General features: G+C 70.5%; 55 protein-coding genes and 3 pseudogenes (1 of these 58 cut by a window edge). 24 read left to right on the forward strand and 34 right to left on the reverse strand.

Features of this window, described 5'->3' with window-relative positions; translation table 11 throughout:
- A pseudogene (locus ACF1B9_RS30385) lies at positions 1-81 on the reverse strand (electron transfer flavoprotein subunit beta); the annotation flags it as partial.
- Positions 82-190: 109 nt separating this feature from the next.
- On the opposite strand from ACF1B9_RS30385, the gene ACF1B9_RS30390 reads away from it, so the two are divergent.
- The 4 genes from ACF1B9_RS30390 to ACF1B9_RS30405 all read left to right on the forward strand — a co-directional run bounded on the left by ACF1B9_RS30390 (position 191) and on the right by ACF1B9_RS30405 (position 4,544).
- Positions 191-898, forward strand: a complete 708-nt coding sequence (locus ACF1B9_RS30390; RefSeq protein ID WP_391746095.1) for a TetR family transcriptional regulator — start codon at positions 191-193, stop codon at positions 896-898.
- Positions 899-1,043: 145 nt separating this feature from the next.
- Positions 1,044-1,403 carry a Zn-ribbon domain-containing OB-fold protein gene (locus tag ACF1B9_RS30395; protein ID WP_391795951.1) on the forward strand — a complete coding sequence of 120 codons (360 nt, stop codon included), beginning with the start codon at positions 1,044-1,046 and terminating at the stop codon, positions 1,401-1,403.
- 318 nt (positions 1,404-1,721) lie between these two features.
- Entirely contained in the window at positions 1,722-3,635 is a 1,914-nt protein-coding gene (locus ACF1B9_RS30400; protein WP_391746092.1) for a gamma-glutamyltransferase family protein, read from the forward strand.
- Between the two features lie 63 nt (positions 3,636-3,698).
- Positions 3,699-4,544, forward strand: coding sequence for an inositol monophosphatase family protein (locus ACF1B9_RS30405; RefSeq protein ID WP_391746091.1), 846 nt, complete (start codon positions 3,699-3,701; stop codon positions 4,542-4,544).
- An 18-nt stretch (positions 4,545-4,562) separates the two neighbouring features.
- Here the strand turns inward: ACF1B9_RS30405 and ACF1B9_RS30410 are convergent.
- Together ACF1B9_RS30410 and ACF1B9_RS30415 are read right to left on the reverse strand one after the other, a co-directional pair.
- Positions 4,563-5,300 (reverse strand): annotated as a pseudogene (locus tag ACF1B9_RS30410) (SDR family NAD(P)-dependent oxidoreductase); the annotation flags it as partial.
- A 231-nt stretch (positions 5,301-5,531) separates the two neighbouring features.
- Positions 5,532-5,927 (reverse strand): annotated as a pseudogene (locus ACF1B9_RS30415) (VOC family protein).
- Between the two features lie 161 nt (positions 5,928-6,088).
- Here ACF1B9_RS30415 and ACF1B9_RS30420 point away from each other — a divergent pair.
- Together ACF1B9_RS30420 and ACF1B9_RS30425 are read left to right on the forward strand one after the other, a co-directional pair.
- The gene (locus tag ACF1B9_RS30420) at positions 6,089-7,504 is read left to right on the forward strand and encodes a phytoene desaturase family protein (RefSeq protein WP_391746089.1); all 1,416 of its coding nucleotides are present in this window, start codon (positions 6,089-6,091) and stop codon (positions 7,502-7,504) included.
- A 294-nt stretch (positions 7,505-7,798) separates the two neighbouring features.
- Complete coding sequence (locus ACF1B9_RS30425; protein ID WP_391746087.1) at positions 7,799-7,960, forward strand: hypothetical protein; 162 nt, start codon at positions 7,799-7,801, stop codon at positions 7,958-7,960.
- 112 nt (positions 7,961-8,072) lie between these two features.
- On the opposite strand, the gene rpsR is transcribed toward ACF1B9_RS30425, so the two are convergent.
- From rpsR to rpmG, 4 genes are all read right to left on the reverse strand, one after another.
- Positions 8,073-8,309, reverse strand: a complete 237-nt coding sequence (gene rpsR, locus ACF1B9_RS30430) for a 30S ribosomal protein S18 (protein WP_391746086.1) — start codon at positions 8,307-8,309, stop codon at positions 8,073-8,075.
- 63 nt (positions 8,310-8,372) lie between these two features.
- On the reverse strand, positions 8,373-9,527 hold the full coding sequence (locus tag ACF1B9_RS30435; RefSeq protein ID WP_391746085.1) for a CobW family GTP-binding protein: 1,155 nt from the start codon (positions 9,525-9,527) through the stop codon (positions 8,373-8,375).
- Entirely contained in the window at positions 9,527-9,781 is a 255-nt protein-coding gene (locus tag ACF1B9_RS30440) for a type B 50S ribosomal protein L31 (RefSeq protein ID WP_391746084.1), read from the reverse strand. The genes ACF1B9_RS30435 and ACF1B9_RS30440 overlap by 1 nt, the downstream gene beginning before the upstream one ends.
- Before the next feature lie 32 nt (positions 9,782-9,813).
- On the reverse strand, positions 9,814-9,978 hold the full coding sequence (rpmG, locus tag ACF1B9_RS30445) for a 50S ribosomal protein L33 (RefSeq protein ID WP_327371185.1): 165 nt from the start codon (positions 9,976-9,978) through the stop codon (positions 9,814-9,816).
- Positions 9,979-10,044: 66 nt separating this feature from the next.
- Between rpmG and rpmB the strand changes: the two genes are divergently transcribed.
- Together rpmB and rpsN are read left to right on the forward strand one after the other, a co-directional pair.
- Complete coding sequence (gene rpmB, locus ACF1B9_RS30450) at positions 10,045-10,281, forward strand: 50S ribosomal protein L28 (protein WP_391746082.1); 237 nt, start codon at positions 10,045-10,047, stop codon at positions 10,279-10,281.
- Positions 10,281-10,586, forward strand: coding sequence for a 30S ribosomal protein S14 (rpsN, locus tag ACF1B9_RS30455; protein WP_383723096.1), 306 nt, complete (start codon positions 10,281-10,283; stop codon positions 10,584-10,586). Before rpmB ends, rpsN begins: the two co-directional genes overlap by 1 nt.
- Positions 10,587-11,004: 418 nt before the next feature.
- Here rpsN and rpmF read toward each other — a convergent pair whose 3' ends face one another.
- Both rpmF and ACF1B9_RS30465 read right to left on the reverse strand, forming a co-directional pair.
- On the reverse strand, positions 11,005-11,175 hold the full coding sequence (gene rpmF / locus ACF1B9_RS30460) for a 50S ribosomal protein L32 (RefSeq protein WP_391746079.1): 171 nt from the start codon (positions 11,173-11,175) through the stop codon (positions 11,005-11,007).
- A gap of 34 nt (positions 11,176-11,209) precedes the next feature.
- A complete protein-coding gene (locus ACF1B9_RS30465) occupies positions 11,210-11,389 on the reverse strand; it encodes a hypothetical protein (RefSeq protein ID WP_391746078.1) in 180 nt (59 codons plus the stop codon).
- A 456-nt stretch (positions 11,390-11,845) separates the two neighbouring features.
- Here ACF1B9_RS30465 and ACF1B9_RS30470 point away from each other — a divergent pair, with 456 nt between their 5' ends.
- Positions 11,846-13,318 (forward strand): AlkA N-terminal domain-containing protein, encoded by a 1,473-nt coding sequence (locus tag ACF1B9_RS30470; protein WP_391746076.1) that lies wholly within the window; start codon positions 11,846-11,848, stop codon positions 13,316-13,318.
- A gap of 20 nt (positions 13,319-13,338) precedes the next feature.
- The gene (locus ACF1B9_RS30475) at positions 13,339-13,863 is read left to right on the forward strand and encodes a methylated-DNA--[protein]-cysteine S-methyltransferase (protein ID WP_391746074.1); all 525 of its coding nucleotides are present in this window, start codon (positions 13,339-13,341) and stop codon (positions 13,861-13,863) included.
- Positions 13,864-14,007: 144 nt separating this feature from the next.
- On the opposite strand, the gene ACF1B9_RS30480 is transcribed toward ACF1B9_RS30475, so the two are convergent.
- Positions 14,008-14,592, reverse strand: coding sequence for a TMEM165/GDT1 family protein (locus ACF1B9_RS30480; protein ID WP_391746072.1), 585 nt, complete (start codon positions 14,590-14,592; stop codon positions 14,008-14,010).
- 336 nt (positions 14,593-14,928) lie between these two features.
- Between ACF1B9_RS30480 and ACF1B9_RS30485 the strand changes: the two genes are divergently transcribed.
- Complete coding sequence (locus tag ACF1B9_RS30485; protein ID WP_391746070.1) at positions 14,929-15,333, forward strand: (2Fe-2S) ferredoxin domain-containing protein; 405 nt, start codon at positions 14,929-14,931, stop codon at positions 15,331-15,333.
- Here the strand turns inward: ACF1B9_RS30485 and ACF1B9_RS30490 are convergent.
- The 3 genes from ACF1B9_RS30490 to ACF1B9_RS30500 form a co-directional block, all read right to left on the reverse strand.
- On the reverse strand, positions 15,327-16,064 hold the full coding sequence (locus ACF1B9_RS30490; protein ID WP_391746068.1) for an NAD-dependent deacetylase: 738 nt from the start codon (positions 16,062-16,064) through the stop codon (positions 15,327-15,329). The two genes, ACF1B9_RS30485 and ACF1B9_RS30490, sit on opposite strands and share 7 nt — an antisense overlap.
- A gap of 43 nt (positions 16,065-16,107) precedes the next feature.
- Positions 16,108-17,334 carry a hypothetical protein gene (locus ACF1B9_RS30495; RefSeq protein ID WP_391746066.1) on the reverse strand — a complete coding sequence of 409 codons (1,227 nt, stop codon included), beginning with the start codon at positions 17,332-17,334 and terminating at the stop codon, positions 16,108-16,110.
- A gap of 192 nt (positions 17,335-17,526) precedes the next feature.
- Positions 17,527-18,021, reverse strand: coding sequence for an NUDIX domain-containing protein (locus ACF1B9_RS30500; RefSeq protein WP_391746064.1), 495 nt, complete (start codon positions 18,019-18,021; stop codon positions 17,527-17,529).
- 130 nt (positions 18,022-18,151) lie between these two features.
- On the opposite strand from ACF1B9_RS30500, the gene ACF1B9_RS30505 reads away from it, so the two are divergent.
- Positions 18,152-19,267 (forward strand): glycerate kinase, encoded by a 1,116-nt coding sequence (locus tag ACF1B9_RS30505; RefSeq protein WP_391746062.1) that lies wholly within the window; start codon positions 18,152-18,154, stop codon positions 19,265-19,267.
- A 99-nt stretch (positions 19,268-19,366) separates the two neighbouring features.
- Here the strand turns inward: ACF1B9_RS30505 and ACF1B9_RS30510 are convergent, their stop codons facing one another.
- Together ACF1B9_RS30510 and ACF1B9_RS30515 are read right to left on the reverse strand one after the other, a co-directional pair.
- Positions 19,367-19,969 (reverse strand): SRPBCC family protein, encoded by a 603-nt coding sequence (locus tag ACF1B9_RS30510; protein ID WP_391795952.1) that lies wholly within the window; start codon positions 19,967-19,969, stop codon positions 19,367-19,369.
- Between the two features lie 54 nt (positions 19,970-20,023).
- Positions 20,024-20,251, reverse strand: a complete 228-nt coding sequence (locus tag ACF1B9_RS30515; protein ID WP_391746058.1) for a hypothetical protein — start codon at positions 20,249-20,251, stop codon at positions 20,024-20,026.
- A 345-nt stretch (positions 20,252-20,596) separates the two neighbouring features.
- Here ACF1B9_RS30515 and ACF1B9_RS30520 point away from each other — a divergent pair, with 345 nt between their 5' ends.
- Complete coding sequence (locus tag ACF1B9_RS30520) at positions 20,597-21,628, forward strand: zinc-binding alcohol dehydrogenase family protein (RefSeq protein ID WP_391746056.1); 1,032 nt, start codon at positions 20,597-20,599, stop codon at positions 21,626-21,628.
- Positions 21,629-21,869: 241 nt separating this feature from the next.
- On the opposite strand, the gene pssA is transcribed toward ACF1B9_RS30520, so the two are convergent.
- The 10 genes from pssA to ACF1B9_RS30570 all read right to left on the reverse strand — a co-directional run bounded on the left by pssA (position 21,870) and on the right by ACF1B9_RS30570 (position 33,546).
- On the reverse strand, positions 21,870-22,727 hold the full coding sequence (gene pssA, locus ACF1B9_RS30525; RefSeq protein WP_351080570.1) for a CDP-diacylglycerol--serine O-phosphatidyltransferase: 858 nt from the start codon (positions 22,725-22,727) through the stop codon (positions 21,870-21,872).
- Entirely contained in the window at positions 22,714-23,361 is a 648-nt protein-coding gene (locus ACF1B9_RS30530; protein WP_351080572.1) for a phosphatidylserine decarboxylase, read from the reverse strand. The genes pssA and ACF1B9_RS30530 overlap by 14 nt, the downstream gene beginning before the upstream one ends.
- Positions 23,362-23,542: 181 nt before the next feature.
- A complete protein-coding gene (locus ACF1B9_RS30535; RefSeq protein WP_391746055.1) occupies positions 23,543-24,748 on the reverse strand; it encodes an acyl-CoA dehydrogenase family protein in 1,206 nt (401 codons plus the stop codon).
- Complete coding sequence (locus tag ACF1B9_RS30540; RefSeq protein ID WP_391746052.1) at positions 24,745-25,278, reverse strand: MaoC family dehydratase; 534 nt, start codon at positions 25,276-25,278, stop codon at positions 24,745-24,747. Before ACF1B9_RS30540 ends, ACF1B9_RS30535 begins: the two co-directional genes overlap by 4 nt.
- Positions 25,279-25,280: 2 nt before the next feature.
- Entirely contained in the window at positions 25,281-26,243 is a 963-nt protein-coding gene (locus ACF1B9_RS30545) for an HpcH/HpaI aldolase/citrate lyase family protein (RefSeq protein WP_391746050.1), read from the reverse strand.
- Positions 26,240-28,252: a protein meaA gene (locus ACF1B9_RS30550; protein ID WP_391746048.1), complete on the reverse strand. Its 2,013-nt coding sequence runs from the start codon at positions 28,250-28,252 to the stop codon at positions 26,240-26,242. The genes ACF1B9_RS30545 and ACF1B9_RS30550 overlap by 4 nt, the downstream gene beginning before the upstream one ends.
- Before the next feature lies 1 nt (position 28,253).
- A complete protein-coding gene (gene ccrA / locus ACF1B9_RS30555) occupies positions 28,254-29,627 on the reverse strand; it encodes a crotonyl-CoA carboxylase/reductase (protein ID WP_391746046.1) in 1,374 nt (457 codons plus the stop codon).
- Positions 29,628-29,986: 359 nt separating this feature from the next.
- Complete coding sequence (locus ACF1B9_RS30560) at positions 29,987-30,784, reverse strand: GNAT family N-acetyltransferase (protein ID WP_391746044.1); 798 nt, start codon at positions 30,782-30,784, stop codon at positions 29,987-29,989.
- A 73-nt stretch (positions 30,785-30,857) separates the two neighbouring features.
- Entirely contained in the window at positions 30,858-31,673 is an 816-nt protein-coding gene (locus ACF1B9_RS30565) for a TetR family transcriptional regulator (protein WP_391746042.1), read from the reverse strand.
- Positions 31,674-31,764: 91 nt separating this feature from the next.
- On the reverse strand, positions 31,765-33,546 hold the full coding sequence (locus ACF1B9_RS30570; RefSeq protein WP_391746040.1) for a 3-hydroxyacyl-CoA dehydrogenase family protein: 1,782 nt from the start codon (positions 33,544-33,546) through the stop codon (positions 31,765-31,767).
- 358 nt (positions 33,547-33,904) lie between these two features.
- Here ACF1B9_RS30570 and ACF1B9_RS30575 point away from each other — a divergent pair, with 358 nt between their 5' ends.
- Positions 33,905-34,477, forward strand: coding sequence for an adenylosuccinate lyase (locus tag ACF1B9_RS30575; protein ID WP_391746038.1), 573 nt, complete (start codon positions 33,905-33,907; stop codon positions 34,475-34,477).
- Positions 34,478-34,542: 65 nt separating this feature from the next.
- Here the strand turns inward: ACF1B9_RS30575 and ACF1B9_RS30580 are convergent, their stop codons facing one another.
- The 3 genes from ACF1B9_RS30580 to ACF1B9_RS30590 all read right to left on the reverse strand — a co-directional run bounded on the left by ACF1B9_RS30580 (position 34,543) and on the right by ACF1B9_RS30590 (position 37,957).
- Complete coding sequence (locus tag ACF1B9_RS30580) at positions 34,543-35,094, reverse strand: GNAT family N-acetyltransferase (protein ID WP_391746036.1); 552 nt, start codon at positions 35,092-35,094, stop codon at positions 34,543-34,545.
- Between the two features lie 64 nt (positions 35,095-35,158).
- Positions 35,159-36,763: an alpha/beta hydrolase gene (locus ACF1B9_RS30585; RefSeq protein ID WP_391746034.1), complete on the reverse strand. Its 1,605-nt coding sequence runs from the start codon at positions 36,761-36,763 to the stop codon at positions 35,159-35,161.
- A gap of 153 nt (positions 36,764-36,916) precedes the next feature.
- Positions 36,917-37,957 (reverse strand): Rv2578c family radical SAM protein, encoded by a 1,041-nt coding sequence (locus tag ACF1B9_RS30590; protein ID WP_391746032.1) that lies wholly within the window; start codon positions 37,955-37,957, stop codon positions 36,917-36,919.
- Positions 37,958-38,107: 150 nt separating this feature from the next.
- On the opposite strand from ACF1B9_RS30590, the gene ACF1B9_RS30595 reads away from it, so the two are divergent.
- From ACF1B9_RS30595 to ACF1B9_RS30605, 3 genes are all read left to right on the forward strand, one after another.
- Positions 38,108-38,551 carry an SRPBCC family protein gene (locus ACF1B9_RS30595; RefSeq protein ID WP_376281419.1) on the forward strand — a complete coding sequence of 148 codons (444 nt, stop codon included), beginning with the start codon at positions 38,108-38,110 and terminating at the stop codon, positions 38,549-38,551.
- Positions 38,552-38,737: 186 nt separating this feature from the next.
- Positions 38,738-41,197 carry an MFS transporter gene (locus ACF1B9_RS30600; protein ID WP_391746029.1) on the forward strand — a complete coding sequence of 820 codons (2,460 nt, stop codon included), beginning with the start codon at positions 38,738-38,740 and terminating at the stop codon, positions 41,195-41,197.
- A gap of 336 nt (positions 41,198-41,533) precedes the next feature.
- The gene (locus ACF1B9_RS30605) at positions 41,534-42,265 is read left to right on the forward strand and encodes a methyltransferase domain-containing protein (RefSeq protein ID WP_391746027.1); all 732 of its coding nucleotides are present in this window, start codon (positions 41,534-41,536) and stop codon (positions 42,263-42,265) included.
- An 18-nt stretch (positions 42,266-42,283) separates the two neighbouring features.
- Here ACF1B9_RS30605 and ACF1B9_RS30610 read toward each other — a convergent pair whose 3' ends face one another.
- A complete protein-coding gene (locus tag ACF1B9_RS30610) occupies positions 42,284-43,174 on the reverse strand; it encodes a LysR family transcriptional regulator (RefSeq protein ID WP_391746025.1) in 891 nt (296 codons plus the stop codon).
- Between the two features lie 114 nt (positions 43,175-43,288).
- Between ACF1B9_RS30610 and ACF1B9_RS30615 the strand changes: the two genes are divergently transcribed.
- Positions 43,289-44,290: an aldo/keto reductase gene (locus tag ACF1B9_RS30615; protein WP_391746023.1), complete on the forward strand. Its 1,002-nt coding sequence runs from the start codon at positions 43,289-43,291 to the stop codon at positions 44,288-44,290.
- Positions 44,291-44,335: 45 nt separating this feature from the next.
- On the opposite strand, the gene ACF1B9_RS30620 is transcribed toward ACF1B9_RS30615, so the two are convergent.
- Complete coding sequence (locus ACF1B9_RS30620) at positions 44,336-44,863, reverse strand: hypothetical protein (RefSeq protein ID WP_391746021.1); 528 nt, start codon at positions 44,861-44,863, stop codon at positions 44,336-44,338.
- Between the two features lie 108 nt (positions 44,864-44,971).
- Entirely contained in the window at positions 44,972-46,402 is a 1,431-nt protein-coding gene (locus ACF1B9_RS30625) for an amidase (RefSeq protein WP_391746019.1), read from the reverse strand.
- A 46-nt stretch (positions 46,403-46,448) separates the two neighbouring features.
- On the opposite strand from ACF1B9_RS30625, the gene ACF1B9_RS30630 reads away from it, so the two are divergent.
- From ACF1B9_RS30630 to ACF1B9_RS30640, 3 genes are read left to right on the forward strand one after another with little or no spacing between them, the layout of a single operon-like run.
- Complete coding sequence (locus ACF1B9_RS30630; protein WP_391746017.1) at positions 46,449-47,099, forward strand: TetR/AcrR family transcriptional regulator; 651 nt, start codon at positions 46,449-46,451, stop codon at positions 47,097-47,099.
- Positions 47,096-47,989, forward strand: coding sequence for an alpha/beta fold hydrolase (locus ACF1B9_RS30635; RefSeq protein WP_391746015.1), 894 nt, complete (start codon positions 47,096-47,098; stop codon positions 47,987-47,989). Before ACF1B9_RS30630 ends, ACF1B9_RS30635 begins: the two co-directional genes overlap by 4 nt.
- 32 nt (positions 47,990-48,021) lie before the next feature.
- Positions 48,022-48,579: a DinB family protein gene (locus tag ACF1B9_RS30640; protein ID WP_391746013.1), complete on the forward strand. Its 558-nt coding sequence runs from the start codon at positions 48,022-48,024 to the stop codon at positions 48,577-48,579.
- 65 nt (positions 48,580-48,644) lie between these two features.
- On the opposite strand, the gene ACF1B9_RS30645 is transcribed toward ACF1B9_RS30640, so the two are convergent.
- From ACF1B9_RS30645 to ACF1B9_RS30655, 3 genes are read right to left on the reverse strand one after another with little or no spacing between them, the layout of a single operon-like run.
- A complete protein-coding gene (locus tag ACF1B9_RS30645) occupies positions 48,645-49,052 on the reverse strand; it encodes a GntR family transcriptional regulator (protein WP_391746011.1) in 408 nt (135 codons plus the stop codon).
- Between the two features lie 44 nt (positions 49,053-49,096).
- Positions 49,097-50,071 carry an ABC transporter permease subunit gene (locus tag ACF1B9_RS30650; RefSeq protein WP_391746010.1) on the reverse strand — a complete coding sequence of 325 codons (975 nt, stop codon included), beginning with the start codon at positions 50,069-50,071 and terminating at the stop codon, positions 49,097-49,099.
- Positions 50,068-51,012, reverse strand: a complete 945-nt coding sequence (locus ACF1B9_RS30655) for an ABC transporter ATP-binding protein (RefSeq protein ID WP_391746008.1) — start codon at positions 51,010-51,012, stop codon at positions 50,068-50,070. The genes ACF1B9_RS30650 and ACF1B9_RS30655 overlap by 4 nt, the downstream gene beginning before the upstream one ends.
- A 217-nt stretch (positions 51,013-51,229) precedes the next feature.
- On the opposite strand from ACF1B9_RS30655, the gene ACF1B9_RS30660 reads away from it, so the two are divergent.
- The 3 genes in view from ACF1B9_RS30660 to ACF1B9_RS30670 are tightly spaced (at most 22 nt apart) and all read left to right on the forward strand, a layout consistent with a single transcriptional unit that may run on beyond the window.
- Positions 51,230-52,063: a M55 family metallopeptidase gene (locus tag ACF1B9_RS30660; protein WP_391746006.1), complete on the forward strand. Its 834-nt coding sequence runs from the start codon at positions 51,230-51,232 to the stop codon at positions 52,061-52,063.
- Positions 52,056-53,399, forward strand: coding sequence for a M20/M25/M40 family metallo-hydrolase (locus ACF1B9_RS30665; RefSeq protein WP_391746004.1), 1,344 nt, complete (start codon positions 52,056-52,058; stop codon positions 53,397-53,399). The genes ACF1B9_RS30660 and ACF1B9_RS30665 overlap by 8 nt, the downstream gene beginning before the upstream one ends.
- 22 nt (positions 53,400-53,421) lie before the next feature.
- Positions 53,422-54,487, forward strand: the 5' portion of a protein-coding gene (locus tag ACF1B9_RS30670) for a prolyl oligopeptidase family serine peptidase (RefSeq protein ID WP_391746002.1). 914 nt of this gene lie beyond the right edge of the window; 1,066 of the gene's 1,980 nt are visible here — the first part of the coding sequence; its start codon is at positions 53,422-53,424; its stop codon lies beyond the right edge, outside the window.

The following is a 54,487-nucleotide window of genomic DNA, read 5'->3' on the forward strand; positions in this document are numbered from 1 at the left end:
CACCGTCAGATCATCGGCGAAATGCCGGTCACCCGTGGCGTCGGGCACGTACTTCACACAGACAACGATCCTCAAGCTCACGCCGGCTCTCCTACCTGGGTGTGGGTCGTAAGGACGACCATATGGCACTCAGTACCCTCTGTAAAGGAACCTGGTGCCAAAAAGGGCTCTCCGGTGCTACGTTCCCCGCATGACTGACGCACGCAGACCACCGAAGAAGGCCCCCATGCGGGAGGTGCTCGCCGAGGCGGCCTTCGCACTCTTCCTGGAGCGGGGATTCGAACAGACCACGGTGGACGACATCGTGGCGCGGGCCGGGGTCGGGCGCCGTTCGTTCTTCCGGTACTTCCCCTCCAAGGAGGACGCCGTCTTCCCGGATCACGAGCGCTGCCTCGCCGACATGACCGCGTTCCTCGCGACGGTCGGTGACGTGGATCCGGTCGACGCGGTGTGCGACGCGGCCCGGCTCGTGCTGCGGATGTACTCCGCCAACCCGGAGTTCTCCGTCCAGCGCTACCGGCTCACCCGGGAGGTGCCCGGACTGCGCACGTACGAGCTGTCCGTGGTGCGCCGGTACGAGCAGACGCTGGCCGGTCATCTCCGCGGCCGGTACGGCGAGTCGGGGGACGGTGCGCTGCGGGCCGAGGTGATAGCCGCCTCCGTGGTCGCCGCACACAACAACGGGCTGCGGACCTGGCTGCGTTCGGGCGGCGAGGGAGACGCCGAGGCCGCGGTCGACCATGCCCTCGGACTGGTGCGCCAGGTGTGGGGGAGTGCGGCCGCCGCGGGCGCGTCCATGCCGTCGTCCGAAGGTGACGTGGTGGTCATGGTTGCCGCGAAGGGCGCTCCGATGTGGCGCGTCGTGCAGCAGGTCGAGGCCGCCATCGGCCAGGGGTGATACCCGGGCGCACCGTGATCTGGCACTGAGTGCCTTTACGTATCGACACTCAGTGCCCTATGGTGCGGACGCGTCGACGCGCAGCCGCGGCGCATCCGAGCCGAGCGCAGGGGGTCGAAACGTGTCCCAGTCATCAAGTGGCACCGTGCAGACGGTGCATGAGAAGGCCGGCCTGAACTACCACCGCTGCCGCTGGTGCGGCACCGCCTCCTTCCGGAGGCTGCTGTGTCCGGTGTGCGCGTCAAGTGATCTGAAGCCCGAACACAGCGCCGGACTGGGTGTCGTGGTGAGGTCCGGTGTCGTGCACCGCTACACGGAGGCGGCGCGCAACGAGTCCCTCGTCCGGCTCCCCGAGGGCTTTGTGTTCCGCTGCAGAGTCGTCGGCGCCGCACCGCATCTGGTGTCGGTCGGCGCGCAAGTGCGCCCGGTCGCCGGCGACGGTCCGGAGGCGGGAGAGGTCGTCTTCGAGCTTTGCGAACCGCCCCGGCGCGACGACTGGTTCTGAGTCGCCGTTCGTCGGTCTGCGGGGCATCGCGGCCATGAACTGCGACGGTGCCGACGTCCGTCGTCGCCCGGGTGCCCCGAACAGCCGCTTTCCGATGGGCCGTTGTCCGCTCTGCGCCGACCGGTGCCGCACGGAGGTGCAGGACCTGAGTGAACTGCCCGGCAGCCGAAAGGTTTCCCGCCGTCTCGTCGAGGACGACGGCACCGCCCTCCCCGGTGCGGCCGGCCGATGCCCGTACATTCGTTCCGGGCCGGCCCCGGCCCGGGACCCCTTCGAAGAACTCCAGAACCTCGCACGCCGCAGCAAGGAGCCGCATCCGTGTTCACCACCCGGCCCACTCTGCAGGGCACGTTCGGCATGGTGTCCTCGACCCACTGGCTCGCCTCGCAGTCCGCGATGGCCGTCCTGGAGGACGGCGGCAACGCGTACGACGCAGCCGTCGCCGCCGGGTTCGTCCTGCATGTCGTCGAACCCCACCTCAACGGGCCGGCCGGTGAGGTGCCGATGATCCTGGCGCCGAAGGACGGCGAGGTGCAGGTGCTGTGCGGCCAGGGTCCGGCCCCCGCCGGCGCCACCGTCGCGCACTACCGCTCCCTCGGCCTCGACCTGGTCCCCGGCACCGGACCGCTCGCCGCGGCCGTGCCGGGTGCCTTCGACGCCTGGATGCTGCTGCTGCGCGACCACGGCACCAAGTCCGTCGCCGAGTTGCTGCGCTACGCGATCGGATACGCCGAGGACGGCCACGCCCCCGTCGAGCGGGTCGGTCAGACCGTCGAGACCGTCCGCGAACTCTTCGAGACCGAGTGGCAGTCCTCCGCCGACGTGTACCTGCCCGGTGGCAGGTCGCCGCAGCCGGGCGAGCTGTTCCGCAACCCCGCACTCGCCGCCACCTGGCGCCGGCTGATCGCCGAGGCGGAGAAGACCGGCGGCGAGGGCCGCATCGCCCGGATCGACGCCGCGCGCAAGATCTGGAGTGAGGGCTTCGTCGCCGAGGCCCTGGTCCGCCAGGCCGCCCGCCCCACCATGGACTCCAGCGGCTCCCGTCACACCGGCACCCTCACCGCCGGCGACCTGGCCGGCTGGTCCGCGTCCTACGAGGCGCCCGCCACGTACGACTGGAACGGCTGGACGCTCGCCAAGGCGGGCGGCTGGAGCCAGGGCCCCGCCTTCCTCCAGCAGCTCGCGCTGCTCCCCGCCGAGCTGCCGCGGTACGGCTCCGCCGAATACGTCCACCTGCTCATCGAGGGCTGCAAGCTCGCGATGGCCGACCGCGAGGCCTGGTACGGCGACGCGGGCGAGGTCCCCCTCGACACGCTGCTCTCCGAGCCCTACAACGCCGAACGCCGTGCCCTCATCGGCGACCAAGCCTCGCGCGAACTGCGGCCGGGCAGCCCGGACGGCCGCACCCCCGTCCTCAGCGGACACGCCCACGCCGTCGCCGTCGGCGCAGCCGGTTTCGACGCCCTGGGCATCCCGACGGCGGGCGTCGGTGAACCGACGGTGGCGAAGAACGGTTCCGGGGCCGGGGAGCCGGCCGTGATGAAGACCCGCGCCGGAATCGGGGAGCCGGCCGTGATGAAGACCCGCGCCGGAATCGGGGAGCCGGCCGTCGACGCCGACGGTACGACCCGTGGCGACACCTGCCATGTCGACGTGGTCGACCGCTGGGGCAACATGGTCTCCGCCACCCCCAGCGGCGGCTGGCTGCAGTCCAACCCGGTCGTGCCGGAGCTCGGCTTCCCGCTCGGCACCCGCCTGCAGATGGCCTGGCTCGACGAGGGCCTGCCGAACTCCCTCACCCCCGGACGGCGCCCCCGCACCACCCTCACCCCGTCCCTCGCCCTGCGCGACGGTGTCCCGGTCATGGCGTTCGGCACCCCCGGCGGCGACCAGCAGGACCAGTGGCAGGTCCACTTCTTCCTGGCGGTCGCCCTGCGCGCCGAGGTCCGCGGCGGCCTCGACCTCCAGGGCGCCGTCGACGCCCCGAACTGGCACAACGACAGCTTCCCCGGCTCCTTCTTCCCGCGCGTGATGCGGCCCGGCAGCGTCACCGTCGAGGAGCGCATGGACCCGGAGGTCGTCGCGGAGCTGCGCCGCCGCGGCCACGACGTCACCGTGGGCGACCCCTGGTCCGAGGGCCGGATGTGTGCCGTGGCCCGCGACCCCGGGACGGGACTGCTCTCCGCGGCCGCGAACCCGCGCGGTATGCAGGGATACGCCGTCGGACGCTGACCGGTCACCTTCCCGCAATGACCAGGTCATCGGCCTCTCGGAAGGCCGTGCTTAGCTGGGGTCGTGATCGATGACTTTCTCGCTGAGAACACCTGGGACGCCGGACGCCGGATTGAGGTCGAGGCCGCGGTCCGCGCAGCGGCCGCCGCCGAGATCATGCCGCGCTACCGGCAGCTCGCCGCGCACGAGATCGTCGAGAAGAGCGGCCCGCACGACCTCGTCACCACTGCCGACCGCCTCGCCGAGGAACACCTCACCATGTCCCTGACCCGGCTCCTGCCCGGCTCGGTGGTCGTCGGCGAGGAGGCGGTCCACGCAGATCCGAAGGTGTACGACGCCTTGGGCGGCGACGCACCGGTGTGGATCGTCGACCCCGTCGACGGCACCCGCCAGTTCGTCCGGGGCGAACCGGGCTTCTGCACGCTGGTCGCCCTCGCCCACCGTGGCGAACTCCTCGCCTCCTGGACGTACGCGGCGGCACTCGACGACATGGCGGTCGCGATCCGCGGCCGCGGCGCCACGCTCAACGGCAAGCCGATCCGTTCCGGCTCGCCCGCGCCCGGCGCCGTTCTGCGCGTGGCCATGTCGCACCCCGACTACACCACGGATGAGCAGAAGCGTGCCCTGCTCGGCCTGGGCGCCGACGGCGTCGACGCCCGCCCCTGCGGTTCGGCCGGTCTCGAATACCTCGCCGTCGCGCGCGGTGACCAGGACGCGGTCGCCTTCACCTGGGAGTACGCCTGGGACCACGCGGCGGGGCTGCTCCTGGTCACCGAGGCAGGTGGCGCCCAGGCCACGCTCTCCGGCGCCCCGTTCCGCATATCGGGCGGAAACGCCATGCCGTTCACGGCGGCCCGCGACGCGGCGACCGTGGAACGCATCCTTCAGGCGCTGCGCGGCGAAGCCTGACCGGAGCGCGCCCGACCCATGAGCGGGCTTCTCCGTGAACCGGTCGAAGTATCTGCCGGTGACCTCCGACAGGGCCGGGTCGGTGATCAGCCGCACGGTGGGCCGTACGCCCTCCTCGACGGGGACGACCGGCGTCAGCCCGTACTCGCGCACGGCCCTTGTGTCCATCAGGCGGGCCGGGTGCAGGGCATTGACCGTGACCCCGCTGCCCGCCGTCTCGGCTGCGAGATCGAAGGTCGACATGATCATCGCGAGCTTGCTGCGACGGTAGGCCTCAAGCCCCTCGTAGCCGCGCTCCATCATGACGTCGTCGAAGTCGACGGGTGCCTGGCCCATCGAGGCCACGTCGACCACACGTGCGGGCGCGGACGCGGTGAGCAGGGGCAACAGTTCACGCGTCAGCAGCTGGGGCGTCAGTGAATTGACGGCGAAACGGAGTTCATGGCCCTGACGGGTCACTTCGCGGCGGAGCGGAGTGGTGCCGCCGCCGACCGCGGCGTTGTTGACGAGGACATCGAGTCGGGGCTCGGTGTCGCGGATCCGGGCAGCCATGACCCGGACCTGGTCCAGGTCGGCCGGATCGGCGAGACAGGTGCGCACGACTGCCCCGGCCCCGGTCCGTGCCGCCCGCACCTCGGCGGCGGCCTCGTCCAGCCGCGCGCGGTCCCTGCCGTGCAGCAGCAGCGTCGCACCCCGGCCGGCCAGCCGCGCGCCTGCCTGGTCACTCCTCAGGCCATGGCGGCGGTGCTGAAGCACCTGGAGGAACGCGGTCTGGTGGTCCGCTCGGCACACCAGTGGCACCAGAAGATGCTGGAGACCCGCCTCACCGAAGCGGGCCGTGAAACACTCCGGCTCGCCGACGAGCAGGCGGCACGGATCGAACGCCGTCTGTCCGACGAGTTCACTCCGCAGGAACGGGAAGACCTGCGGGGTCTGCTCGCCCGCTGTCTCACGGCCATCCAGCGGGACTGAGAGGCCGGGGTACGGTCACACCGCGCCGTTGCCGTGCCTGACCAGGCAGAACGGATGCCCCGCCGGGTCCGCGTAGATCCGCCACGGCCGCCCCGACCCGGCGCCGTCGTCGAGGACCGTCGCTCCCGCCGCCACGACCTGGGTCTGCGCCGTGTCCAGATCCCGGACACCGAAGTCCAGATGGAACTGCTGGGGGTGTGCCGGGTCCGGCTATCGAGGCGGCCGGTGGTCCGCCACCCGCTGGAAGGCGAGCACCGGCCCGGCAGCCGTGTGGAGCGTCGCCCACCCGTCACCCACCGCCCACCGCGCGTCCGGCCGATCGACCTCTCCGCCGAGCAGGTGGTGATAGAACCCGGCGAGGCGTACAGGATCGGGGCAGTCGAGCACCACGCACTGCAGTTCGGCGATCATGGCCGGACCCCCGGGTCCTGTTCGCGCGACGCGCGGTGCGGGCAGGGCGGCGAGGAAGGGGTCGGTGTGTTCATCGAGCGGCGACCCTACCCGCGACGTCGCTGTCGGTGCCTCGGAATATCCTGGGTGTCCTGGCCGTCGGCTGACGAAGGAGTCCGAAGGTGCCGTCGATGCTTGATGCCGTCGTCGTGGGGGCGGGGCCCAACGGACTGACCGCCGCGGCGGAACTGGCCCGCCGTGGCTTTGCCGTGGAGGTCTTCGAAGCAGCCGGGACGGTCGGGGGCGGTGCCCGCACCGAAGAGCTCACCCTCCCCGGCTTCCGTCACGACCCCTGTTCCGCGGTCCACCCGCTGGGCATCGGCTCGCCCGCGTTCGCCGCGATGCCGCTCGCCCGCCACGGCCTGGAGTGGCTGCACCCCGAGCTGGCGCTCGCCCACCCCTTTCCGGACGGCTCGGCCGCCGTGCTCACCGGGTCGGTGGGGGAGAGCGCCATGTCGCTGGGCGCTCAGGACGCGGGCGCCTACCGCAGGCTCGTCGCCCCGTTCCTCGGCCACTGGGACACTCTCGCCGAGGACTTCCTGCGCACTCCGTGGGACGGGCTGCCCCGTGACCCGTACCGCTGGGTGCGCTTCGGGCTCGACGCGCTCCAGCCCGCGACGCTGCTCTCCCGCCGCTTCCGCGGCGCGAAGGCACGCGGCCTGATCGCCGGGCTCGCCGCCCATGCCATAGCCCCCGTCGGCGGCGTGGCCACCGGAGGGATCGCCCTGCTGTTCGCCCTCGCCGCGCACGAGAAGGGCTGGCCGGTGCCGCGCGGTGGGTCGCAGGCCATCTCCGACGCCCTTGCCTCGTACATACGCGAACAGGGCGGCGCGATCCGAACCGGTACGGAGGTCAAGCGCCTCGACGAGCTCCCGCCCGCCCGCGCCTACGTCTTCGACACCTCGCCGACGGCACTCGCCCGTATCGCGGGGCTGGGCAACGCCTATCGCGGCTATCGGTACGGCGCGTCCTGTTTCAAGATCGACTACGCGCTCTCGGGCCCCGTCCCCTGGACCGCGGAGGAGGCCCGCCGGGCCGGAACGGTCCACGTCGGCCCCACGGCCGGTGAGATCGACGCCGCGCTGAGCGCCGCGGTGGCCGGCCGCGACCCCAGTGTCCCGTTCCTGATCACCGCTCAGCCCAGCCTGGTCGATCCGTCCCGCGCGCCCGAGGGCCGTCATGTCTTCTGGGCCTACGGACATGTCCCGGCAGGCTGGGAGGGCGATGCCACCGACGTCATCGAGCGGCAGCTGGAGCGCTTCGCTCCCGGCTTCCGCGACCTGGTGCTCGCCCGAGCGGTCGCGGGGCCGCCCCAACTGGCCCTGCGCAACGCCAATTACGTCGGCGGCGACATCGCGTGCGGAGCGTTCGCCGGGCTCCAGTCGGTGATCCGGCCGAAGCTCGCACGCGTGCCGTACGCGACCGCGCACCCGGCGGTGTTCCTGTGCTCCTCGGCCACTCCGCCCGGCCCGGGGGTGCACGGCATGTCCGGCCATCACGCGGCGAAGGCGGTCTGGAGGCGCCTGCGGGCGGCCTGAGCGTCGCAGGGGGCCGGGTCTTCACAGCGCCGGGGCCGCCGTCCGGGGCGACCGGGTGGCGGCCCACCGGAGTCGCGAGCCGTCCAGGGACGGGGCAACTCCGCCGGGCCTCCCTTCCAGCCGCCTGCGACCCCGGGCGTGTCCATTCCGGAATCACAGCAGGCGCCATATGTGGTGACGGGCCCCGCAAGCACGGCGATGTGGTTCGCGGAACCGCTGGGCACTCCGAACCCTCCCGGCCCTGGATCACGCGCCCTGAAAGTCACTTTCGGCGCACCTGATCCCTCCCTGCGGATGTCGCAGCCGCACATGGCCGTTCCCGCGCTGCTCGGTGCCGCCGAAGCCGATCCGCTCCGCGCGGCTCTGGACGCGGTCTACGCAGCCGTGGCCACGTACGGCGAGGACTACCCGGCACTCCTTCAGGACATCTGGTCCGTGTGCGCCGGACCTACGTGATCGTCACCTACGTGATCGTCACCGGCGTGATCTTGGGCCGGGGCGAGTCGGTTGGACGCCGCGCGCGTCCGATGGACGGGGCAGGCCGGCCGGACGTACGCGGCGTGCGTGGTCACCGGTGGGCGTAGGGCAGCAGGGCCATCTCGCGGGCGTTCCTGATCGCCCGTGCGAGCTGCCGCTGCTGCTGGGCGGTCACCCGGGTCACGCGACGGCTGCGGATCTTGCCTCGGTCCGAGATGAACTTCCGCAGCAGGTCGGTGTTCTTGTAGTCGATGTAGGTGATCCCGGCCGTGTCCAGCGGATTGGGGCGGGACTTCAGCGGCTTGTGCGGGTCGGCGCGTCGTGCCATGTGCATTCCTTGGGGGATTGATTCGCGAGAAGAGCGGCCGAAGAGCCGCACGGTGAAAGGTGGTCAGGAGACCGGGTCGAGGAGCGAGTCGAAGGGCGCCGGAAGCCGCTTCCAGGCCTCGGGTCCCGCGGCGTATTCGGTGTCGGTGAGTAGACAGGATTCGAGGAGTCGGGCCAGCCCGTCGCGGTCGAGGCCGGGGGAGGTGAAGACGAGGTGCTGGCAGCGGTCGCCGTGCTCGGGGTCCCAGTCGAGTGACGCCGCCGCCCTGCGCATCGGGGGCACCAGGTCCCAGGCCGCGTCCGGCAGGGAGGCCAGCCACGGTCCGGCGTTCTCCACGCAGAGCGCACCACCGGCGGCGTCCCAGGCCAGCAAGGTGTCGGGACGGTCGGCGAGCCAGAACCGGCCACGGCTGCGTGCGGCCGCGCAGCACAGATCCTCCAGCGCCTGGTAGAGCCGTTCGGGGTGGAAGGGACGGCGGCGACGCCAGACGAGCGTGGCGACCCCGGCCTCGTCCGCCTCCTGCGGCAACAGGGCGCAGGCGGGGTGCTGGGCCGCAGCCGCCGTCTCCACGTCGAAGCCGGCGAAGGCCAGTTGGCCGAGTTCGCCCGAACCGGCGGGCACCTGGCGCGCGGTGGGGTGGAGCTGGGTGAGCAGCGCGCGCTCCTCGTCGTCGGCCGCTTCGCCGTCGACGAGAGCGAGCACGGGCGCGTACTCCAGCTGTCGCGCCCAGGTGTCACCCACGGTCCGCTGGTCGGTGGTGGCGGCGGCGAGCCCCGCCTCGGCCAGATCGTCGCCGTTCCCCAGGCAGGGCAGCACGAGCGCGGGGTCGACGGCGGTCATGACATTGGTGAGTTCCAGTACGTGACCGCCGTGCGCGACGACGACCTCGGCCATCGCCCTGGGCTCGACGGAGTCCCACAGCTCGACGATCGCCAACTTGGCCGTACCGCTGTCGGCCAGCCGCTCCAGCTCGGGGACCAGGTCCTCGCGCAGCGCGCAGCAGGCGCAGTCGTTGACGAGCGGGGCGTCACCGCGGGACAGCTCGCCCGACGCGTCCCGCACGAGGCGCCGCACGACGCCTTCGGTGGCGGTGGCCAGATCGTGGTGGAGGGCGACGCTGCCGGGGACGGTACGCAGCAGTCCCTCCACGACCTCCTTGCGGGCGTCGGAGTGGAGTCCGCCCACGATCACGACGGGCAACCGGGACCGGTCCCGCATCAGTTCGCCCCGCGGCGGCCGTAGCGGCGCTCGAACCGCTCGACGCGGCCGGCGGTGTCCAGCACGCGGGCGGTACCCGTGTAGAAGGGGTGGCTCGCGGAGGAGATCTCGACATCGACGACGGGGTAGGTGTTGCCGTCCTCCCACTCGACGGTCTTGTCGCTGGTCGCGGTGGAACGGGTGAGGAAGGCGGAGTCGGCGGCCTTGTCGCGGAAGACGACGGGACCGTACGCGGGATGGATGTCGGGCTTCATGAGGTGTCCTTCTGGTTCGGGCGGGGGATCGGTCAGCGCTCTTCGCGGAAGTCGACGTGCTTGCGGGCGACCGGGTCGTACTTGCGCAGAACCATGCGCTCGGGATCGTTCCGACGGTTCTTGCGGGTGACGTAGGTGTAGCCGGTCCCGGCGGTGGAGCGGAGCTTGACGACCGGGCGTAGTTCGTTGCGTGCCATGGCGCTACTATATGGCAATGATTTCCATTTCCAATACACGGTTCGCCGTGGAGAGCAGGTGACGTCATGCCCGCCCACTGCCAACTGACCGGCGCCCGGCCGGGGTTCGGCAACCACATCTCCCACTCGCATCGGCGCACCTCGCGTCGGTTCGACCCCAACATCCAGCGCAAGAGGTACTGGTTGCCGAGCGAGGGCCGGAACGTCCGGCTGACGCTCAGCGCCAAGGCGATCAGGACGATCGACGACATCGGGATCGAGGCGGCCGTCGCCCGGATCCGTGCCAGAGGAATGAGGGTCTGATGGCCAAGAAGAGCAAGATCGCGCAGAACGAGAAGCGCAAGGTGATCGTCGAGCGGTACGCCGCCCGTCGCGCCGAGTTGAAGGAGATCGCCCGTCGCCCGTCCTCGACGGATGCCGAGCGCCGCGCCGCCGTGGACGAGCTCCGGCGTCAGCCGCGCGACGCCAGCGCGACCCGGCTGCGAAACCGGGACGGTGTGGACGGGCGGCCGCGCGGACACCTGCGGAAGTTCGGTCTCTCCCGTGTGCGCATGCGTGAGCAGGCCCATGCCGGATTCCTCCCCGGAGTCACCAAGTCCTCCTGGTGAGGCGGCCGTCGGCGGGGCGGCCGGTCGCGATCTCCGGTGGGAGATGTGCGGCCGGCACCTCGTGCTGCCCGTTGGGTCGCTCTTCGCTGTCGTTCCGCGGTGCCGTTCCTGCTTCGGTGGTGAGCCGTGTGAAGGTGTGGACAAGGCAGGGTCCTGGCGATGTGACATGGCGCGACTCTGACGATGTGACATGGCACGGCGTCGAAGGTGTGACATGACGCAGCCCCGGTGGCCGAATCGGCTCACCGGGGCTGCGTGTCTGTGCGGCCGTGGAGCTGTGGTGCTGCGGCCCGTGTCGTACGTACCGGGTCGGGCAGCGCCGTGGCTGCGACCACTGCCCGACCCGGAGTTTTTTTCAGGCCTGCGGTACGCGTTCGGGGTGCTCGTGCTCGCGGGCGGCCGGTCGTGCGTGAAGGACTCAGCCCTCGGGGTGCAGTAGCCCGCGCTCGTAGGCCTTGGCCAGCCGCTGCGGTACGAGATGGGTGGTGCCGTCGATGGTGATCGGCGTCAGCTGCGGCGGCGCGGCCTTCCACTGGGCACGGCGGTGGCGGGTGTTGCTGCGGGACATCTTCCGTTTGGGGACGGCCATGTCGGTCTCCTGGTTCGATGGGCGGCTCCGCAACTTACATGAAAATGGATCCCATTATCAAACTGTGGGTGGCCGCCTTGCCGTCGCGGTTGTGGGTGGTGGACAGCGCCGCGTCGAGCTGGTCGAGGGAGAGCTTGTCCACCGGGTTCTTCTTGTTGACCATGAACCCGACAGAGTCGAGGAAGCCGAAGTGCCGGAAGCTGTCGCCGGACATGGGGATGCTGAGCGGGTCGTAGCCGAAGGCGTCGTGTGGAAACCCTGGATGTCGGTCGGTTCGAGTTCACGCGACACGAAGACGCAGTCGAGCTTGCCCAGCGCGACGGCGGCGGCCGGTGCGGTTGCCGTGCGAGCCGTACGTTTCACCGATGGTCTCCCGGATGTGGGTCCGAAGGGCATCCGGGGAGGAATGCTCCGTACCCGGCTGCCTGTCCTGCGACGGCGACGGGAACGCCAGGGTTGGGTGCCGGGAGGGAGCCGGAAGGGCGCCGTTCATGCTCATTGATCGCCCTTTTGATCATTCTGCTCAGGAGCGATCAGCGCTCCTTCGACTTCATCCGTTTCCATTCGTGTTCATTCGCGAGATGGCATGAATTCGAAGAGTTCCTGGCCGTGGGAGGTTGATGTCGAATTTTCGCCAGCTCGCAGGTGGCCGGTGACCGATCCTTGAACCATGCACACCGACACCGAGCGCTGCGTGCGGGCCGTCCAGTCCAAGGACGCCCGCTTCGACGGCTGGTTCTTCACGGCGGTCCTGACCACCCGTATCTACTGCCGTCCCAGCTGCCCCGTCGTACCGCCCAAGGTCGAGAACATGACCTTCTACCCCAGCGCCGCCGCCTGCCAGCAGGCCGGATTCCGGGCCTGCAAGCGCTGTCGGCCCGACACCACCCCCGGCTCCCCGGAGTGGAACGCGCGCGCCGACTCCGTCGCCCGCGCGATGCGGCTGATCCGGGACGGTGTCGTCGACCGTGAGGGCGTCCCCGGACTCGCGGCCCGGCTCGGCTACTCCGCCCGGCAGATCGAGCGCCAATTGCTCGCCGAGCTGGGCGCCGGACCGCTCGCCCTGGCCCGCGCGCAGCGCGCCCAGACCGCGCGGCTGCTCATCGAGACGACCGGGCTCCCCATGGCCGAGGTCGCCTTCGCCGCCGGGTTCTCCTCGATCCGCACGTTCAACGACACCGTCCGTGAGGTCTTCGCGCTCTCCCCGGGCGAACTGCGCAGCCGTGCCGCCAGATCCACGACACCGTCGCCCACACCCGGCGTGATAGCGCTGCGGCTGCCGTACCGGGCCCCGCTCAACCCCACCAACCTCTTCGGCCACCTCGTCGCGACCGCGGTCCCCGGCGTCGAGGAGTGGCGCGACGGCGCCTACCGTCGCACGCTCACCCTCAGGCACGGACACGGCATCGTCGCCCTCACCCCGCACCCCGACCACATCGGCTGCCGGCTCCTCCTCACCGATCCACGCGATCTCACCCTCGCGATCAGCCGCTGCCGCTGGCTGCTCGACCTGGACGCCGACCCGGTGGCCGTCGACGACCAACTGCGCTCCGATCCATTGCTCGCCCCGCTGGTCGACAAGGCCCCGGGCCGACGGGTGCCGCGTACCGTCGACGGTGCGGAGTTCGCCGTACGGGCGGTGCTCGGCCAACAGGTCTCGACCGCCGCCGCCCGGACCCACGCGGCCCGGCTGGTCACCGCGCACGGCCTCCCGGTCGACGACCCGGAGGGCGGCCTCACCCATCTCTTCCCGACGCCCGAGGCCCTCGCAGGGCTCGACCCCGAACGGCTCGCCCTGCCGCGCAGCCGCCGTACCACCCTCACCACGCTGGTCACCGCACTCACCGACGGCGCGCTGCGGCTCGGCACCGACACCGACTGGGAGAAGGCGAGGGCCGAACTGGCCGCCCTTCCCGGCTTCGGCCCCTGGACCGTCGACGTGATCGCGATGCGGGCGCTCGGCGACCCGGACGCCTTCCTTCCCACCGATCTCGGCATCCGGCGCGCGGCCGAGGAGCTCGGCCTTCCGTCGACGCCCGCGGCGCTCACCGCCCGCGCGGCCGCCTGGCGGCCCTGGCGGGCCTACGCGGTCCAGTATCTTTGGACCGTGGATGATCACCCCATCAACCACCTGCCCGTATAAGCAAGTTGGGAAGTTCACCCATGACCGCGACGCATACGCGCGAGTCGACCCGGCAGCACACGGTCGTCGACAGCCCGTACGGTCCGCTCACCCTCGTCGCCACCGACGGCGTCCTCGCGGGCCTCTACATGACCGACCAGCGGCACCGCCCGCCCGAGGAGACCTTCGGCGACCGGGACCCGCGCCCCTTCACGGAGACGATCCGCCAACTGGGCGCCTACTTCGCCGGGGAACTGCGCGAGTTCGACCTCCCGCTGCATCTGGACGGCACCCCGTTCCAGCGCAGCGTATGGGCGCAGCTCCAGCTGATCCCGTACGGCGAGACCCGCTCGTACGGCGAACTGGCCGAACTCCTCGGCAAACCCGGTGCCTCGCGTGCGGTGGGCCTCGCCAACGGCAAGAACCCGGTGGGCATCATCGTCCCCTGCCACCGGGTCATCGGCGCCTCGGGCAGCCTCACCGGCTACGGCGGCGGGCTCGACCGCAAGCAGCGGCTGCTGGCCTTCGAGAACGGCACGCAGGACTCCACCCCGGCGCTCTTCTGACACCGTCGGCGCGTGACGCCGCCCACGCCGTGTGACGCCGCCCATGCGAAGGAGCGCGAGGACGGGTCCGGAAACGCGAGGACGGGCTCGTAGGACCGAGCCCGTCCGGAAGCCGCTCGGGAGCGGCCCGATGCGGCGAGGACGTCAGCCGATGAAGATCTCCACCAGGGTCCAGATCGCCAGTCCCAGCATGCAGAGCCCGCCGATCCGCTGAACCGTCTTGAGCGGCACCCGCTTCGCGATGAACTGCCCCGCGAGCAGCGCCAGCGCCGAGACGGACATCAGGGCGGCGGCGGACCCGATGGCCGTGGACCAGGTGCCGTTGCTCGCGGCCAGGTTGGCCGTGGTGATCTGGGTGAGGTCGCCCCACTCGCTGATGAAGACAGCCATGAACGCGGTCGAGTAGACCGGCCAGAAGCCGGTCACCGTCTTGATGCCGCCCTCGTCCTCGTCTTCGCCGCCGCCGTTGCGAAGCAGCATGAACGCCCCGAACACGAAGAGGGAAGCCGAGACGAGCTTGACGATCCAGTCGGGGAGCAGTCCGATCAGGCTGCCCGCCCCCACGGCGATGGCGACGTGCACGATGAACGCGGACGACGTACCGAACCAGACGTACAGCGGACGCATGCGGGTGCCCATGGCAAGCGACGCGAACATCGTCTTGTCGGGGAGTTCCGCGAGAAAGATCAGCCCGAAGGCGGTGAAGATCGCCAGGGGGTCGAGGTGCATTCCGGGTGGCTTTCTGTGAGAGCCGGGCCCCGGGCCTTCGCGAAGCGCCACTCGGGCTTTCGGAGGACCACTCGGCCCGGCACGACGTCAGCGCCCACGGGGCGCGGGCGTGTCATACCTGACCGAAGGTCTCGCCCGCCCGTGCTGTTCTACGAGCCCGGCCACCGGGAACCCGAAGGTTCCAGTGTGTCGACGACCGGTTTGCGGGGCTACTCCCCTTCGCAGCCGTCAACACTACCGCACCGGCCGACGGCGCAGTGCAGGTGTTCGATCCGGAGACGGGTATCGATACAGTCCCACGGTGATCATCCGTGCCCGCACCGGAAGTGCCCCCGCATGAGCCGCCGCGCCCGCAAGGCCGTCCCCGCCCAGGGCACGCCCCGGCCCACCGTCAGTGTCTGCCGCGGCTGCTGCTGCGGAACACCGAAGATTCCGGATGTGGACCACGCCGCCCAGCTCGCCGAGCTGCGCCGCGCGCTCGGCGAAACGGCCACGGTCCGAGTCGTGGAGTGCCTGGATGCCTGTGAGCAGGCCAACGTCGTCGTCGTACAGCCCTCGGCACAGGGGCGCAGGGCGGGTGGCCGTCCCGTCTGGCTCGGGCTGGTCAACGACCAGGACGCCGTGCGGGACATCGCCGCCTGGGTCGAGGCGGGCGGCCCCGGGCTGGTGGACCCACCCGAGATCCTTGACCTGTACACGTTCCGTCCCCCGCGCCGCGTGCAGCAGGAACTCGATCACTGAGGGCTGTCCGGAGCGGCGCTCAGCCGCTTCAGCAGTGCCGGCAGCGCCGTGCCGATGGGCTCGCGGATGGTCTCGTCGGCCAGTTCGTCGTACGGCGTGGGGTCCGCGTTCACCACGATCAGCCGCGCCCCGTTGTCCACCGCGATCCCCGCCAGCGAGGCAGCGGGCTGCACCTGCAGCGTCGTACCGACCGCGATGAACACCTCGCACGCCTTGGCGATCGACATCGCCTCGCCGAGCACCACCGGATCGAGCCGCTCACCGAACATGACCGTCGCCGACTTCAGGATGCCTCCGCAGGCCGCGCACGGCGGGTCGGCCTCGCCCGCCTCGACCCGGGACAGTGCCTCGGCCATCGGGGAGCGGGCACGGCAGCGGGTGCAGACTGTCTCGCGCGCGGTTCCGTGCAGTTCGAGGACCTTGCGGGCGGGGAGACCGGCGAGCTGATGCAGCCCGTCGACGTTCTGGGTGATGACCCGCACCGGGGCGCCGGACCGCTCCAGCTCCGCGACCGCTCGGTGGGCCGCATTGGGCTCCGCGCCCCAGGTCGCGCTGGTACGGCGCAGCTGCCAGGAGCGGCGGCGGATCTCCGGATCGGCCATGTAGAAGTCGTACGTGACGAGCTTCTCGGCCTCCGGGTCCTTGCGCCAGAGCCCGTTGGGCCCGCGGTAGTCGGGGATGCCGGAGTCCGTGGAGATGCCGGCGCCGCTCAGGATCGCGACGAGAGTCATGGAACGAGCCTATGCAGCACCGGCCATCACCTGCGAGGTCATTTCACCCGGTGCCGGATCCCGTGGGGTCGGCAGGATCCGGCACCGGGCTGAACGGCGACGGGGTCCGGCCGGTCCAGGTGTTCAGCACGGCACGGGCGGTCTGCCTGGTGACGCCGCCGTCCTGGACCGTGCCGCTGAGCGCGACGTAGAACCGGCCGTCGTCGAGCGAGATGAGCCCGTACTGTCCGTACTGCCCCGGCGCCGGCCATCCGTAGGTGTCCGTCGCGGCGTCGTGCGCCCCCGCACGCAGCAGGGGGAGCAGCAGACCGCGCTCCGGCTTCTGCTGCCCGCGGACGGTGCCGCGCACCGGCTTCCTCGCACCGTCCACGGCGAAGACGGAGTAGTGGGGGAAGCCGGGCTTGGTGCCCTTGTAGACGGCCATCAGCCAGTTGCCGCTGTACCCGTCGTACTCCAGGTTCTGCACGCCGTACGTGGTGTTCCCGGTGTAGGCGAAGAACTTGCCGTCGACATGGGCGGGTCCGCTGGTGTGCGGGTCGGGCTCGGTCAGCGGGCGTTCGTACTTCTTCCACCGTGTGACGTCGTACTGGAGCAGCACCTGATGGTCGTTGTCCGTACGGCCGGCGTTGGCGTACACGCCGTACGCCACCGTCAGCCTGCGCTCGCCGCGACTGCCGCGCCGGTCGCCGAACGCCGGTCCGAACGCGACACCGTCGATGCCGCTGCAGCCGTACCGGTGGTCGGGTGTGCTGCCCGTGTCGCCGTCGAAGACGCCGTCGCCGTTCATGTCGGCGGTGAAGTCCTTCACGACCTCCTTGAGGTAGACGGTGGAGACGACCCCCGTGGACTGGGCGTCCATGTCCATCCGGGTGATGCGGTCGACGTCGAGGATCGCGATGTAGAAGGACTTCGCCTCCTTGTACTCCAGCGAGCCGTAGACCCTGCCGTCCTTCTCGTTGAAGTCCAGATCGCCGAGGTGGCCGGTGAAGCCGGTGACCGAGCCGACCGGCTTGCCCTTGAGGTCGGTCTTGACCAGCAGATTGGTCATCGAGAAGTACATGAAGCCCTTGCGGCGGTCGATGGCCATGCCCTGGACATGGCCCGACTGCCAGGCGCCGCCGTCGACCGACAGCGGCATTTCGCGGTGTGCGGCCGGAGCCGGGGCCGGCTCCGCGGTGGCGGTCGACGCCGTGGCGACCACCGCTGTGCAGGCGAACGCTGCGACGATCGTGGCCGGCAGTCCGCCGAGGTGTCCCGTGTGCGTGCGCATGATCCCTCCGCTGTCGTGGAGTTCGGATGATGCCGGTCGAGCGTGCACTGCGGACCAATGACGCATGAACGAGGGTGTCCGGCAGCAGACGACCGGACTATCAGCCGACGGCCCGTCAGGACAACGGGACACAACGGGAATACCGGCTGAACACGTCGAGCGATGCGCCTGGGACGCGGGCGGGCCCGCAGCTCAGCCGTCGACCGGGCGGCCGTCCTCCAGTTCCACCGCGCCACCGCCGGAGTCGAGCACGTCCAGTGCCGCCCTCAGACGCATCGCGAGACCGTCGCGCAGATAACGGCCGAGGTCGTCGCGCTCGACCAGCTCCCAGGACAGGAGTTCCTCCTCCTGCAGCCGGATCGCCTTCAGGGCGGCCTCGTCCAGCACTCCGCCGTCGTACAGATAGGCGGCGATGGGGGGCCGCTCCGGGCCGCGCGCCCAGTCGATCGCGAGCAGCCGTCCCGGCTTCAGATCGAGACCGATCTCCTCGACCGTCTCGCGGTGCGCGGCCTGCCGGGGGCTCTCGCCGGTCTCGGACTCGACGGTCCCGCCGGGCAGCGCCCAGCCCTCCCGGTAGTTCGGCTCGACGAGCAGCACGAGCCCCCGGGCGTCCCGGAACACGGTGGCGGCGGCGGCCAGCACCCGGGGGAGCCCTGCGATGTAGGTGGCGTAGTCAGTGGTGGTCACGCGGGCAGCGTAGTGGGGAGGTGCCGGGGTGAGCCGACTCTGGGCAGCGGGTATGCGCTGCGGATAGGGTCGGGGGCGGCGCGACTGCCTGTTCGAAAGCAAGGGATTCAAGGTGGCGGACGGAGCAGTGATGGAGACCGCACGCGTGCTCGTCGCGGCGGACAAGTTCAAGGGCTCGCTCACGGCCGTGCAGGTCGCGGAGCGGGTGACGGCCGGGCTGCGGCGCATCGTCCCCGATGTGGGGGTCGAGACCCTGCCCGTGGCGGACGGTGGCGACGGCACGGTGGCGGCGACGGTGGCCGCGGGGTTCGAACGCCGTGAGGCGCGGGTCACCGGGCCGCTCGGAGATCCGGTGACCGCGGCGTACGCGCTGCGCGACACCACCGCGGTGGTGGAGATGGCCGAGGCCTCCGGCCTCCAGCACCTCCCCGCAGGGACGTTCGCCCCGCTCACGGCCACGACGTACGGCTCCGGCGAACTGCTGGCCGCCGCGCTCGACGCGGGTGCCCGGACGATCGTGTTCGGTGTCGGCGGCAGCGCGACCACGGACGGCGGCGCGGGCATGCTGGCCGCGCTCGGGGCCCGCTTCCTGGACGCGGACGGCAAGCCCGTCGGTCCCGGTGGCGGCGGGCTCGCCGACCTGGCCGAGGCGGACCTGTCCGGCCTCGATCCGCGCATGGCCGACGTGGACCTCATCCTCGCCAGCGACGTCGACAACCCGCTGACGGGCCCGAAGGGCGCCCCGGAGGTGTACGGTCGGCAGAAGGGTGCGACGGAGGAGGACATCGCGACCCTCGACGCCGCGCTCGCCCACTACGCTTCCGTCCTCGGCCCGGAATACGCCGCGCTGCCCGGTGCGGGTGCGGCGGGCGGCATCGGCTACGGGGCGCTGGTCGCTCTCGGCGCCCGGTTCCGCCCCGGTATCGAGGTGATGCTCGACGTCCTCGGCTTCGCCCCGGCGCTGGGGCGGGCCACGTTGGTGATCACCGGGGAGGGATCGCTCGACGAGCAGACCCTCCATGGCAAGGCCCCGGCAGGCGTGGCCGCGGCCGCCCGCGCCGCGGGCATCGAGGTGGTGGCGGTCTGCGGCCGCCTCGCCCTGCCACCGGAAGCACTGACCGCCGCGGGTATCAGCCGCGCGTACGCGCTCACCGACCTGGAACCGGACCCCGCTGTCTCCATGGCCCAGGCGGGCCCCCTGCTGGAACGTGCGTCGGAGGCGCTCGCGCGCGACTTCCTGCTGTAGCTCCTCCGGATCGCGACCCTCGACTCGACCACCGGGCACGTCCGGCGTGCGAGGGTCGCGATCGGGAGGTGATCCGGGGCCCGCCCCACTCCCACCGCATCAGCCCACGGAGGGCTCATCCCGACCGCCGCTCAGCCCGGCGTCGGGGCCCGCTCCCGTACCCCCGTCACGTCCTTCGCCGGTGAGGTCGCCACCGGTGAGCAGCTCCGCCAGACACCCGAGCTCCGACGGCAGATCGCGACGCCATGCCATCGTCACGAACGGGGCAAGAATGATCATGCCGCCGTCCAGATGGGGCTTGACCGACACATCGACCATCGTTCCCCGGCGGCTCGGACTCAGCCGGAATTCGAGCTCCGGGGAGTGACGGCCCAGGGGGGTCCACATGCGCGCCCCGCGGAAGGCCAGGTACTCGACGGGTGCGCTCGCGGTGCACGTGAGACGGTGCGCCCGGCGTCGGCCCGGAAACTTGCAGGTGTACTCGTCACCGAATTCCGTGCTGATCGGTCCCTCGATCACGTGATCTATGGTCGATGACCACACGGCCAGATTCCGCGGATCCCGGAGGAACGAGAAGATCTCGTCGGCGGGGCGGGGCACATGGACATTCGCAGACACACGGGGCATGGCTCCACCTCTTACGGCGCCCGTCCGCCCGAGTGTCGGCGTCCGGTTGCCTTCGTCGCGGTGCCGTTCGACCATCAGCCTGCGTCGGATCGCGGGGGCGCGCACCCTTCGCACGGCCGATGGAGTGATTCAGATGCCCTGTCGTGCCACTTTCTCGGAGAGTTGCACACAGAGCCGCTTGATTTCCTGATAGGTGCGGTTCCGCTCGGTGAAGACCGCCGCGAGCAGCAGAGCCGTGAGCGAGATGGATCCGTTGAAAGCCTGGAGCGTGATCATGTCGGTGAGAAAACCGCGCTGGGCGAAGAGGCCGGTCATCCGTCCGGCGGCGAGGATCGCGATGATCCGCCGACGCGTCACGGGGTACTGCCGGCCGGGCAGTATCCCGAGGTGAGGGTGTGTAACGGGCCGCGATCCGGATGCCGGGAAATTGCGGCAGCTCGGCCGGGAGCAGGTGTCGCTGCAGCGCCACGCCCAGCTTCGCGCGGGCGCGCTGGACCCTGATGTTCTCCAGCGCCTGATCCACCAGACGCCCGAGGGTGACCAGGAGCTCCTGGGTATTGTCCGGTGCGCTGCGGTGTCGGTGCACGACGTCCCTGAGCATCTGGGTGTGCCCTTGATGAAACCTCAGCCCTCCTGCCGTCGGGTGCAGGGGGCCGGCGGCAGGAGGTTGCCGCCTCGGCGCCGCCGCCGCAGGCTGGACGTGTGGCAGTCTCCGCGTCCGTCCCGGCCGAGCAGAGCGTCTGGGCCGTCCGTACACCCGGTCCGATCGGCACCGGGCCCCTGACGCACGTACGCCGCAGGGTGCCCGATCCCGGTCCGGGGGAGCTCCTGCTGAACGTCGAGGCGTGCGGTGTCTGCCGCACCGACCTCCATCTGGCTGAGGGCGACCTCCTTCCGCACCGCCCCTCCACGGTCCCCGGCCACGAGATCGTCGGCCGGGTGGCGGCGGTCGGCGACGGGACCGGCCTGTTCCGTGTCGGTGAGCGGGTGGGCGGAGCCTGGCTGCGCGGAACCTGCGGACGCTGCCGGTACTGCCGCGGCGGCCGGGAGAATCTCTGCCCGTGGTCCAGCTATACGGGGTGGGACGCGGACGGCGGCTTCGCCGACACCGCGCTGGTCCCGGAGGCGTTCGCCTACCGGCTTCCGGAGGAGCAGGACGCCGCCCGGCTCGCACCGCTCCTCTGCGCGGGGATCATCGGGTACCGCTCGCTCCGGCGCAGCGCACTGCCGGAGGGCGGGCGCCTCGGGATCTACGGATTCGGCGCGTCGGCCCACCTCGCGGCCCAGGTGGCCCTTGCCGAGGGCGCCACCGTCCATGTGCTCACCCGCTCCGCGGCGGCGCGTGCGCTGGCTCTGGAGCTCGGCGCCGCGTCGGCGGGCGGCGCCTACGACCGCCCGCCGGAGCTCCTGGACTCGGCCATCCTGTTCGCACCCGTCGGGGACCTGGTGCCGGTGGCGATGGAGGCACTGGACAGGTCGGGCACCCTCGCCATCGCCGGGATCCATCTGTCGGACATTCCCGTGCTGAACTACCAGCGCCATCTGTTCCAGGAGCGCAGTCTGCGCAGCGTCACCTCCAACACCCGTGAGGACGGCCGCGCATTCCTCGCCCTGGCCCGACGCGTGGGCATCCGGGCCACGGTGAGCACCTACCCGCTGAGCAGCGCGGACCGGGCACTGAACGATCTGGCGGCCGACCGCGTGAACGGGGCCGCCGTGCTCGTACCCGGCTGATGACCGGGGGTGGCGGTCGACAGGGGCCTGCCCGCGGATCGCCGGCATCCGACCGCACACCGTCCCACCGGCGACGACGGTGCGGTGGTGCCCGCCCGCCGCCAGCCGCCCGCCAGCCGCCCGCGGACCGGACCCACGGCACGCGATCCACGCCGTCTGTGGGACGGCCCCGGCAAAACGGAAGGGCCCCGGGTGCTGGGGAACACCCGGGGCCCTTCCGTATGCGCTTGTTTCTGTGCCGCTACGGCAGCTGAGCCGTCCGTGCCTCACGCCGGTTGCCGCGGAAGGTGTTCACCCTCCGTGCCGTCGCGAAGAGCGGGATGACCGCTCCCAGGACCACCTGGAGCGCACAGCCGGTCTGGAGGAGCAGCTGACCGCCGGGGGCGTCGAACGCCCAGGCGGCGAGGAGCCCCATTGCGGCCACGATCCAGCTGAGCATGGCCACCGCGAGGACGCCCCGCGGCTTCGGGTACTCGACCCGGCTGACCATCAGCCACGCCACTCCGACGATCGCGAGCAGCGTCGGCACGAAGGGCAGCTCCAGGAGCACGATCGAGACGACCGTGAGCGCTCCGAAGGGGCTCGGCATGCCCTGGAACATGCCGTCCTTCATGGTCACGCAGGAGAATCTGGCAAGCCTCAGCACCACCGCCAGCAGCACCACGATCGCCGCCAGCGCCGACACCCGCTGGTGTGCGTCGTCCGCGACCATGCCGTAGACGAGGACGAAGTACGCCGGGGCGAGCCCGAAGCTGATCAGGTCCGAGAGGTTGTCCAGCTCGGCGCCCATCGGCGAGGAGCGCAGCTTGCGCGCCACGAGCCCGTCGAAGAGGTCGAACACCGCGGCGAGGAGCATCAGTATCACTGCGGTGGCCGCGGAGTGCCGCGCCATGCCGCTCTCGTCGCTGCCCGTGAGGTGCGGGATGAGGATTCCGGTGGTGGTGAAGTACACCGCCATGAAACCGCAGGTGGCGTTGCCGAGCGTGAGGGTGTCCGCTATCGACAGCCGCAGAGAGAGCGGCATGTCCTCGCCGGCGTCCTCCTCGGACTCCGCCTCCGGCACCCAGCCGGCCTGTGTGTCGGGATCAATCACGGTCAATTCGAGTCACCCCCGCGGTAGTGGCCTGGCCGACCTCGACCGCGACATCGATACCTTCCGGAAGGTAGATGTCGACCCGGGAGCCGAAACGGATCAGACCGATGCGCTCGCCCTGTTCCACCTTCGTGCCCTGCGGGACGTAGGGGACGATACGACGGGCGACCGCACCCGCGATCTGCACCATCTCGATGTCACCGAGTTCGGTGTCGAAGTGCCAGACAACGCGCTCGTTGTTCTCGCTCTCCTTGTTGAACGCCGGGACGAAACCACCGGGGACGTGCTCGACCGAGGTCACTGTGCCGGCCAGGGGCGCACGGTTGACGTGGACATTCAGCGGGCTCATGAAGATCGCGACGCGGGTGCGTCCGTCCTTCCAGGGCATGATGCTCTGCACCACGCCGTCGGCCGGCGAAATGACCCGGCCCTGCGTGATCTCACGCTCGGGGTCGCGGAAGAACCACAGCATGCCCGCCGCGAGCGCGGTGGTGGGCACGGCCACCGCGGCCCAGCGTCCGGACTTGCGGGCCCGGGTGAGGCTGAGTGCCGCGGTGGCGACAGTCGGGAGGAGCCACGGCGAAGCTCCGCGCGCAAGGCGGACTCCGCCGCGTGGTGCAGAGGTTTGGCTGTCGGGCATGGATGACCTTCGTAGCGGATGATGCCGCGCTGGCAACGGGGGACGGCGGCTTTTCCGGCGATGTTATCGGTTGCGAGCAGCAACTGGGCAAGCCAGCAGCCGAGTCGGACGGCTTGAAGGCACCGCCTGAGGGTGACAGGGTGTGATCTTCTTCGCGGCTAAATCGCCTCGAAAGGGACAATCAACCCTGGAACCGGTACTCCTCAAGGATTCGGCGCCCGATGATCATTTTCTGGATCTCGGCGGTACCTTCACCGATCAGCAGCATCGGGGCCTCCCGGTAGAGGCGCTCGATCTCGTACTCCTTGGAGAAGCCGTAGCCGCCATGGATTCGGAAGGCGTCCTCGACGACTTCCTTGCAGTACTCGGAGGCGAGGTACTTCGCCATCCCTGCCTCCAGGTCGTTTCGCTGCCCGGAGTCCTTTTTGCGTGCTGCGTTGACCATCATCGCATGCGCGGCCTCGACCTTGGTGGCCATTTCGGCCAGCTTGAACTGGATCGCCTGGTGCTGGGCAATCGGCTTTCCGAAGGTCTGGCGTTGCTGGGCGTAGGAAACGCCCAGCTCGAACGCACGCTGAGCGACACCGCAGCCACGCGCGGCCACATTCACGCGGCCGACCTCGACGCCGTCCATCATTTGGTAAAACCCCCGACCGGTGGTGCCGCCCAGTACTCGATTGGCCGGAATACGTAGCCCGTCCATGATGAGTTCGGTCGTGTCGACACCCTTGTAACCCATTTTGTCGATTTTGCCGGGAATGGTGAGGCCGGGGTGGACCTCGCCGAACCCGGGCTCCTTCTCCACCAGGAACGTCGTCATCGACTTGTGCGGGGCGGTGCCCTCGGGGTGGCCTTCGTCACTCCGGCACAGAACAGCGACGAGCGACGACGTACCACCGTTCGTCAGCCACATCTTCTGGCCGGTCAGGACGTACTCCTCGCCGTCCCTGACGCCCTTGGAAGTGATCGCCGAGACGTCCGAGCCCAGTGCCGGCTCGGACATCGAGAACGCGCCCCGGACCTCACCCAGCGCCATCCGCGGCAGGAACGTGTCCTTCTGTTCCTGGGTGCCGTGCTGCTTGAGCATGTACGCCACGATGAAGTGCGTGTTGATGATTCCCGACACGCTCATCCAGCCACGGGCGATTTCCTCCACACATAGCGCGTAGGTGAGAAGCGACTCGCCCAGGCCTCCGTACTCCTCGGGGATCATCAGCCCGAAGAGGCCGAGCTCCTTGAGTCCCTCGACGATCTCGGTCGGGTACTCGTCTCGGTGTTCCAGCTGGGTCGCGACCGGAATGATCTCCTTGTTGACAAAATCCCGGACCGTGGAGAGGATTTCCTGCTGGACATCGTTGAGGCCGGCAGTCTGGGCGAGTCGTGTCATGGCTGCTTCTCCACGTTCTTCTGCGAAGGCTGGGTCGGCTCGGGGCGGCCGGGCTGTTCTCCGCCGCGCTCCTTGATGTAGGTCTCGGTGGGGACCATCACCTTGCGGCGGAACACACAGACGAGCGTGCCGTCCTGTTTGTATCCCCTCGTCTCCACATGGACGATTCCGCGGTCGCCCTTGGATTTTGACGGGGTCTTGTCCAGAACGGTGGTCTCGCCGTAGATCGTGTCGCCGTGAAAGGTCGGCGCGACATGCTTCAGCGATTCGACCTCAAGATTGGCGATCGCCTTTCCGGAGACATCCGGGACCGACATGCCGAGCAGCAGAGAATAAATGTAATTTCCGACCACGACGTTCTTTCCGAAGTCGGTCGTCCTCTCCGCGTAATTGCTGTCCATGTGCAGCGGGTGATGATTCATGGTCAGCAGACAGAAAAGGTGGTCGTCGTACTCGGTGACCGTCTTCCCGGGCCAGTGCTTGTAGACAGCACCGACCTCGAACTCCTCAAAGGTGCGTCCGAACTGCATGATCAGGCCTCCGGCGCTTCGAACTTGGAGGTGCGCTGCATACCGGCCGCGCGGCCCTTGCCCGCGACGACGAGTGCCATCTTGCGGCTCGCCTCGTCGATCATCTCGTCGCCCAGCATCGCCGAGCCCTTCTTGCCGCCCTCCTCGGAAGTGCACCACTCGTACGCGTCGAGAATCAGCTCCGCGTGGTCGTAGTCGTCCTGCGAGGGCGAGAACACCTCGTTGGCCGCGTCGACCTGACCGGGGTGCAGCACCCACTTGCCGTCGAAGCCCAGCGCCGCCGCACGGCCCGCGACCTCGCGGTACGCGTCCACGTCACGGATCTGCAGAAAGGGGCCGTCGATCGCCTGGAGGTCGTGCGTACGGGCCGCCATCAGAATGCGCATCAGGATGTAGTGGTACGCGTCCGCGCCGTAGCCGGGCGGCTGCTGGCCGACGACCAGGGTCTTCATGTTGATCGACGCCATGAAATCGGCCGGGCCGAAGATCAGGGTCTCCAGGCGGGGTGAGGCTGCCGCGATGTCGTCGATGTTCACCAGGCCCTTGGCGTTCTCGATCTGGGCCTCGATGCCGATCCTGCCGACCTCGAAGCCCATCGTCTTCTCGATCTGGGTGAGCAGCAGATCGAGGGCGATGACCTGCTGGGCGTCCTGGACCTTGGGCAGCATGATGCAGTCGAGGTTCTGGCCGGCGCCCTCGACGACCGTGATGACATCGCGGTACGTCCAGTGGGTCGTCCAGTCGTTGACCCGCACGACCCGGGTCTTGCCCGTCCAGTCGCCGTTGTTCAGCGCGTCGACGATGGTGTGCCGGGCGCCCTCCTTGGCGAGCGGCGCGCAGGCGTCCTCCAGGTCGAGGAAGACCTGGTCGGCCGGGAGGCCCTGGGCCTTCTCCAGGAACCGCGGGTTCGAGCCGGGCACGGCCAGGCACGAGCGGCGCGGACGCAGGCGGTTGACGGCAGTCATGCGGGGACCTCCAGAGGGTCGAGCTTGTTCGCTTTCCGGATCTCGTCGACGATACGGCCGATGATCTCCGTGATACCGAAATCCTTCGGGGTGAATACGGCGGCGACACCGGCCCCGACCAGGGCGGCGGCATCGGCGGGCGGAATGATCCCGCCGGCGATCACCGGGATGTCGGCGGCGCCCGCCTCGCGCAGCCGGGAGAGCACGTCCGGCACGAGCTCGGCGTGCGAGCCGGACAGGATGGACAGACCGACGCAGTGCACGTCCTCGGCCAGGGCGGCCGAGACGATCTGCTCGGGGGTCAGCCTGATCCCTTGGTAGACGACCTCGAATCCGGCGTCACGGGCCCGTACGGCGATCTGCTCGGCGCCGTTGGAGTGCCCGTCCAGGCCCGGCTTGCCGACCAGCAGCCGCAGCCGTCCGGCACCCAGGTCGGCCGCCGTTCGGGCGACCTTCGCCCGGACCAGGGCGAGCGGTGTGCCGGGTTCCGCGGTCACCGCGACCGGGGCGGACGACACGCCCGTCGGGGCCCGGAACTCGCCGAAGACGTCGCGCAGCGCCCAGGACCACTCGCCGGTGGTGACGCCCGCGCGGGCGCATTCCACGGTCGCTTCCATCATGTTCTCGGTGCCCGCGGCGGCCTTCTTCAGTGCGGCCAGCGCGTCGGTGGCGCGGGCCTCGTCGCGGTTGTCGCGCCACTCGTGAAGGGCCGTGACGACCCTGGCCTCGTTGGCGGGGTCGACCGTCATGATGGCCCCGTCGAGGTCCGCGGTGAGCGGGTTCGGTTCCGTCGTCCCGTAGATGTTGACGCCGACGATCTTCTCCTCGCCACCCTCGATCCGGGCCCGGCGCGCGGCATGCGAGGAGACCAGCTCCGACTTCAGATAGCCGGACTCGACGGCCGCCATGGCGCCGCCCATCTCCTCGATCCGGTCGATCTCGGCGAGCGACTCCGTCACCAGCTCGTCGACCTTGGCCTCGATGACGTGCGATCCGGCGAAGATGTCCTCGTACTCCAGCAGATCGCTCTCGTGCGCGAGCACCTGCTGGATGCGCAGCGACCACTGCTGGTCCCAGGGCCGGGGGAGCCCCAGCGCCTCGTTCCAGGCCGGCAGTTGGACGGCGCGGGCGCGGGCGTCCTTGGACAGGGTCACGGCCAGCATCTCCAGGACGATCCGCTGGACGTTGTTCTCCGGCTGCGCCTCGGTCAGACCGAGGGAGTTGACCTGGACGCCGTAGCGGAAGCGACGCTGTCTGGCATCGGTGATGCCGTACCGCTCGCGGGTGATCCGGTCCCAGATGCGGCCGAAGGCGCGCATCTTGCACATCTCCTCGATGAAGCGGACGCCCGCGTTCACGAAGAAGGAGATCCGCGCGACCACGTCGCCGAACTTCTCCTCGGGCACCTGACCGGAGTCGCGCACGGCGTCCAGCACCGCGACGGCGGTCGACAGGGCGTACGCGATCTCCTGGACCGGAGTGGCTCCCGCCTCCTGCAGGTGGTAGCTGCAGATGTTGATCGGGTTCCACTTCGGGATGTGGTTGACCGTGTACGTGATCATGTCGGTGGTCAGCCGCAGCGAAGGACCGGGCGGGAAGACGTGCGTCCCGCGCGAGAGGTACTCCTTGACGATGTCGTTCTGCGTGGTGCCCTGGAGCCTGGTGATGTCGGCGCCCTGTTCCTCCGCGACCACCTGGTAGAGCGCCAGCAGCCACATCGCGGTGGCGTTGATCGTCATCGAGGTGTTCATCCGTTCCAGGGGGATGTCCCGGAACAGCACGCGCATGTCACCGAGGTGCGACACCGGCACACCGACGCGGCCGACCTCGCCGCGGGCGAGGACGTGGTCGGGGTCGTAGCCGGTCTGCGTCGGCAGGTCGAAGGCGACCGACAGGCCCGTCTGGCCCTTGGCGAGGTTGCGCCGGTAGAGCTCGTTGGACGCCTCGGCGGTCGAGTGGCCGGCGTACGTCCGCATGAGCCACGGGCGGTCCTTCTGGCGGCCCGTCATGTCAGACGTTCCCGCTGCGCTCGTCGGTCCGCTCCGCAGACGCGTCACGGAACAGGTTGATGGCGTCGAGGTGCTTCTCGCGCAGCTCGTGGTCGCGCACGCCCAGGCCCTCGCGGGGGGCGAGCGCCAGCACGCCGACCTTGCCCTGGTGGAGGTTGCGGTGGACGTCGTACGCGGCCTGGCCGGTCTCCTCCAGGGAGTAGACCTTCGACAGCGTCGGGTGGATCTTTCCCTTGGCCACGAGCCGGTTGGCCTCCCACGCCTCGCGGTAGTTGGCGAAGTGCGAGCCCACGATCCTCTTCAGCGACATCCACAGGTAGCGGTTGTCGTACTCGTGGTTGTAGCCGGATGTCGAGGCGCAGGTGACGATCGTGCCGCCCTTGCGGGTCACGTACACCGAGGCGCCGAACGTCTCGCGGCCCGGGTGCTCGAAGACGATGTCGACGTCCTCGCCGCCGGTGAGCTCGCGGATGCGCTTGCCGAACCGCTTCCATTCGCGCGGGTCCTGGTGGTGCTCGTCCTTCCAGAACGCGTAGCCCTCGGCGTTGCGGTCGATGATCGCCTCGGCGCCCATCCTCCGGCAGATGTCCGCCTTCTGCTCGCTGGAGACGACACAGATCGGGTTGGCGCCACCCGCCAGGGCGAACTGCGTGGCGTATGAACCGAGTCCGCCGCTGGCGCCCCAGATCAGGACGTTGTCACCCTGCTTCATGCCCGCACCGTTGCGCGAGACGAGCTGGCGGTACGCGGTGGAGTTGACCAGACCCGGGGCCGCGGCCTCCTCCCAGCTGAGGTGCTGAGGCTTCGGCATCAGCTGATTGGACTTGACGAGCGCGATCTCCGCGAGGCCGCCGAAGTTGGTCTCGAAGCCCCAGATGCGCTGCTCGGGGTCGAGCATCGTGTCGTTGTGGCCGTCCGAGGACTCCAGCTCGACCGAGAGGCAGTGCGCGACGACCTCGTCGCCGGGGTGCCACGCGTTGACGCCGGGGCCGGTGCGCAGGACGACGCCCGCGAGGTCCGAACCGATGACGTGGTACGGCAGGTCGTGGCGCCGGGTGAGCTCGCTGAGCTTCCCGTAGCGCTCCAGGAAACCGAAGGTGGACATGGGCTCGAAGATCGAGGTCCACACGGAGTTGTAGTTGACCGAGCTCGCCATGACGGCGACGAGTGCCTCACCGGGCCCGAGTTCGGGCACCGGGACCTCGTCGAGATGCAGTGACTTGCGGGGGTCCTTGTCGCGGGTTTCGAGCCCGGCGAACATCTCCGTATCGTCCTTGTGCACGGTCACCGCGCGGTACGACTCAGGGATGGACAGGGCCGCGAAGTCCGCGGCTGTGCTGTCCTGCGATCGGATCGCGTCCAGGATTTCCTTCACGGTGTGCCTCCGGCGGATGGGGGCGCTGAGGGAACGCTTGAGAGTCCCTGCAAGCAGACGGGGAGCTGTGTGGTGTGGAGGTGCTGCCGTCGGTTCGGCTGGTAAGGCTGCGGCTTGCTCTGTGGAGCAGAAGGGTTTGCCTGTGACGCAGGCGTCCGGGCGCGCAGGCATCTTGCTTGCGGGGACAGCCGGCGTACGTGAGGTCTCAGCACGCCGGCCGCCCGGACAACTTCAACGTATGGCACTCCGTGACACCTGGCAAGGCACTCGGTGCCAACAATTTCTCTCACTTGTCACCCGCCGGGCACGCATGAGCAAGGTGAGAGATGTTCTGGGTGGTTACGTCCCGCTGGATGTGATCAGTGCGAGGGCCGGTACACGTACGGGGTCGTGGTGCTCAGGGCCTGGAATCCGAGTCGCTGGAGGATCGGACTGCTCTGGTCGGAGGCGTCGACCTGAAGGTAGCCGCAGCCGCGCTCCGCCGCGATCCGGGCGCGGAAGGCGACCAGGGCGCGGTAGATGCCCCTGCCGCGCCACGAGCGGACCGTTCCGCCGCCCCAGAGCCCCGCGAAGGCCGTGCCCGGGTACAGCTCCATCCTGGCCGAGCTCACCGGCTCGTCGCCCGCCATCGCGAGGACGCCCACGAAACCGTCCGGATCCGCCGACAGCCTGGCCAGCACCTGATGCCGCAGCCGCGACCAGTCCGAGCCGAAGGCCCGCTCGTGGGCGCGCGCCATCAGCTCCACGTCGTCCGCGTCGCTCACGGTGCGCAGCCGGATGCCCTCGGGGAGCTCCACCGTCGTCGAGACGTCCGCCACCGGGGCGACCAGCAGGGTCTCCGGCTGCTCCGCCTCGAAACCGGCGGCGAGAAGCCGCTCCGACAGGTCGGCCGGCCGGTCGTGCGCGTACAGCTTCCACTCGAACTCGTCATGCCCGAGAGCCGTGTAGTGCGCCACCTGCGCCGCGATCGCCGCGTCCGCGTGTGCGGGATCCAGGTCCGGGGCCGACCAGACCACGCCGTTCCAGTCGCGGGCCGTGCCGACCTGCCGTACGACGCCACCGGTGCGTTCGACCCGTACGCCGGGGCCGTCGGGGCGGGCGTGTTCGCGCATTTCGCGGTCGAAAAGGGTCAGAAGTGTGTCGCGATCAAGATTCATCCGCACACCACAGCACCGGGGTGCGGACGCGGCAACCGGGTTTCGGCCCCCTGCCGTCCGGCACGCCCTGGGCTCAGCGGTCCTCGAGCGCCTGCTGGATCGTCCGCATCACTTCGTCGAGCGGCGCGTCCGTGCGCGCCACCGCGACCAGTACCTCGCCCTGCGACGCCACCGAGGCGGCCGGCTGCCTCGTCGGTTCGACGCCGGCGATCCGGCCCGCGCCGATACCGCTCCCGAACGTGTCGCGGACGATGGAGAAGGCGTGGTCGAGCTGGGCCTCCACGTCGCCCTCGCCGCCCGCCCGCAGCCAGCGGCGCAGCACGTGGTTGTGCGCGGTGACGACAGCGGAAGCCGCGACCTCGGCGAGCAGGGGGTCGTCATTGCCGACATCGTGATCGCGCTCGTCGAAATGGCCCAGCAGATACCGCGTGAACAGCCGCTCGTAGCGGGCCACCGAGGCGATTTCGGCCTCGCGCAGCGTGGGAACCTCACGAGTCAGCTTGTAACGCGCCACGGAGACCGCGGGCTTCGCCGCGTACATCTTCATGACTTCCTTGATGCCGCGGCAGACGGTGTCGAGCGGGTGCTCGTGCGCAGGAGCCGCGTTGAGGACGGCCTCGGCCCTGACGAGGGTGTCGTCGTGGTCCGGGAAGATCGCCTCTTCCTTGGAGCGGAAATGCCGGAAGAAGGTTCGCCGGGCGACGCCCGCGGCGCCCGCGATCTCGTCGACCGTCGTCGCCTCGTACCCCTTCGTGGCGAACAGCTCCATCGCCGCGGCGGCCAGTTCGCGGCGCATTTTGAGCCGTTGGGCGGCGGCGCGGGTGCCTGCGGCACTCTCCGGGGTGTCGGGCGCGGCGGAGACACGGGGGGACCTGGCGGGCTGGGACATGGTGTGAACGTACTGCATCGGTGCGGGTGAATGTGCCTGCGGGGCAGGGCTGCCCGAAGGGCCGAGCAGCCCTCCCCATCCGGCTCCCGGCTCAGCGCCGGGCATATTCGCGGAAGCCGCGCCCCGTCTTTCGACCGAGGCAGCCGGCGGCCACCAGATGTTCGAGCAGCGGCGCCGGGGCCAGGCCCGGGTCGCGGAACTCGTTGTGCAGAACTTTCTCGATGGCGAGCGAGACATCGAGCCCGACGACATCGAGGAGCTCGAACGGACCCATCGGGTAGCCGCCGCCCAGCTTCATCGCGGCGTCGATGTCGTCGAGGCTCGCGTAGTGCGCCTCGACCATCTTGATCGCGTTGTTGAGGTAGGGGAACAGCAACGCGTTCACGATGAAACCGGCCCGGTCCCCGCAGTCCACCGGGTGCTTGCGGACCTTGACACACACCTCGCGGGCGGTGGCGTGGACGTCGTCCGCGGTGAGCACCGTACGGACGACCTCGACCAGTTTCATCGCGGGCGCCGGGTTGAAGAAGTGCATCCCGACGACGTCCTGCGGACGCGAGGTGGCCCGCGCGATCGCCACGACCGGCAGCGACGAGGTGGTGGTGGCGAGCACCGCACCGGGCTTGCAGACCTTGTCCAGCGTCCCGAACAACTGCTGCTTGACCGTCAGGTCCTCGGCGACCGCCTCGACCGCGAGATCGACATCGGCGAAGGCGTCCAGCGAACCGGCCGCGGTGATCCGGGCCAGTGTCTCGTCCCGGGCCTCGGCCGTCAGTCGTCCCTTGGAGACGGAACGCTCCAGCGACTTTCCGATCCGGGCCTTCGCCGCGTCCGCCTTCTCCTGACCGCGGGCGGCGAGCACCACGTCGTAGCCGGCCTTCGCGAAGACCTCGGCGATCCCCGAAGCCATGGTGCCGGAGCCCGCCACCCCCACCGAGCGCACCGTGCGCCCGGTGGCCGTCGCCGCGCTCTCCCGCGGGGTCAGCGCGTCCGGCACCACGGTCTGGCTGCCGGGTCCGGTGTACGTGTAGAAGCCGCGGCCCGATTTGCGGCCGGTCAGCCCCGCCTCGCTGAGCTGTCCGAGCACCGGAGCGGGGGCGTGCAACCGGTCGTGCGACGCGGAGTACATCGCCTCCAGGACGGTGCGGGCGGTGTCGATCCCGATCAGGTCGAGGAGGGCGAGCGGGCCCATCGGCAGGCCGCAGCCCAGCTTCATCGCCGCGTCGATGTCCTCACGGGAGGCGTAGTTCGCCTCGTACATCGCGGCGGCCTGGTTGAGGTATCCGAACAGCAGGCCGTCGGCGACGAAGCCCGGCCGGTCGCCGACCGCGACCGGCTCCTTGCCCAGGCTGCGGGCCAGCTCGGTGACGGCCTCGACGGCCGGCGGCGCGGTCAGCACCGACGAGACCACCTCGACCAGCTTCATCGCGGGCGCCGGATTGAAGAAGTGCAGGCCGAGCACGCGCTCGGGGCGCAGCGACTCGGCGGCCAGCCGGGTCACCGACAGGGCGTTGGTGCCGGTCGCCAGGATCGCGGTGGGGGAGACGACCGCGTCGAGTTCTCGGAAGACCTGCTGCTTGATCTCGTACGACTCGGGAACGACCTCGATGACCAGCTCCGCCTCCGCGGCGGCCCGGAGGTCACCGAAGGTACGGAACCGGGCGAGGACGTCGCTCCGCTCCTGCTCCGTGATCCGCTCGCGCCGCACGGCGCGGGCGGTCGAGGCTTCCAGGGCGGCGACGGCCTGACGGGTGGCCGCCTCGCTGATGTCGATACCGATGACCTCGTGGCCGGCGCGGGCGAGGACCTCGGCGATGCCGGTGCCCATGGTGCCGAGACCGACGACGGCGATGGTGCTGAGCGGGATGTCCATCACGGGACTCCAGAGAATGAGTGACGACTGTGAGGAAGCACGGCGCGCGTCGCAGGACGAAGGGGCGCCAGGTGTGCGGAATTGCGTGTCGTGGCGTTCAGTGCCGGGGCGTGCTGGGCACGCCCGGACCGGGAAGGGGCGACGGACTCTGTCCCGGAGTCACGTCTCGCGAAGCTGCCGAACCGACAAGCACTCCGAGTGGCTGCGTCACCAGGCCACCGGAGCAAGCGGGGAGTGTGTCCCGCTCACATGAGGTTAACCGGTCGGTAACGAGCGCACCAGTCCTGAGGTGTCGTGCGCCATGTCACATTCACCCCGGTTCTCGATACATAGAGTTCCCATCGATACGCTGAGGGTCATGGATGAGGAGTTCCGCTCGCTGACGGACCGACTGGCCGACGAGGCGGGTGAGTCGGCGGCGTTCCGCAGGCTGCTCGTCACCGACGACGACGAGGAACTGGCCGGCGTCCTCGTGGAAGCCGAACGCCCGCTCTGGGCAAGGGAGATCGCCGCGTTCCGGCTCGGCTGTGCCGGTGACCGACGGGCCTTCGAGGCGCTGGTCCTGCTGCTCAACCACCGCGACCCGGAGCGCTGCGTCTGCGCCGCACACGCCCTGGAGCGCCTCGGCGACCCACGCACCCCCCGGGCCGCCGCCGCCCTCGCGACCAACACCCTGCGCACCGCGTACGCCCTGCGCCCGGTGCGGTTGCTGACCGCGCTCCGCGCCCCGGAGTCCGTACCGGCGTTGATGGCCACCCTGGAGCCGCTCCTGGCCCCGGAGGAACCGCACTGGCGGGTGGCGCTGGCCTGCGTGGAAGGGCTCGGACAACTCGCGGACGAGCGGGCCCGTCCCCTCCTGGAGGCGGCGCTGCCGCACCCGCGACTGGGGGGCGCGGCCCGCGACGCGCTCAGCCGGCTGCGGGGGGCCTGACGGGGGGCGGATGTCCCGTCCCCGTGCGGGGCCCGTCCCCGTGCGCCGGACCGGCGCGGACGCGTTCAGACGGCGCCGGGGAACCCGAGGGCGCGTACGTACCGCAGCTCGGGCACGAGCGCACCGTCCACCTCGAAGGACTCCTCGGCGCCGTCGGGAAGGAAGCCGGCGCGCTCGTAGAAGCGGCGGGCCGGGGCGTTCTCCCGCAGCACCCAGAGCGCCAGGTCCGGGAAGCCGTCCGCGGCGGCGCGAGCGAGCAGCTCCGCCATCAGGGCGCGCCCGGCCCCGGTCCCGATCTGCTCGGGCAGCACGTAGATCGCGTACAGCTCACCCCGGTCCGGTCGCCTGCCGTCCTCGCGGGACGGGCCGTAGCAGCCCCAGCCGATCACGCCGAGGCCCGCCCGTTCGGCCACCACGTTCACCACCGTGCTGCCCTCGTCGAAGAATCCACGGCGCCGTTCCGCGTCCTCGGCGATGTCCATGGCGTCCAGATACGACTGCGGCATGAGCCCGGCGTACGCGGCCTGCCAGCCGCGCACCCGGACCTTTGCGACGGACTCGCAGTCGTCGACCGTCATGTCGCGTACGAGCACATCGGGCTCGTTCCGTATCGTCATGCGGGTCATCCTGACGCACGCGCCAGGATGACCCGCACCGGATATCGGCCCGGTCCCCGGACCGTCAGCCGCGGAAGCCGAGCAGACCGTGCAGGGTGCTGCCCCTGCTGCCGGAACCCGTTCCCCGGGCCGCCTTCGCCGCGGCCCCGCCGGTCAGTGGCTGCGGGTCGGGGGACTTGGCGCAGACCGCGTCCGCGTCGTCCTGGCCGCCCCTGCCGCGCGGGACGGTGCCCTTGGCGAGATAGTCGGCCAGATAGGTGTCCAGGCAGTCGTTGCCGCTCAGCGTGATGCCATGATTTCCGCCGCCCTGCTCGACGACCAGGCTGGAACCGCGCAGCTTGCGGTGCAGGGTGACTCCGCCCTCGTACGGCGTGGCAGCGTCCTCGGTGGCCTGGAAGAGCAGCACCGGCGGCAGGTCGCTGTTGGAGACCTGTACCGGGTTCAGCGGTGCCACCGGCCAGTCGGCGCACGGCGCGTTGTACCAGGTGTTGTTCCAGGTGAAGAAGGGGGCCTTCTCATGCACCCTCCAGCTGTCGTTGCGCCAGGTGTTCCACTCACGGGGCCACGGGGTGTCGCGGCACTGCACGGCCGAGTACACGGAGTACCCGTTGTCGCCCTTCGCGTCGACCGCGCCGAACCGCTTGTACGCCTCCACGAGCCCTTCCTCGTCGTGGTCGTGCACATACGCGGCGAACGCGTCGGCCAGGTAGGGCCAGTAGCCGTTGTAGTAGCCGCCCGGCAGGAAGGTGTCCTCCAGTTCGCTCGCTCCGACCCTCCCGCCCGCGGGGTGGGCCTCGACGGCTTCGCGCATCGCGTACCAGGCTTCCTCGACCTTCGCCGGGTCGCTGCCGAGCCCGTACGTGGTGTCGTGCTTCGCCACCCAGGCGGCGAACGCCTTGTGGCGGGCGTCGAAGGCGTAGTTCTGGCCGATGTTGTCGTCGTACCAGACGCCCTCGGGGTCGACGTTCGAGTCGAGCACCAGGCGCCGCACCCGCTCCGGGAACAGCTTGGCGTACACGGCGCCGAGGTAGGTCCCGTACGAGTAGCCGAAGTAGTTGAGCTGCCGGGAGCCGGTCGCCTGCCGGATCACATCGAGGTCCTTGGCGGCGCTGACCGTGTCCATGTGGGGCAGCAGATCCGGGTACTTCTCCCCGCACGCCCTCGCGAACGAGGCGGCCCGGTTCCGGTTGGCCTGCTCGACCACGGGCGAGTCCGGGGTCGATTCGGGACGCAGTGGATCGAAGTACTTGGGTACGCAGTCCAGCGCGGGCTCGCTCTTCCCGACGCCGCGCGGGTCGAACCCGATCACGTCGTACTGCGCGGCCACCGTTTTCGGCAGCGAGGACGCGACGAAGCCGGCCATCGAGAGGCCGCTGCCCCCGGGGCCGCCCGGGTTGACCAGCAGCGGCCCCTGGAAGGTCTTCGCGGTGTGCGGGATCCGGGACAGGGCGAGCGTGATCCGCTGGCCCGACGGATCGTCATGATCGAGCGGTGTGCTGACCGATGAGCACTGCAGCGTCGGATACGACGCGGTGCCGCAGTCGGTCCACCGGAGCTGGGCGGCGGCGCGCCGCGCGCCGGTGTCGGCGGTTGCCGGGGACGGGGCGGCGGTCACCAGACCGGCGACCGTCGCCCCGACGGCGAAAAGAATTCCTGGACGTTTCGTCATATGGCCTCCCGTGGTGGGGGAAAGACGGCCGCGCGTGGCGCAGCCCCCGCCGCATGCTCCCCGTATTCGTGCCCGGGAGGACATGTTCCGTTGAGAGTTGACCCAATTGCCTGACTCCGATGCGCCGGGCCCGCCCGTGTCGGAGTCAGCGGGTCACAGGAGGGTCAGCTGAGTGGACCCGGGGTCGTCGAGGGGCGGCCGCTGCTCCCGGCGTACGGGGAGCCGGCGGGCCGAGCCCCGGTGCGAGGGTCCGATGCCGAACTCGGTCGCCAGCTCGTGGACGTACCGCGTGATGCGCCGCTGGTACCACTTGGGCGCGTAGGCGCCCTCGGCGTACAGCCGCTCGTACCGCCGCACCAGCTGGGGGTGGTGCTGCCCGAGCCACCGCATGTACCACTCCCGGGCGCCGGGCCGCAGGTGGAGCACGAGCGGGGTCACCGAGGTCGCCCCGGCCGCGGCGATCGCCCGGACCGTGGCGCGCAACTGGTCCGGATGGTCGCCGAGGAACGGGACGACGGGCGCCATCAGCACGCCGCAGTCGATGCCGTTCTCGCTCAAGGTGCGGACGGCGTCGAGGCGGCGCCGGGGGGAGGGGGTGCCGGGCTCCACGGTGCGCCACAGCCCCTCGTCGACGAAGCCCACGGAGACGGAGATGCCGACTTCGGTGACCTCGGCCGCCTGCCGCAGCAGCTCCAGGTCGCGCAGGATCAGTGTTCCCTTGGTCAGGATGGAGAACGGGTTCGCGTGATCGCGCAGCGCCGCGATGATGCCGGGCATCAACCGGTAACGGCCCTCCGCGCGCTGATAACAGTCGACATTGGTCCCCATCGCGATGTGCGCGCCGTGCCAGCGGCCGGACGCGAGCCGGTCGCGCAGCAGTTCCGGGGCGTTGATCTTGACGACGATCTGGGAGTCGAAGCCGATCCCGGTGTCGAGGTCCAGATAGCTGTGGGTCTTGCGGGCGAAGCAGTAGACGCAGGCGTGCGTGCAGCCCCGGTAGGGATTGACCGTCCACTCGAACGGCATCCGCGATGCGCCCGGCACCCGGTTCACGATCGAGCGTGCCCGGATCTCGTGGAAGGTGATCCCTCTGAACTCAGGAGTGTCAAAGGTGCGCGTGGTCACCGCGTTCGCGGCGAAGAGCGCGCCGGTCCCGGCCTCCCGGGTGTTCTCGACCAGATTTTCCCAGCGCATGGGCGCCTCCTCGGTAGCACTGGACAGAGAATAGAACACTTGTTCCCTTGATCGTTTTCTCCCCTTCGTCCCGGCCCGGATTTTGAACGAGGTTCCCCGAGGTGGTTGGCTCAGCACACCCCCGAACAACCGAGTGCTGGAGGAACAGCCATGGCGCAGGTCGAGGCAACGACGGAGCGAGTCATCGCGGCGGACGCGGAGACGGTGTTCGACGCGCTGGCCGACTACCAGGAGGCCCGGCGCAAGGTGATGCCCGGACAGTTCAGCGAGTACGAGGTGCGCGAGGGCGGCGACGGCGAGGGCACGCTGGTCCACTGGAAGCTCCAGGCCACCAGCAAGCGGGTGCGCGACTGCCTGCTGGAGGTCACCGAGCCCACCGACGGGCAGCTCGTGGAGAAGGACCGCAACTCTTCGATGGTCACCACCTGGACCGTCACTCCGGCCGGTGAGGGCAAGTCGAAGACGGTCGTGTCGACCGTCTGGAACGGCGCCGGAGGCATCGGCGGATTCTTCGAGAAGACCTTCGCGCCCAAGGGACTTGGGCGGATCTACGACGAGCTGCTGCGCAACCTCGCCGCCGAGGTCGAGAAGTAGCTCCACGCGCGCTTGACCGGCCTCACCGGTTCGGGTGGTCTTCTCGGCCCGCCGGTTGTGCGCCGTAGTGGCTCCGACCGGGGGCTAAGCCCCCCGAGTGCGCTGCCGGCGCCCCCCGCCGCGTTTGCCCTACCTGTTGCTCGATGCGAGAAATGGGCGGCGCAGACGCGACGAGGGGAGCGGCACGTGGTGGGTGGGATCACTCTGTTCGAGGACGAGCCGAACGGTACGGGGGCCACCGAGGCGGCGACCACGCTGCCGATTCCGCCGCCCTCGTCGCCGCCCGCCGGGGAGAAGGCCGTCCCCGCCCCGTCCGCCGAGCCCGCGACCAGTCCTCGCCACATCCGGCTGGTCTTCCTCGGACTCATGCTGACGCTGCTGCTCGCGGCGCTCGACCAGATGATCGTCGCCACGGCACTGCCGAAGATCGTCGGTGAGCTGCACGGCCTGGAGAAGATGTCCTGGGCCGTCACCGCCTACCTCCTCGCCTCCACCATCGGCCTGCCGATCTACGGAAAGCTGGGCGATCTCTTCGGGCGCAAGGGCGTCTTCCAGTTCGCCATCGTCGTCTTCGTCATCGGTTCCGCGCTGGCCGGCTGGTCCCGCACCATGGACGAGCTGATCGCCTTCCGGGCGGTCCAGGGCGTCGGTGGCGGGGGACTCATGATCGGTGTCCAGGCGATCATCGCGGATGTCGTACCGCCGCGGGAACGCGGCCGGTTCATGGGGCTCATCGGCGCCGCCTTCGGCCTCGCCTCGGTCGCGGGGCCGCTGCTGGGCGGGTTCTTCACGGACCACGCCTCCTGGCGCTGGTGCTTCTACATCAATGTCCCGTTCGGCCTGATCACCCTCGCCGTCATCACCGTCGTCCTCAAACTCCCCCGGCCCACCGTCCGGCCCCGCCTCGACATCCTGGGCGCCCTGCTGCTCGCGGCGGCCTCCACCTGTCTGGTGCTGCTGACCAGCTGGGGCGGGACGGAGTACGCCTGGGGGTCACGCACCATCCTGGGGCTCGCAGCCGGAGCCGCCGGAACAGCGCTGCTCTTCCTCGTCGTCGAGCACCGGGCAGCCGAACCGATCATTCCGCTGCGGCTGTTCCGTGACTCCGTCTTCAATGTCACCGCCCTCGTCGGCGCGGTGGTCGGAGTCGCGCTGTTCGGCGCCGCGAGCTATCTGCCGACCTTCCTGCAGATGGTCGACGGAGCGTCGGCCACCGAATCCGGCCTCCTGATGCTTCCGATGATGGGCGGCATCGTCGTGGCGTCCATCGTCTCCGGCCAGCTGATCTCGCGCACCGGCCGATACCGCGTCCACCCGATCCTCGGCGGCGCGTTCTCGGTCCTCGGGATGTGGCTGCTCTCCCGGCTCGAAACGGACACCCCGCACCTCGAATACAGCTTCGCGCAGGCGGTGCTCGGTATCGGGATCGGCCTGATCATGCCGGTACTGGTGCTCGCGGTCCAGAACTCCGTTCAGCCCGCCGACCTCGGCGCCGCCACCAGTGCCAACAACTACTTCCGGCAGATCGGCGGCAGCGTCGGCGCCGCCGTTTTCGGGACGCTCTTCGCGGGCCGCCTCGCGGACGCGCTCGCCGCCCGCCTGCCGTCCGGCGCCGACCTCCCCGACCCCGAGTCGATCACCCCGCAGCTGGTCCATGCCATGGAGCCCGCGCTGCGCGACAGTTATATCCAGGCGTACGCCGACGCGATGCCGCGGATCTTCCTCTACCTCGTGCCGGTGCTCGTGCTCGGCCTGTTCCTCGCCTTCTTCCTCAAGGAGAAACCGCTGGTGTCCCACCACAGCCCCGAAACCGACGCCGAGTCCACCACCGGGTCGGCACCGATCCCCGCAGCCCGCGTCACCGCCGCCCCGCCGCCCGTGTACCTGTCGGGTGTTCCGGTGAGCGGCAGCGTCCAGCACCCCGACGGCACCAAGGTCCCGAGTGCCGCCCTCACTCTCATCGACGTCCAGGGACAGCAGGTCGGGCGGGGCGCGAGCGGCGACGACGGGAGGTACGCGCTGAGCGTGCCCGGCGCCGGTGCGTACGTCCTCATCGCCGCGGCGGGCGGGCACCAGCCGCAGGCCGTCAGCGTCACCGTGGGCGAACGGCCCGTCGAGCTCGATGTGGTGCTCGGCGGTGCCGGGCGCCTCGCCGGGTCCGTCGTCACCGCCGACGGCATCCCCGTGCGCGATGCCGCCGTCACCCTCACCGACGTGCGCGGCGAAGTGGTCGCTTCCACCCGCAGTGGTCGCGAGGGAGGTTATGTGATCTCGGAGCTGGTGGCCGGCGAGTACACCCTCGCAGCCAGCGCCCCCGCCTTCCGGCCCGCCGCGCTGCCGGTGAGCGTGCAGGCCGCCAGGGAGACCCGGCAGGACATCGAACTCGCCGGGGGCGCGGTGCTGCGCGGCATCGTGCGGGCAAGTGGTGGCCGGCCCGTCGAGGACGCCCGGGTCACGCTGCTGGACGCGGCGGGCAACGTGGTCGACACGCTCACCACCGGGCCCGACGGGGCGTTCCGGTTCGTGGACCTCTCCACCGGTGAGTACACGGTGATCGCGGCCGGGTATCCGCCCGTGGCCACCGTCCTCCAGGTGGCCGGCGGCGGACGCACCGAACGTGACCTCCAACTGGGGCACGAGGACTGACCGGGGAACAGCCGGCCGGCCGGGGACCGGACCGGCCGGACCCACGACGAACCCGCCCCGGCCGCACTGCTCGACGCCGACTTTCACGACGAGTCCGGCCGCGGCCCGCTGGTGGTGAGCAGCCTCGCACGCGAATGGGGCAGCGGCACCACGGCGCACGGCAAGACCGTCTGGTTCGAACAGACACTCGGCCGGGTTCCGCGCCCCAGGGCCGCACATCTGGTGAAGGATGCCGTTCCGGGGGCGGATGGTGTGCGTGGTCTTGCCGCCCCGGCCCCGGGAGGGTAGGCCGGACCTGAGCAACATCCCTCGGAACCAACGGACTCGGGAGTGCCCATGGGCGTGTCGGAGCGGTACCGCGATGCGTGGGAGGGCTACTGGTCCGCCACCTCGGACACGCCGGGCGAGGCGATCTGGGACGCCGACCCGGCCCTCAGCTCGATTCCCCACAGCGCACTGCTCCTGCCGTACGCCGACACCTCACTGCCCGTCGTCGACCTCGGCTGCGGAAACGGCACCCAGACCCGCTGTCTCGCCACCCGCTTCGCGCGCGGGATAGGGGTGGACCTCTCGCACGCGGCGATCGCGCACGCACGCCGCGCGGACACCGAGGGGGTGGCCGAGTTCGCCCAGCTCGACCTGGTCGACGCCGAGGCCGTGGCGGCCCTGCACGAGCGGATCGGCGACGCGAACGTCTACATGCGTGCGGTGATCCACCAGAGCGAGGCCGAGGCCAGGCCCGGCATCGCCGCGGCGGTCACGACGCTGCTGGGGGAGCGGGGCCGGGCGTTCGTCGCCGAGCTGACCCCGGACTCCAAGGTGGTGCTGCAGCAGATGGTGCAGGGCCCGGACGGTCCGCCGGAGAAGCTGCGGCGGGTGCTGGACCACGGGCTGAATCCGGCGAGTGCCACCGTGGAGGAGGTGCCCCGGCTGCTGCGGGCGGCCGGACTGACCACGCTGGCCGACGGTGACACCGCCCTGGCCCAGACCGCGTATCTGCCCGACGGAACCCGTCTCGACCTGCCCGCGCGCTGGTTCGTACTGGCCGCGACGACCGCCGTCGGCTGAAGGCCGGGCGAACCGCCGTCACACCCCCTCGCCGCTCCGCAGCAGTGCCATCAACTCCCGTGCACCCGGGCTCATGGCCCGAGCCGCCGGGAGCACCACGGCACTCTCGTAGCAAGGCTGCCGAGGCCCTTCGAGCCCGACCGCCGCCAGCCCCCGCGCCTCGGGCTTGCGGGAGAAGTGATGGGGTACCAGAGCGATCCCCAGCCCCTCGTGCACCAGCTCCAGCAAACTGTGCACGTCGTTGACCTCCAGACCCACCGTGCGCCGCACTCGCGCCTCGGCGAACGCCCCGTCCGCCGCTCGCCGCGGCCCCCAGTCCGGATGGAAGTCGATGAAGGACTCACCGGTCAGTTCGTCCCACGCGACGCGGTCCGCCGCCGTGAACCGGTGGCCGGGGGCGCAGAGCACGACCATGGGCTCACGTGCCAGCGGGTGGAGTTCACCGCGCCACTCGACGGAGCTGACGGTCGCGGCGAAGGCGGCGTCGAGTCGTCCGCCGGCCACCCCGTCCACCAGACTCGTGGTGCCCTCCTGACGGAGCCGGATCTCCATCAGTGGATGCCTGCGGTGGAACGCCGCCAGCAGACGCGGAAGATGCACCCCCGGCACACATTGCTCGACGCCCACCGACAAGGTGCCGCGCAGCAGTCCGCGTACCGCGTCGACGGCGTCCTTGGCCGCCCGCGCGCCCGCCAGTGTGCGCTCGGCCTCCACCAGCAGCGCGCGTCCCGCCTCGGTCAGCCGAACGCTGCGCGTGGTGCGGCTGAAGAGCGGGGTCCTCAGCTCCTGCTCCAGGGCCCGGACGGATGCGGAGAGGCCGGACTGCGACACGGCGAGACGTTCGGCGGCACGGGTGAAGTGCTGCTCCTCGGCGACGGCGACGAAGTGTTCCAGCTGGCGCAATTCCATGATTGAGAAATGTAGTCGCTGAATCCCAGCGGAATCTCCTGTTGGACTGCTGGATCGTTGTCGGTGAACCTGGACCCCTGCCCACCGCAACCGCCCCTCTTCCGCGGAGCCCCCATGTACCTGCCGTCCGCCGACCGCTACCACTCCATGCCCTACCGGCGCACCGGACGCAGCGGTCTGCTGCTTCCCGCGGTCTCCCTCGGCCTGTGGCACAACTTCGGCGGCGACCGGACACCGGAGAGCCAGGGCCGGATCCTGCGCAGGGCCTTCGATCTCGGCATCACCCACTTCGATCTCGCCAACAACTACGGGCCGCCGCCCGGCGCCGCCGAGACCGCGATGGGACGCGCGCTGGGAACGGACTTCGCCCGGCTCCGGGACGAGCTCGTCATCTCGACGAAGGCGGGTCACCGGATGGGGGACGGCCCGTACGGGGAGTGGGGGTCCAGGAAGAGCCTGCTCTCCTCGCTGGACCAGAGCCTCACCCGGCTCGGGCTCGACCACGTCGACATCTTCTACTCCCACCGCTTCGACCCGGACACCCCGCTCGAAGAGACGATGGGCGCACTCGACTCGGCGGTACAGCAGGGCAAGGCGCTCTACGTCGGCGTCTCCAACTACTCCCCGGAGCAGACCCGACAGGCAGCCCGGATCCTCCAGGAGCTGGGCACCCCGCTCCTGATCCACCAGCCGCGTTATTCGATGCTGGACCGCTGGGTCGAGAACGGTCTGCTCACGACGCTGGACGAACTGGGCACCGGCTCGATCGCCTACTCGCCGCTGGAGCAGGGCATCCTCTCCGACCGCTATCTGCGTGGCATCCCGGAAGGCTCCCGCGCGGCGGGCAACAGCCCCTTCCTGACGCCCGATTCGGTCACTCCGGAGCTGGTGGACCGGCTGCGGGCGCTGGACGAGGTGGCTTCTGCGCGGGGGCAGTCCCTCGCGCAGATGGCCGTGGCGTGGGTGCTGCGAGGCGGCCGGGTCACCTCCGCCGTGATCGGGGCGAGCAGCGTCTCCCAGTTGGAGAACAGTGTCGAGGCGGTTCGCAATCTGGAGTTCGGTGACGAGGAACTGACCCGGATCGAGAAGATCCTCCGGGGCATGGACGGCCGCTGAGGGTGGGCCCGTAATCCCTGGCGGGCGCGGATTACGGGGCAACCCTTAGCCCACCCACCCTCGCAACAGCCCCTCCCGCCCCGCACTCCGGGGCGACCCGCCCTCCCACGCGCGGCCCCACTCCGACATCGCCGCCGGCGTCGTCGCCATCGTCGCAGCGCCCTCCGTGAGGCGGGCCAGGAGGGCGTGGGAGAGGTCGGCCTCGGCCTGGGAGTAGCCGGCAGCGGCGGCGACGTAGGCCGCCAGCTCCTGGTCGCCGTTGGACGATTCCACGCGCACCGTCATCATCGCCGGGGCCTTGCCCACCAGGCCGTGGCCCATGGGCAGGGCCATCTCCCGCACCGTTTCCAGGGCCACGTCCTTGACCACGCCGACCTGCCGCATCAGGGACTTCACGGGGACGCCCGCCACCGTCAAGGCGTTCACGTCCTCCCACAGGCAGAGGCCGGACTGTCCGTCGCCGAGGGCCACCACGCCCTCGGGGGTCAGACGCACCCCGGGAGCCGGACCGGACGGCTTCGCGCCCACGTACACGTCGCCCTCGGCGATCCAGAACAGGCCCACCATGGCCATGGGTTGCTCACTTCTCCCGACGGCGGCGGCCGCTGCCGTGTCACACATCAAATGATCACGTCGTCGTCCGCAACGTGCGAAGGAGCCGGGAAGTCCCGCTTTCCCGCCCTATTCCCGAGCGGCTGTTCGTGCCCTGGCCCGGCCGGTGTAGCGGTGGAACCACGGCATGGCCTCCTCCAGGGCCGCCGAGACTCCGAACAAAAGGTCCTCGCGGCCCCAGCCGGCCGTGAGGGAGACACCGAGCGGCAGACCTTCGCAACTCCAGCCCAGCGGAAGGCTGATGACCGGGAACCCGGTGGCGTTCCCGAGGACGGTGTTGCCGGTGAAGGCGGTCATCGCGGCCAGTTCGGCCGCCGGATCCGTGTCGTTCCGCAGCTGACCGATGAACGTCGGCGGGGCCGTCACGGTCGGGGTGATCACGATGTCGGCGTCCGCGTGGTCGAGTGCCCAGGTCCGTGCCCTGGCCTGGACGACACCGATCGATGCGGCCAGCTCGCCCGAGGTCAACTCCTGTGACCGGTGAAGGAGATGGCGGACGATCGGGCGCAACGCCGTCCCGTCGAACGCCATGGCCCTGGACCCGACCAACGCGGTGAACATCGTCCGGAAGCTCTCGGTGAACTCGGGGTCCGCCGCCTGGTCCCGGGTGAAGACGTCATGGCCGAGACCGGCCAGCGCACGCGCGGTGAGTTCGGCGGCGGCGGCGACCTCGGCGTCCACGGGTCCTCCCGAGACCGAGCCCTGCGCGAGCGCCACCCGGAGCCGGGGGAGCGGCACCTCGCAGGCGCGCTCGTAGCTGACGGCGCGGGGCGGATGCACCGTGCCGGCCCCGGTACGGGCGGTCAGCGCGTCCAGGAACGCGGCGGTGTCGCGGACGGTGCGGGCCAGCGGGCCCCGCACGGAGAGCCCCATCCCGTCATGGCCGGCCGGGCCCGCGGTGACGAGCCCGCGGCTGGGTTTGAGCCCGACCACCCCGCAGGCGCTCGCGGGGGAGCGCACCGAGCCGGCGGTGTCGCTGCCCTGCGCGATCGGCACCAGCAGTGCGCCGACCGCCGCGGCCGCGCCACCACTGCTGCCGGCCGCGCTGCGGTTCAGGTCGAAGGGGCTGCGCGCCGGGGCGGAGACCTCGGGCTCGGTGTAGCAGGCCGCCCCGAACTCGGGAACGGTGGTCTTGCCGAGGCTGATCAGCCCGGCATCGGCCATGACGTCGACGATCTCGTCGTTGTGCCCGGGAATCCAGTCGCGGAACAGCGCGGAGCCCAGCGTGGTGCGCACCCCCGCGGTGGCCTCCAGGTCTTTGATCGCGGTGGGTACGCCGAACAGGCGCGGCAGTTCGGTGCGGTCCGCCGAGCGCAGGACGCGTTCGGCTTCGGCCGCCGCGGTGCGGGCCAGGTCGGCCGACACAGTGGTGAACGCCCCCACCCGGTCGCCGTACCCGATCCGGGCCAGCAGATGGTCCACCACCTCGGTCGGGCTCGTTTCACCGCGCCGGTAGGCGGCGGCCAGTTGAAGGGCGGTGAGTTCGTGCAACTCCGTCATGTCGCTCCCATTGCTGTTTCGTTACGCGTATCGATATGGTGCGGGCATGGTGGTCGAGAAGACAAGCACTCCGAAGTACGGCCGTCCCCGGGCGGTGACGCTCGACGCGATCCTGGACGCGGCGACCGAACTGGCCGACGACCAGGGGCTCGATGCGGTGAGCTTGCGAGCGCTGGCCGACCGGCTGGACGTGTCACCGATGGCGATCCACCGCACGACGGGCGGCATCGACGCGCTCCAGCACGCGTTGGTGTCCCGGATCGTCGGCGGGGTGACCCGCTCCGTGGACTGGCCGGACGAATGGCGCGATGTCGTCCGGCTGTTCGCGGACACGCTGCACGACCTGCTCATGCGGCACCCGGTCATCCTGGAGGCGCACCGCCGCGCCTCACTCGTCGGACCCGGCGCGGACGATGTCGCGTACCGGGTCGTGGCGGCGCTGCGCAGCGCAGGCCTCGACGAGGAGGCCGCCGCATACGCGTACGGCACCCTGCACGACTTCGTCACCGGCCATGTGGCGATCCGCCTCGGCCGCGGCGATCTGGAACTGCACCATCTCCCGCCCGAACGCCGGGTCGCGTCGGTGTTCGCGGACCACCACGACTACGACCGCCGGTTCTCCTTCGGCCTCGACTTCGTCATCGGCGGGATCGCCGCCGCTGCCGCCACCCCCGTATCGCACGAGGAGCAGAGATGACCCCCTCCCCCCGGGACCTGCCGAAGACGCCGGAGACGGAACTGCCGAAGACGCACCGCCTGATGGCCCCGAGCGGACGTCGCATCGCGTACTGCTCGTACGGCGACCCCGCCGCCCCGCCCGTGATCGTGCTCCACGGCACCCCCGGCAGCCGCTACGAGGGCCTCGCGCTGCGGCAGGCGGCGACGGACGCGGGCCTGCATCTGGTCTTCCCGGACCGTCCGGGCTACGGCGAGACCGATCCCGTACCCGGTCGCGGCTTCCATCGCTGGAACGACGACTTCGTGGCCCTGCTCGACCACCTCGGCCATGAGCGGGCCACAGTCGTGGCGATCTCGGGCGGCGGTGGGTACGCGCTCTCGGCGGCCCAGAAGCATCCTGGGCGGGTCACACGACTGATCCTCGCGTGCGCCGCTGTCCCCGGAGCCCCCCGCGAGGCGTACGCGCGCCGGATCCCGCTGGTCAAGTGGATGAACCGGATCGTCCTCTGGGCCCCGGCGATCGCCCGGCCGATGCTCGCCGGGAAGGGGATCTTCAAGAAGGCGAGGCGCGAGCCGAACCTCGACGCCTGGCCCCGCTCCGATCGGCTGATCATGAGCACTCCCGCCTTCCGGGCGCTGTCCGACGTGGACACCACCGAGGGCGGGCGCCAGGGCGTGGACGCGGCCGTCACCGACCTCGCCGGCTACTCCCGCCCGCTGCCGGACCCGCTGGGCTCGGTCTCCGTCCCGACCCTGTTCCTCCACGGCGAGGCGGACGGCAACGTCCCCGTCGAGGTGGCGCGCTGGGCGCATGCGCAGATCCCGGGCGCCGAGCTGCGCACCGTCCCCGACGGCGGTCACCTGTTCCTGCTCGCGGACCCGGAGCCGCTCCTGCGGGAACTGATCTGAGCGGTGAGCCCGGTGATGTGAGGATGGCCGGCATGACATGGACGGCACCTCACATCGAACGTACGACCGTCGACGGGGACCAGCTGAACGTCCCGAGCACCGCGGACGAGCGGGTCATGCTGGAGGGCTGGCTCCGGTGGCACCGCGAGACGCTGCTCACCAAGTGCGCCGGGCTGACTCCGGCTCAGCTCGCCCGTACCGCCGCCGAGCCCTCCGGCCTCACCCTCCTCGGCCTGGTGCGGCACATGGCGGAGATCGAACGCTGGTGGTTCCGTCGGAGCTTCGCGGGCGAACCGATCGGTGATGTCTTCACCGGTCCGGGCGACGGCGACGAGGGCATCGAAGGCGTCGACGCCGCTCACCCCGAGCGCGACTTCGCCGCCTTCCGCGCCGAGATCGAGGCGTGCGAGGCCGCCGTGGCGGGGCGCGGCCTCGACGAGGCATTCCTCTCGACGACCCGCGGCCGGGACGTCAGCCTCCGCTGGGTGTACCTGGTGATGATCCAGGAGTACGCCCGCCACAACGGTCACGCGGACCTGCTGCGCGAGCGGACCGACGGCGTCACGGGTGACTACCCCGCACCGGCATGACGGTGACCGGCCCCCCCCACCGGGGGACCGGCCACTCTTCGCCGACGAGGCGTACGGCGCGTGCCTCAGCCGGTGCCCGCCTCGGGCGGATAGACGGCCGCGTGGACCGACCGGAACAGGGCGTCGACCTCCGGGCCGCTGAGCCCCTGCGCCCGTGCCCGGTCCAGCCACTCGGCGAGCGATGTGCGCAAGGGGGAGTCGGCGCCCGCCTGGGGCGGGACGAGGGAGCGGGTGATGAAGGTGCCCGCTCCCTGCCGGACCTCGGCGAGGCCCGCGCGCTCCAGCTCGCGGTACGCCTTGAGAGTGGTGTTCGGGTTGACCTTGGTCTCGGCCGCGACCTGAGCGGCTGTGGGCAACCGGTCACCCTCCTCCAGGGCGCCCATGCGCAGCGCCTGTTCGACCTGTCGCACGATCTGGAGGTACGTCGCCACTCCGCTGCGCCGGTCGATACGGAACACGACCACTGCCTTCACCTCCGTTCGACTGCCGAAACCCTATGTACCTGCGGCGGCAGGTCCTAGAGGGGGCGACGGGACACCCGCCACAGGACGAACGCGGTGAGTACGGCGGTACCCGCGAGCAGGATGCCCGCCCCGGTCCACTGCATGGCCGGCATCTGGTCGAAGCCGAGGTACTCGTAGACATTGTTGACGATGCCGTGCTGCTTGACGCACGCGTCCGAGGCCGCTTCGGTCGGCTTGGCGCACAGGCCCCAGCCGTAGAGATGGCCGTCGGCGGAACCGATCCAGCGGTCCACCTCGAGCGACCCGTCCACCCGTGAGGGCATGTCCGCGTCGAGCGGGTAGACGATCGTGCGGGTCGGGGCGAGGTGGACGAGCATCTCGTCCCAGAAGACCCCGACCGCCGCGGCGAAGACGAACGTGATCGCCATGGAGGCGAGGACGCGGCGGGCCAGCACACCGATGGTGACGCCGGCGGCGGTCATGAAGAGACAGAGCGCGGGGAGCATCGGGCCGGTGCTGTCGAAGACCGATCCCTCCCACCACTCGCCGGGAAACACCGAACGGTAGGGCTTCCACCACCAGGTGAACAGCGCCGAGAGCACCGCGGCGGTCACGATCACCGCCGCGTAGCACCAGGCGAACTTCGTCGCCACCCAGCGGCGGCGTGACACCGACTGGGTGGTGACCAGCTGCGCGGTGCCCTGCTCCTGATCTCCCGCGATCAGCGGGGCGCCGACGAAGACGGCGAGGATCATCGGCAGCCCGCCCAGTGCGGTGATGAGGAGAGTCACACCGCGCGAGTCGAACGTCGGCTGCGCAAGTTCCTTCCCCGGCCAGCCCGCGGCGTCCAGGAGGTCCTTCATGTGGCTGCGCTCGTAGACGATCCAGATCGAGCCGAGGACCGCCACGGCGAGCAGGGTGAGCAGCGCGGCCCGGTGCTGGCGCACCACGAGCCAGCTCAGCCCGCGCAGCATGCGGGGCCCCGGGGTGCGCCCGGTCCGGGGGGCGTCGGTCAGGGTGGTGCTCATGAGGTGTGGCTCCCTTCGGCCTCGGTACGGGCACCGGGTGTGAACAACGAGGGCGCGTCCGGCGAGCGGAGATGCGCCAGCAGCACCTCCTCCAGGCTGGGTTCGGAGACCACCCAGTCACCCGACAGAGGGCCGTTCGTCCGTACCAGCGCGTGGAACTGCCGGCCCTGGACGCGGCACTCGATCACGGTGTGCGGGGCCAGCGCGGCGGCCGGGTCCCCTTCCGCGGCGAGCCCGGTCACCAGCGCGTGGGCCGGGACGAGCGCGTCCGCGTCGCCCGCCATCCGGATCCTGCCGCCCGCGAGGACGAGCAAGTAGTCGCACATGTCCTCCAGCTCGGTGAGCATGTGGGAGGACATCACCACCGTGGTGCCGCGCTCGACGGCCTCCGACATCAGCAGGGTGCTCATGTCGTGGCGGGCCAGCGGGTCGAGGTCGGACATCGGCTCGTCGAGCAGCAGCAGGTCGGGCCGCTTGCCGAAGGCCAGCGCGAACGCGACGCGGGTGCGCTGCCCACCGGAGAGAGTGCCCACGCGGGCGTCCATCGGCACCTGGCCCGACCGCACGATCCGCTCCGCCGCGGCCATGTCCCAGCCGGGGTTGAGCTCGGCGCCCATGCGCAGCGTGTCGGCCACGGTGAACCGCTTGAACAGCGGCTTGTCCTGCCCGAGGAACGCGAACTTGGGCATCACCTCGGGGTCGTCCACGGGCACGCCGAAGACCCTGAGATCGCCTCCCGTGGGCTGCACCTGACGGGTCGCGATCCTCAGCAGGGTGCTCTTCCCGGCTCCGTTGGGGCCGACGAGACCGCAGATCCGACCGGCCGGCAGCCGGAACGAGATGTTTTGCAGCGCCCAGCCGCGCCGGTAGCGCTTACCCAGGCCGCGGGCCTCCAGGGCCCATGCGCCGGACGCGCCGTCCGGGGTGAATGCGTCTGCCATGCACTTCGCCTCAATTCCATTAGTCAATTAATGGAATCATGGTCTGGGTGCGGGAAGGCTGTCAAGGCGACGAGGGCCGTCCCGGCCGACGGTCGGACGTGACGTGTCCGGAATGCTCCTGATGGGGGTGTGGGTCGCGCTCTCTTCGCAGGACTGGACCATTGAACGTCTCTGTGGCTCTGGCCTGGAGGTTCTTCGGCGCGTAGCGTGACCCCGCATGAAGATCCTGATCAGCGCGGACATGGAAGGCGCCACCGGCGTGACCTGGCCGGCCGATGTGCTGCCGGGCACCCCGCAGTGGGAGCGATGCCGCGCCATGTTCACCTCCGACGTGAACGCGGCGGCGCTCGGCTTCTACGACGGCGGCGCCGACGAGGTGCTCGTCAACGAGGCCCACTGGTCCATGCGCAACCTTCTGCTGGAGCGGCTCGACGACCGGGTCCAGATGCTCACCGGCAGGCACAAGTCCCTCTCCATGGTGGAAGGCGTCCAGCACGGCGACGTCGACGCCATCGCCTTCGTGGGCTACCACACGGGCGCCGGTACGGAAGGGGTGCTCGCCCACACCTATCTCGCGAACTCCCTCACCGGGGTCTGGCTCAACGGCGTCCGGGCGAGCGAGGGGCTGCTCAACGCGCATGTCGTGGCCGAGTACGGCGTTCCCGTCGTCCTCGTCACGGGCGACGACCTGACCTGCGCGGACGCGCAGGGGTACGCCCCGCAGGCACGCAAGGTCGCCGTGAAGGACTATGTGTCGCGCTACGCCGCGGTGTGCCGCACCCCGGCCCGTACCGCCGCCGACATCCGTGCGGCGGCCAAGGAAGCGACCGCGCTGGCGGTACGCCACACGCCGGTGGAGGGCGGTCCCTTCACCGTCGAGCTGGAGTTCGACGCCGAGCACCTGGCCGGCGCGGCCACCGTCGTCCCCGGCGTGGCACCCGGAGGTGAACGGCGCGTCGCCTACACCAGCGGGACGATGTACGAAGCTATCCGCACGTTCAAGGCCGTGACGACCATCGTGTCGTCCGCCGTGGAGGAACAGTATGGCTGAGGCGACCGACCCCCGACAGGGCGTCGACGAACGGGCGCTGGACGAATCGGTGACGTTCACCTCCGAGCTGATCCGGATCGACACCACCAACCGCGGCGGCGGCGACTGCCAAGAACGCCCGGCCGCCGAGTACGTCGCCGAGCGGCTGGCCGACGCCGGACTCGAACCCACCCTCCTGGAGCGCACCCCGGGACGCACCAACGTGGTGGCCCGGATCGCGGGCACCGATCCCTCCGCCGACGCCCTGCTCGTGCACGGCCATCTCGACGTCGTCCCGGCCGAGGCCGACGACTGGACCGTGCACCCCTTCTCCGGAGAGGTACGCGACGGTGTCGTCTGGGGACGCGGCGCCATCGACATGAAGAACATGGACGCGATGGTCCTGGCCGTCGTCCGGGCCTGGGCGCGGGCCGGTGTCCGGCCCCGTCGCGACATCGTGATCGCGTACACCGCCGACGAGGAGGCCAGTGCCGAGGACGGCTCCGGCTTCCTCGCCGACCGGCACGCCGGACTCTTCGAAGGGTGCACGGAAGGCATCAGCGAGTCCGGTGCCTTCACCTTCCACGCCGGACCCTCCATGCCGCTCTACCCGATCGCCGCGGGCGAGCGCGGCACCGCCTGGCTGAAGCTCACCGCCCACGGCAAGGCGGGGCACGGCTCCAAGGTCAACAAGGCCAACGCGGTCAGCACACTCGCCTCGGCCGTCGCCCGGATCGGCCAGCACGCATGGCCGGTCAGGCTCACCCCGACGGTCCGCGCCGCGCTCATCGAGATCGCCGCGCTGCACGGCATCCACCCCGACCTCGACGCCCCCGGCTTCGACGTGGACGAACTGCTCGGCAGGCTCGGCCCGGCCGCCGCCCTGGTCGAGCCGACCGTCCGCAACAGTTCCAACCCGACCATGCTGGAGGCCGGGTACAAGGTCAACGTGATCCCGGGCCACGCCACCGCGTACATCGACGGCCGGATGGTGCCCGGCGGCGAGGACGAGTTCCACGCCACTCTGGACCGGCTGACCGGATCCGATGTCGACTGGGAGTTCCACCACCGCGAGGTCCCGCTGGAGGCGCCGGTCGACTCGCCGACCTTCGCGAAGCTGCGTGCCGCGATCGAGCGCTTCGACCCGGACGGCCATGTCGTGCCGTACTGCATGTCGGGCGGCACGGACGCCAAGCAGTTCTCCCGGCTCGGCATCGCGGGCTACGGCTTCTCGCCGCTGAAGCTGCCCGTCGGCTTCGACTACCAGGCGCTGTTCCACGGCGTCGACGAACGCGTCCCCGTCGAAGCCCTGCACTTCGGCGTCCGCGTCCTCGATCACTATCTGCGCACGGCCTGACCCGCTACGGGGGGAATTCATCATGGTGTCCACAGGGGCCTACGGAACATGGCCGTCACCGATCGACGCACGGCTCGCGGCGTCGCACGACGGCCGCCCGGAGTATGTCGGCGTGGTCGGCGACGAGGTGTGGTGGACGGAGCCGCGCCCTGCCGAGGCGGGCCGTCGCGCCCTGATCCGTCGCCGGGCGGACGGGACCACCGCCGCCGCGCTGCCCGCTCCATGGAACGTACGGAGCCGTGTCATCGAGTACGGAGGACAGCCCTGGACCGGGGCCGAACGCGCCGAGGGGGGTCCGCTGATCGTCTTCGTCGACTTCGCCGACCAGCGGCTGTACGCCCACGCCCCCGACGGATCCGGCGAACCCCGGCCACTGACCCCGGTCTCACCCGTCGGCGGCGGGCTGCGCTGGGTCGACCCGCAGCTCCACCTCGACCGGGGCGAGGTCTGGTGCGTCCTGGAGGAGTTCACCGGCGAGGCACCCACCGAACTGCGCCGGGTGCTCGCCGCAGTGCCCCTGGACGGCTCCGCGGCCGACGACCGTTCGGCGGTACGTGAACTCTCCGACGACAGCCACCGGTTCGTCACCGGACCGAAGCTCTCGCCCGACGGACGGCGGGCGGCCTGGGTCGCCTGGGACCACCCGCGCATGCCGTGGGACGGCACCGAGGTGATGCTCGCGGACGTCGCCGAGGACGGTACGTTCCAGCACGCCCGGAGTTTCGGCGGCGGCCCCGAGGAATCGGTGCCGCAGATCGAGTGGGGTGCCGACGGGCAGCTGCTCTTCGCCAGTGACCGCAGCGGCTGGTGGAACCTGTACCGCGCCGACCCGCATCGGGGCGCGGTGGCGCTCTGCCCCCGGGAAGAGGAGTTCGCCGGACCGCTCTGGAAGATCGGCCTCAGCTGGTTCCGGCCCCTGGAGAACGGTCTGATCGCCACCGTCCACGGCCGGGGCACCACCACGCTCGGCATCCTCGATCCGGAGACCGGCGAACTCGTCGACGTCGCCGGGCCCTGGACCGAATGGGCCGAGTCGCTCGCCGTGCACGGCAGCCGGGTCATCGGTATCGCCGCCGGGCCGTACAGCG

The organism is Streptomyces sp. NPDC014727 (assembly GCF_043083485.1).
Lineage (GTDB): Bacteria > Actinomycetota > Actinomycetes > Streptomycetales > Streptomycetaceae > Streptomyces.

What these genes read in the sequence shown, in the direction of transcription:
- ACF1B9_RS30615 (WP_391746023.1), top strand. Translation starts at nt 43,289, where the DNA reads ATGTACCTGCCGTCCGCCGACCGCTACCACTCCATGCCCTACCGGCGC.
- ACF1B9_RS30475 (WP_391746074.1), top strand. Translation starts at nt 13,339, where the DNA reads ATGACCGCGACGCATACGCGCGAGTCGACCCGGCAGCACACGGTCGTC.
- ACF1B9_RS30620 (WP_391746021.1), bottom strand. Translation starts at nt 44,863, where the DNA reads ATGGCCATGGTGGGCCTGTTCTGGATCGCCGAGGGCGACGTGTACGTG.
- ACF1B9_RS30480 (WP_391746072.1), bottom strand. Translation starts at nt 14,592, where the DNA reads ATGCACCTCGACCCCCTGGCGATCTTCACCGCCTTCGGGCTGATCTTT.
- ACF1B9_RS30485 (WP_391746070.1), top strand. Translation starts at nt 14,929, where the DNA reads ATGAGCCGCCGCGCCCGCAAGGCCGTCCCCGCCCAGGGCACGCCCCGG.
- ACF1B9_RS30665 (WP_391746004.1), top strand. Translation starts at nt 52,056, where the DNA reads ATGGCTGAGGCGACCGACCCCCGACAGGGCGTCGACGAACGGGCGCTG.
- ACF1B9_RS30530 (WP_351080572.1), bottom strand. Translation starts at nt 23,361, where the DNA reads ATGCCCGACAGCCAAACCTCTGCACCACGCGGCGGAGTCCGCCTTGCG.
- ACF1B9_RS30545 (WP_391746050.1), bottom strand. Translation starts at nt 26,243, where the DNA reads ATGACTGCCGTCAACCGCCTGCGTCCGCGCCGCTCGTGCCTGGCCGTG.
- ACF1B9_RS30660 (WP_391746006.1), top strand. Translation starts at nt 51,230, where the DNA reads ATGAAGATCCTGATCAGCGCGGACATGGAAGGCGCCACCGGCGTGACC.
- ACF1B9_RS30655 (WP_391746008.1), bottom strand. Translation starts at nt 51,012, where the DNA reads ATGGCAGACGCATTCACCCCGGACGGCGCGTCCGGCGCATGGGCCCTG.
- ACF1B9_RS30470 (WP_391746076.1), top strand. Translation starts at nt 11,846, where the DNA reads ATGCACACCGACACCGAGCGCTGCGTGCGGGCCGTCCAGTCCAAGGAC.
- ACF1B9_RS30540 (WP_391746052.1), bottom strand. Translation starts at nt 25,278, where the DNA reads ATGCAGTTCGGACGCACCTTTGAGGAGTTCGAGGTCGGTGCTGTCTAC.
- ACF1B9_RS30575 (WP_391746038.1), top strand. Translation starts at nt 33,905, where the DNA reads ATGGATGAGGAGTTCCGCTCGCTGACGGACCGACTGGCCGACGAGGCG.
- rpmB (WP_391746082.1), top strand. Translation starts at nt 10,045, where the DNA reads ATGCCCGCCCACTGCCAACTGACCGGCGCCCGGCCGGGGTTCGGCAAC.
- rpmG (WP_327371185.1), bottom strand. Translation starts at nt 9,978, where the DNA reads ATGGCACGCAACGAACTACGCCCGGTCGTCAAGCTCCGCTCCACCGCC.
- ACF1B9_RS30625 (WP_391746019.1), bottom strand. Translation starts at nt 46,402, where the DNA reads ATGACGGAGTTGCACGAACTCACCGCCCTTCAACTGGCCGCCGCCTAC.
- ACF1B9_RS30440 (WP_391746084.1), bottom strand. Translation starts at nt 9,781, where the DNA reads ATGAAGCCCGACATCCATCCCGCGTACGGTCCCGTCGTCTTCCGCGAC.
- ACF1B9_RS30610 (WP_391746025.1), bottom strand. Translation starts at nt 43,174, where the DNA reads ATGGAATTGCGCCAGCTGGAACACTTCGTCGCCGTCGCCGAGGAGCAG.
- ACF1B9_RS30505 (WP_391746062.1), top strand. Translation starts at nt 18,152, where the DNA reads ATGGAGACCGCACGCGTGCTCGTCGCGGCGGACAAGTTCAAGGGCTCG.
- ACF1B9_RS30495 (WP_391746066.1), bottom strand. Translation starts at nt 17,334, where the DNA reads ATGCGCACGCACACGGGACACCTCGGCGGACTGCCGGCCACGATCGTC.
- ACF1B9_RS30635 (WP_391746015.1), top strand. Translation starts at nt 47,096, where the DNA reads ATGACCCCCTCCCCCCGGGACCTGCCGAAGACGCCGGAGACGGAACTG.
- ACF1B9_RS30425 (WP_391746087.1), top strand. Translation starts at nt 7,799, where the DNA reads ATGTCGCAGCCGCACATGGCCGTTCCCGCGCTGCTCGGTGCCGCCGAA.
- ACF1B9_RS30585 (WP_391746034.1), bottom strand. Translation starts at nt 36,763, where the DNA reads ATGACGAAACGTCCAGGAATTCTTTTCGCCGTCGGGGCGACGGTCGCC.
- rpsR (WP_391746086.1), bottom strand. Translation starts at nt 8,309, where the DNA reads ATGGCACGACGCGCCGACCCGCACAAGCCGCTGAAGTCCCGCCCCAAT.
- ACF1B9_RS30565 (WP_391746042.1), bottom strand. Translation starts at nt 31,673, where the DNA reads ATGTCCCAGCCCGCCAGGTCCCCCCGTGTCTCCGCCGCGCCCGACACC.
- ACF1B9_RS30465 (WP_391746078.1), bottom strand. Translation starts at nt 11,389, where the DNA reads ATGTCCGGCGACAGCTTCCGGCACTTCGGCTTCCTCGACTCTGTCGGG.
- ACF1B9_RS30640 (WP_391746013.1), top strand. Translation starts at nt 48,022, where the DNA reads ATGACATGGACGGCACCTCACATCGAACGTACGACCGTCGACGGGGAC.
- ACF1B9_RS30390 (WP_391746095.1), top strand. Translation starts at nt 191, where the DNA reads ATGACTGACGCACGCAGACCACCGAAGAAGGCCCCCATGCGGGAGGTG.
- ACF1B9_RS30560 (WP_391746044.1), bottom strand. Translation starts at nt 30,784, where the DNA reads ATGAATCTTGATCGCGACACACTTCTGACCCTTTTCGACCGCGAAATG.
- ACF1B9_RS30595 (WP_376281419.1), top strand. Translation starts at nt 38,108, where the DNA reads ATGGCGCAGGTCGAGGCAACGACGGAGCGAGTCATCGCGGCGGACGCG.
- ACF1B9_RS30580 (WP_391746036.1), bottom strand. Translation starts at nt 35,094, where the DNA reads ATGACGATACGGAACGAGCCCGATGTGCTCGTACGCGACATGACGGTC.
- ACF1B9_RS30435 (WP_391746085.1), bottom strand. Translation starts at nt 9,527, where the DNA reads ATGCGGGACCGGTCCCGGTTGCCCGTCGTGATCGTGGGCGGACTCCAC.
- ACF1B9_RS30605 (WP_391746027.1), top strand. Translation starts at nt 41,534, where the DNA reads ATGGGCGTGTCGGAGCGGTACCGCGATGCGTGGGAGGGCTACTGGTCC.
- ACF1B9_RS30490 (WP_391746068.1), bottom strand. Translation starts at nt 16,064, where the DNA reads ATGACTCTCGTCGCGATCCTGAGCGGCGCCGGCATCTCCACGGACTCC.
- ACF1B9_RS30590 (WP_391746032.1), bottom strand. Translation starts at nt 37,957, where the DNA reads ATGCGCTGGGAAAATCTGGTCGAGAACACCCGGGAGGCCGGGACCGGC.
- ACF1B9_RS30535 (WP_391746055.1), bottom strand. Translation starts at nt 24,748, where the DNA reads ATGACACGACTCGCCCAGACTGCCGGCCTCAACGATGTCCAGCAGGAA.
- ACF1B9_RS30550 (WP_391746048.1), bottom strand. Translation starts at nt 28,252, where the DNA reads ATGACGGGCCGCCAGAAGGACCGCCCGTGGCTCATGCGGACGTACGCC.
- ACF1B9_RS30570 (WP_391746040.1), bottom strand. Translation starts at nt 33,546, where the DNA reads ATGGACATCCCGCTCAGCACCATCGCCGTCGTCGGTCTCGGCACCATG.
- ACF1B9_RS30650 (WP_391746010.1), bottom strand. Translation starts at nt 50,071, where the DNA reads ATGAGCACCACCCTGACCGACGCCCCCCGGACCGGGCGCACCCCGGGG.
- ACF1B9_RS30510 (WP_391795952.1), bottom strand. Translation starts at nt 19,969, where the DNA reads ATGGTCGAACGGCACCGCGACGAAGGCAACCGGACGCCGACACTCGGG.
- rpmF (WP_391746079.1), bottom strand. Translation starts at nt 11,175, where the DNA reads ATGGCCGTCCCCAAACGGAAGATGTCCCGCAGCAACACCCGCCACCGC.
- ACF1B9_RS30630 (WP_391746017.1), top strand. Translation starts at nt 46,449, where the DNA reads ATGGTGGTCGAGAAGACAAGCACTCCGAAGTACGGCCGTCCCCGGGCG.
- rpsN (WP_383723096.1), top strand. Translation starts at nt 10,281, where the DNA reads ATGGCCAAGAAGAGCAAGATCGCGCAGAACGAGAAGCGCAAGGTGATC.